This window comes from Pseudoflavonifractor sp. MCC625 (assembly GCF_018784545.1).
GTDB lineage: Bacteria > Bacillota > Clostridia > Oscillospirales > Oscillospiraceae > Pseudoflavonifractor_A > Pseudoflavonifractor_A gallinarum.
Genome location: NZ_WQOJ01000047.1, coordinates 1 through 54,514 on the forward strand (window position 1 = coordinate 1; position 54,514 = coordinate 54,514).

General features: G+C 59.9%; 58 protein-coding genes, 5 tRNA genes, 3 pseudogenes and 1 riboswitch (1 of these 67 cut by a window edge). Of the genes and pseudogenes, 40 read left to right on the forward strand and 26 right to left on the reverse strand.

Annotated elements, in window-relative coordinates:
- Positions 1-771: 771 nt before the first annotated feature.
- Together GPK94_RS13935 and GPK94_RS13940 are read right to left on the reverse strand one after the other, a co-directional pair.
- Positions 772-1,431 (reverse strand): hypothetical protein, encoded by a 660-nt coding sequence (locus tag GPK94_RS13935; protein ID WP_215656097.1) that lies wholly within the window; start codon positions 1,429-1,431, stop codon positions 772-774.
- 11 nt (positions 1,432-1,442) lie between these two features.
- Positions 1,443-1,910, reverse strand: coding sequence for a hypothetical protein (locus tag GPK94_RS13940; RefSeq protein ID WP_215656098.1), 468 nt, complete (start codon positions 1,908-1,910; stop codon positions 1,443-1,445).
- 128 nt (positions 1,911-2,038) lie between these two features.
- Between GPK94_RS13940 and GPK94_RS13945 the strand changes: the two genes are divergently transcribed.
- A complete protein-coding gene (locus GPK94_RS13945) occupies positions 2,039-2,386 on the forward strand; it encodes a helix-turn-helix transcriptional regulator (RefSeq protein WP_215656099.1) in 348 nt (115 codons plus the stop codon).
- Between the two features lie 133 nt (positions 2,387-2,519).
- Here GPK94_RS13945 and GPK94_RS13950 read toward each other — a convergent pair whose 3' ends face one another.
- The 4 genes and pseudogenes from GPK94_RS13950 to GPK94_RS13965 all read right to left on the reverse strand — a co-directional run.
- Positions 2,520-2,774: a helix-turn-helix domain-containing protein gene (locus GPK94_RS13950; RefSeq protein WP_215656100.1), complete on the reverse strand. Its 255-nt coding sequence runs from the start codon at positions 2,772-2,774 to the stop codon at positions 2,520-2,522.
- A gap of 150 nt (positions 2,775-2,924) precedes the next feature.
- Positions 2,925-3,257: pseudogene (locus tag GPK94_RS13955) on the reverse strand (type IV secretory system conjugative DNA transfer family protein); the annotation flags it as partial.
- Between the two features lie 217 nt (positions 3,258-3,474).
- Positions 3,475-3,867 (reverse strand): annotated as a pseudogene (locus tag GPK94_RS13960) (group II intron reverse transcriptase/maturase); the annotation flags it as partial.
- A 706-nt stretch (positions 3,868-4,573) separates the two neighbouring features.
- Positions 4,574-4,873: pseudogene (locus GPK94_RS13965) on the reverse strand (type IV secretory system conjugative DNA transfer family protein); the annotation flags it as partial.
- Between GPK94_RS13965 and GPK94_RS13970 the strand changes: the two are divergent.
- The 11 genes from GPK94_RS13970 (at position 4,811) to GPK94_RS14020 (ending at position 10,100) form a co-directional block, all read left to right on the forward strand.
- A complete protein-coding gene (locus tag GPK94_RS13970; RefSeq protein ID WP_252192660.1) occupies positions 4,811-6,307 on the forward strand; it encodes an N-acetylmuramoyl-L-alanine amidase in 1,497 nt (498 codons plus the stop codon). The pseudogene GPK94_RS13965 and the gene GPK94_RS13970 sit on opposite strands and share 63 nt — an antisense overlap.
- 3 nt (positions 6,308-6,310) lie before the next feature.
- Complete coding sequence (locus tag GPK94_RS13975; RefSeq protein WP_215656103.1) at positions 6,311-6,634, forward strand: DUF4406 domain-containing protein; 324 nt, start codon at positions 6,311-6,313, stop codon at positions 6,632-6,634.
- A 2-nt stretch (positions 6,635-6,636) separates the two neighbouring features.
- A complete protein-coding gene (locus GPK94_RS13980) occupies positions 6,637-6,933 on the forward strand; it encodes a hypothetical protein (protein ID WP_215656104.1) in 297 nt (98 codons plus the stop codon).
- A 15-nt stretch (positions 6,934-6,948) separates the two neighbouring features.
- A complete protein-coding gene (locus GPK94_RS13985) occupies positions 6,949-7,296 on the forward strand; it encodes a hypothetical protein (protein ID WP_215656105.1) in 348 nt (115 codons plus the stop codon).
- A gap of 24 nt (positions 7,297-7,320) precedes the next feature.
- Positions 7,321-7,515 (forward strand): sigma factor-like helix-turn-helix DNA-binding protein, encoded by a 195-nt coding sequence (locus tag GPK94_RS13990; protein ID WP_215656106.1) that lies wholly within the window; start codon positions 7,321-7,323, stop codon positions 7,513-7,515.
- A gap of 90 nt (positions 7,516-7,605) precedes the next feature.
- Positions 7,606-8,055 carry a hypothetical protein gene (locus GPK94_RS13995; protein ID WP_215656107.1) on the forward strand — a complete coding sequence of 150 codons (450 nt, stop codon included), beginning with the start codon at positions 7,606-7,608 and terminating at the stop codon, positions 8,053-8,055.
- Positions 8,056-8,300: 245 nt separating this feature from the next.
- On the forward strand, positions 8,301-8,453 hold the full coding sequence (locus GPK94_RS14000; protein WP_215656108.1) for a hypothetical protein: 153 nt from the start codon (positions 8,301-8,303) through the stop codon (positions 8,451-8,453).
- 102 nt (positions 8,454-8,555) lie between these two features.
- Entirely contained in the window at positions 8,556-8,828 is a 273-nt protein-coding gene (locus GPK94_RS14005; RefSeq protein WP_215656109.1) for a hypothetical protein, read from the forward strand.
- An 88-nt stretch (positions 8,829-8,916) separates the two neighbouring features.
- Complete coding sequence (locus GPK94_RS14010) at positions 8,917-9,324, forward strand: hypothetical protein (RefSeq protein ID WP_215656110.1); 408 nt, start codon at positions 8,917-8,919, stop codon at positions 9,322-9,324.
- A 12-nt stretch (positions 9,325-9,336) separates the two neighbouring features.
- Positions 9,337-9,522, forward strand: a complete 186-nt coding sequence (locus tag GPK94_RS14015) for a hypothetical protein (RefSeq protein WP_215656111.1) — start codon at positions 9,337-9,339, stop codon at positions 9,520-9,522.
- 128 nt (positions 9,523-9,650) lie between these two features.
- Entirely contained in the window at positions 9,651-10,100 is a 450-nt protein-coding gene (locus GPK94_RS14020; protein ID WP_215656112.1) for a hypothetical protein, read from the forward strand.
- Positions 10,101-10,280: 180 nt separating this feature from the next.
- On the opposite strand, the gene GPK94_RS14025 is transcribed toward GPK94_RS14020, so the two are convergent.
- From GPK94_RS14025 to GPK94_RS14055, 7 genes are all read right to left on the reverse strand, one after another.
- Positions 10,281-10,356 (reverse strand) — tRNA-Lys (locus GPK94_RS14025).
- 14 nt (positions 10,357-10,370) lie between these two features.
- Positions 10,371-10,445 (reverse strand) — tRNA-Gln (locus GPK94_RS14030).
- Between the two features lie 66 nt (positions 10,446-10,511).
- Positions 10,512-10,588, reverse strand: a tRNA-His gene (locus GPK94_RS14035).
- A gap of 40 nt (positions 10,589-10,628) precedes the next feature.
- Positions 10,629-10,705: transfer RNA gene (locus GPK94_RS14040), tRNA-Arg, on the reverse strand.
- A 3-nt stretch (positions 10,706-10,708) separates the two neighbouring features.
- Positions 10,709-10,782: transfer RNA gene (locus GPK94_RS14045), tRNA-Gly, on the reverse strand.
- A 152-nt stretch (positions 10,783-10,934) separates the two neighbouring features.
- Positions 10,935-12,290: an MATE family efflux transporter gene (locus GPK94_RS14050; RefSeq protein ID WP_215656113.1), complete on the reverse strand. Its 1,356-nt coding sequence runs from the start codon at positions 12,288-12,290 to the stop codon at positions 10,935-10,937.
- A 207-nt stretch (positions 12,291-12,497) separates the two neighbouring features.
- Positions 12,498-13,172, reverse strand: a complete 675-nt coding sequence (locus tag GPK94_RS14055; RefSeq protein ID WP_215656114.1) for an NlpC/P60 family protein — start codon at positions 13,170-13,172, stop codon at positions 12,498-12,500.
- A gap of 121 nt (positions 13,173-13,293) precedes the next feature.
- On the opposite strand from GPK94_RS14055, the gene GPK94_RS14060 reads away from it, so the two are divergent.
- Entirely contained in the window at positions 13,294-13,572 is a 279-nt protein-coding gene (locus GPK94_RS14060) for a FeoA family protein (protein WP_215656115.1), read from the forward strand.
- Positions 13,563-15,704 (forward strand): ferrous iron transport protein B, encoded by a 2,142-nt coding sequence (gene feoB, locus GPK94_RS14065; protein ID WP_215656116.1) that lies wholly within the window; start codon positions 13,563-13,565, stop codon positions 15,702-15,704. The genes GPK94_RS14060 and feoB overlap by 10 nt, the downstream gene beginning before the upstream one ends.
- A gap of 66 nt (positions 15,705-15,770) precedes the next feature.
- Here feoB and GPK94_RS14070 read toward each other — a convergent pair whose 3' ends face one another.
- Positions 15,771-16,043 (reverse strand): hypothetical protein, encoded by a 273-nt coding sequence (locus tag GPK94_RS14070; RefSeq protein WP_215656117.1) that lies wholly within the window; start codon positions 16,041-16,043, stop codon positions 15,771-15,773.
- Between the two features lie 90 nt (positions 16,044-16,133).
- On the reverse strand, positions 16,134-16,907 hold the full coding sequence (gene udp / locus GPK94_RS14075) for a uridine phosphorylase (protein ID WP_193536343.1): 774 nt from the start codon (positions 16,905-16,907) through the stop codon (positions 16,134-16,136).
- 232 nt (positions 16,908-17,139) lie between these two features.
- Here udp and GPK94_RS14080 point away from each other — a divergent pair, with 232 nt between their 5' ends.
- From GPK94_RS14080 to metK, 4 genes are all read left to right on the forward strand, one after another.
- The gene (locus GPK94_RS14080) at positions 17,140-17,838 is read left to right on the forward strand and encodes a hypothetical protein (RefSeq protein ID WP_195278410.1); all 699 of its coding nucleotides are present in this window, start codon (positions 17,140-17,142) and stop codon (positions 17,836-17,838) included.
- A gap of 251 nt (positions 17,839-18,089) precedes the next feature.
- Positions 18,090-20,213, forward strand: coding sequence for a sodium-translocating pyrophosphatase (locus GPK94_RS14085; protein WP_252192661.1), 2,124 nt, complete (start codon positions 18,090-18,092; stop codon positions 20,211-20,213).
- Positions 20,214-20,328: 115 nt separating this feature from the next.
- The gene (locus tag GPK94_RS14090; protein WP_101693628.1) at positions 20,329-21,573 is read left to right on the forward strand and encodes an adenosylhomocysteinase; all 1,245 of its coding nucleotides are present in this window, start codon (positions 20,329-20,331) and stop codon (positions 21,571-21,573) included.
- A 76-nt stretch (positions 21,574-21,649) separates the two neighbouring features.
- A riboswitch (SAM riboswitch) is annotated at positions 21,650-21,765 on the forward strand.
- 98 nt (positions 21,766-21,863) lie between these two features.
- Positions 21,864-23,048, forward strand: a complete 1,185-nt coding sequence (gene metK / locus GPK94_RS14095; protein ID WP_101693627.1) for a methionine adenosyltransferase — start codon at positions 21,864-21,866, stop codon at positions 23,046-23,048.
- Between the two features lie 336 nt (positions 23,049-23,384).
- Here metK and GPK94_RS14100 read toward each other — a convergent pair whose 3' ends face one another.
- The 10 genes from GPK94_RS14100 to GPK94_RS14145 all read right to left on the reverse strand — a co-directional run bounded on the left by GPK94_RS14100 (position 23,385) and on the right by GPK94_RS14145 (position 32,951).
- Entirely contained in the window at positions 23,385-24,440 is a 1,056-nt protein-coding gene (locus GPK94_RS14100; protein WP_215656119.1) for a BMP family ABC transporter substrate-binding protein, read from the reverse strand.
- Positions 24,441-24,844: 404 nt separating this feature from the next.
- On the reverse strand, positions 24,845-25,261 hold the full coding sequence (locus GPK94_RS14105; protein WP_215656120.1) for a 4Fe-4S dicluster domain-containing protein: 417 nt from the start codon (positions 25,259-25,261) through the stop codon (positions 24,845-24,847).
- Positions 25,242-25,565, reverse strand: coding sequence for a (2Fe-2S)-binding protein (locus tag GPK94_RS14110; RefSeq protein ID WP_101693624.1), 324 nt, complete (start codon positions 25,563-25,565; stop codon positions 25,242-25,244). The genes GPK94_RS14105 and GPK94_RS14110 overlap by 20 nt, the downstream gene beginning before the upstream one ends.
- Positions 25,562-26,641 (reverse strand): FAD-dependent oxidoreductase, encoded by a 1,080-nt coding sequence (locus GPK94_RS14115; protein ID WP_215656121.1) that lies wholly within the window; start codon positions 26,639-26,641, stop codon positions 25,562-25,564. Before GPK94_RS14115 ends, GPK94_RS14110 begins: the two co-directional genes overlap by 4 nt.
- A complete protein-coding gene (locus GPK94_RS14120; RefSeq protein WP_101693622.1) occupies positions 26,638-26,949 on the reverse strand; it encodes a (2Fe-2S)-binding protein in 312 nt (103 codons plus the stop codon). The genes GPK94_RS14115 and GPK94_RS14120 overlap by 4 nt, the downstream gene beginning before the upstream one ends.
- Positions 26,950-26,963: 14 nt before the next feature.
- Positions 26,964-28,094, reverse strand: a complete 1,131-nt coding sequence (locus GPK94_RS14125) for an FAD-dependent oxidoreductase (RefSeq protein WP_193536351.1) — start codon at positions 28,092-28,094, stop codon at positions 26,964-26,966.
- 134 nt (positions 28,095-28,228) lie between these two features.
- Positions 28,229-29,281 (reverse strand): BMP family protein, encoded by a 1,053-nt coding sequence (locus tag GPK94_RS14130; RefSeq protein WP_193536353.1) that lies wholly within the window; start codon positions 29,279-29,281, stop codon positions 28,229-28,231.
- Between the two features lie 117 nt (positions 29,282-29,398).
- The gene (locus GPK94_RS14135; RefSeq protein WP_101693619.1) at positions 29,399-30,319 is read right to left on the reverse strand and encodes an ABC transporter permease; all 921 of its coding nucleotides are present in this window, start codon (positions 30,317-30,319) and stop codon (positions 29,399-29,401) included.
- Positions 30,319-31,401 carry an ABC transporter permease gene (locus tag GPK94_RS14140; RefSeq protein ID WP_101693618.1) on the reverse strand — a complete coding sequence of 361 codons (1,083 nt, stop codon included), beginning with the start codon at positions 31,399-31,401 and terminating at the stop codon, positions 30,319-30,321. The genes GPK94_RS14135 and GPK94_RS14140 overlap by 1 nt, the downstream gene beginning before the upstream one ends.
- Positions 31,398-32,951, reverse strand: a complete 1,554-nt coding sequence (locus tag GPK94_RS14145) for an ABC transporter ATP-binding protein (RefSeq protein ID WP_101693617.1) — start codon at positions 32,949-32,951, stop codon at positions 31,398-31,400. The genes GPK94_RS14140 and GPK94_RS14145 overlap by 4 nt, the downstream gene beginning before the upstream one ends.
- Positions 32,952-33,178: 227 nt before the next feature.
- On the opposite strand from GPK94_RS14145, the gene GPK94_RS14150 reads away from it, so the two are divergent.
- On the forward strand, positions 33,179-33,397 hold the full coding sequence (locus GPK94_RS14150; RefSeq protein WP_215656122.1) for a hypothetical protein: 219 nt from the start codon (positions 33,179-33,181) through the stop codon (positions 33,395-33,397).
- Between the two features lie 52 nt (positions 33,398-33,449).
- Here the strand turns inward: GPK94_RS14150 and GPK94_RS14155 are convergent, their stop codons facing one another.
- On the reverse strand, positions 33,450-34,196 hold the full coding sequence (locus GPK94_RS14155; protein ID WP_101693616.1) for a GntR family transcriptional regulator: 747 nt from the start codon (positions 34,194-34,196) through the stop codon (positions 33,450-33,452).
- A gap of 592 nt (positions 34,197-34,788) precedes the next feature.
- Here GPK94_RS14155 and GPK94_RS14160 point away from each other — a divergent pair.
- The 21 genes from GPK94_RS14160 to GPK94_RS14260 form a co-directional block, all read left to right on the forward strand.
- Positions 34,789-36,183, forward strand: coding sequence for a solute carrier family 23 protein (locus tag GPK94_RS14160; protein WP_215656123.1), 1,395 nt, complete (start codon positions 34,789-34,791; stop codon positions 36,181-36,183).
- A gap of 203 nt (positions 36,184-36,386) precedes the next feature.
- Complete coding sequence (locus GPK94_RS14165) at positions 36,387-36,857, forward strand: (2Fe-2S)-binding protein (protein ID WP_101693614.1); 471 nt, start codon at positions 36,387-36,389, stop codon at positions 36,855-36,857.
- A 28-nt stretch (positions 36,858-36,885) separates the two neighbouring features.
- Positions 36,886-39,150: a molybdopterin cofactor-binding domain-containing protein gene (locus tag GPK94_RS14170; RefSeq protein ID WP_215656124.1), complete on the forward strand. Its 2,265-nt coding sequence runs from the start codon at positions 36,886-36,888 to the stop codon at positions 39,148-39,150.
- A gap of 102 nt (positions 39,151-39,252) precedes the next feature.
- Positions 39,253-39,981, forward strand: a complete 729-nt coding sequence (locus GPK94_RS14175; protein ID WP_101694009.1) for an SDR family NAD(P)-dependent oxidoreductase — start codon at positions 39,253-39,255, stop codon at positions 39,979-39,981.
- A gap of 40 nt (positions 39,982-40,021) precedes the next feature.
- A complete protein-coding gene (gene mch / locus GPK94_RS14180) occupies positions 40,022-40,981 on the forward strand; it encodes a methenyltetrahydromethanopterin cyclohydrolase (protein WP_101693612.1) in 960 nt (319 codons plus the stop codon).
- A gap of 85 nt (positions 40,982-41,066) precedes the next feature.
- Positions 41,067-42,044 (forward strand): thiamine pyrophosphate-dependent dehydrogenase E1 component subunit alpha, encoded by a 978-nt coding sequence (locus GPK94_RS14185; RefSeq protein ID WP_215656125.1) that lies wholly within the window; start codon positions 41,067-41,069, stop codon positions 42,042-42,044.
- Positions 42,041-43,024, forward strand: coding sequence for an alpha-ketoacid dehydrogenase subunit beta (locus GPK94_RS14190; RefSeq protein ID WP_101693610.1), 984 nt, complete (start codon positions 42,041-42,043; stop codon positions 43,022-43,024). Before GPK94_RS14185 ends, GPK94_RS14190 begins: the two co-directional genes overlap by 4 nt.
- 15 nt (positions 43,025-43,039) lie before the next feature.
- The gene (locus GPK94_RS14195; RefSeq protein ID WP_186962856.1) at positions 43,040-44,353 is read left to right on the forward strand and encodes a dihydrolipoamide acetyltransferase family protein; all 1,314 of its coding nucleotides are present in this window, start codon (positions 43,040-43,042) and stop codon (positions 44,351-44,353) included.
- Between the two features lie 168 nt (positions 44,354-44,521).
- The gene (locus tag GPK94_RS14200) at positions 44,522-45,922 is read left to right on the forward strand and encodes an amidohydrolase (RefSeq protein ID WP_101693608.1); all 1,401 of its coding nucleotides are present in this window, start codon (positions 44,522-44,524) and stop codon (positions 45,920-45,922) included.
- Between the two features lie 22 nt (positions 45,923-45,944).
- A complete protein-coding gene (locus tag GPK94_RS14205) occupies positions 45,945-46,952 on the forward strand; it encodes a dihydrofolate reductase family protein (protein ID WP_101693607.1) in 1,008 nt (335 codons plus the stop codon).
- 100 nt (positions 46,953-47,052) lie between these two features.
- Positions 47,053-48,444, forward strand: a complete 1,392-nt coding sequence (lpdA, locus tag GPK94_RS14210; protein WP_193536363.1) for a dihydrolipoyl dehydrogenase — start codon at positions 47,053-47,055, stop codon at positions 48,442-48,444.
- 292 nt (positions 48,445-48,736) lie between these two features.
- Positions 48,737-49,081: a TIGR03792 family protein gene (locus GPK94_RS14215; RefSeq protein ID WP_101693605.1), complete on the forward strand. Its 345-nt coding sequence runs from the start codon at positions 48,737-48,739 to the stop codon at positions 49,079-49,081.
- A complete protein-coding gene (locus GPK94_RS14220; RefSeq protein WP_215656126.1) occupies positions 49,081-49,950 on the forward strand; it encodes an MBL fold metallo-hydrolase in 870 nt (289 codons plus the stop codon). The genes GPK94_RS14215 and GPK94_RS14220 overlap by 1 nt, the downstream gene beginning before the upstream one ends.
- A 102-nt stretch (positions 49,951-50,052) precedes the next feature.
- A complete protein-coding gene (locus GPK94_RS14225) occupies positions 50,053-50,427 on the forward strand; it encodes an RNA methyltransferase (protein ID WP_215656127.1) in 375 nt (124 codons plus the stop codon).
- Between the two features lie 119 nt (positions 50,428-50,546).
- On the forward strand, positions 50,547-51,368 hold the full coding sequence (locus tag GPK94_RS14230) for a ParA family protein (RefSeq protein ID WP_055228680.1): 822 nt from the start codon (positions 50,547-50,549) through the stop codon (positions 51,366-51,368).
- On the forward strand, positions 51,325-52,251 hold the full coding sequence (locus GPK94_RS14235) for a ParB/RepB/Spo0J family partition protein (RefSeq protein ID WP_055290218.1): 927 nt from the start codon (positions 51,325-51,327) through the stop codon (positions 52,249-52,251). The genes GPK94_RS14230 and GPK94_RS14235 overlap by 44 nt, the downstream gene beginning before the upstream one ends.
- Positions 52,252-52,263: 12 nt before the next feature.
- Positions 52,264-52,539 carry a DUF5720 family protein gene (locus GPK94_RS14240; protein WP_002592134.1) on the forward strand — a complete coding sequence of 92 codons (276 nt, stop codon included), beginning with the start codon at positions 52,264-52,266 and terminating at the stop codon, positions 52,537-52,539.
- 29 nt (positions 52,540-52,568) lie between these two features.
- Positions 52,569-52,754: a hypothetical protein gene (locus GPK94_RS14245; protein WP_117910047.1), complete on the forward strand. Its 186-nt coding sequence runs from the start codon at positions 52,569-52,571 to the stop codon at positions 52,752-52,754.
- A 67-nt stretch (positions 52,755-52,821) separates the two neighbouring features.
- Entirely contained in the window at positions 52,822-53,685 is an 864-nt protein-coding gene (locus GPK94_RS14250; protein WP_055194503.1) for a DUF6017 domain-containing protein, read from the forward strand.
- Between the two features lie 34 nt (positions 53,686-53,719).
- Entirely contained in the window at positions 53,720-54,466 is a 747-nt protein-coding gene (locus GPK94_RS14255; protein WP_009004944.1) for a phage antirepressor KilAC domain-containing protein, read from the forward strand.
- 22 nt (positions 54,467-54,488) lie between these two features.
- On the forward strand, positions 54,489-54,514 hold the beginning of the coding sequence (locus GPK94_RS14260) for a DUF5720 family protein (RefSeq protein WP_025487374.1). The gene runs 286 nt beyond the window's last position; 26 of the gene's 312 nt are visible here — the first part of the coding sequence; the start codon lies at positions 54,489-54,491; its stop codon lies off the right edge, out of view.

The following is a 54,514-nucleotide window of genomic DNA, read 5'->3' on the forward strand; positions in this document are numbered from 1 at the left end:
GCTTACACAAAATTTTACGCCCGGCCTAAACCCGGGCCCGCCGTTGTTTTAGGGACGGGTGATTATTAAGCACTTACTTTTGCTGTATGGGCTGTTTTGTTTTTTGCCAAATAAAAATGCTCACACGGCACCGTGTGAGCATGCAATATCCCAAGGATATTTTTAACACCCAGTGACGGCAGATGTTCACCAACAGCTTAGCGTATCTGACTTAACCTCTCAATGAAGGTATCACAGTGACCGACTCGCGGGGATTCTCACCCCATTCCGCTTCCGATTCTCATCGATGAGCTACTTTCTATGTTGTTAAATTGTATTTATGTTCAGTATTCGGTTATGCTGTTCAAGAACAGCATAGTGGGCCGCGGCCCACTATGACACTTTGGATAAATAAAAAGCGTCCACACATTAGCCGTGTGGACGCAATCAACCATTGCAATACATCCAGTGACGGCAAATGTTCACCAACAGCTCAGCGTATCTGACTTAACCTCTTAAAGAGGCATCACAGTGACCCACTCGTGGGGAATCTCACCCCGTTCCGCTTTCGGTTAATACCGAAGAGCTGTCTACTATTTTGTTCAGTTGTTCAAATGCCAATACATAGATATCGGCACTACATTTAACAGTTAGCAGTATAAGGCAAGTATCAGAAAAAGTCAATACCTGCTAAGAGTTAATCCGACGCAGTGTGCTATTTTATTATCGTTTGCGTTTCAGAATCAAATAGCACACCGGTGATGCTGGTTTCAGCATCCGAATAATATATAATCAGATTTCCCACGCCTCCAGCAAGTAGGCAGGGATTTTATCTTTTGCCATCCAGATGCCACGTTCTGAACAATGCATCCATGCATTTGGTAGGACTTCTCGAAACATTTCTTCAAGCGAATCGTGATAGCTATAATCAGCACGAGCGGGGAGGAATGCCATCTCCACGCCTGTTTCAGGTACCATTCGGTATGTTCGGCGTTGACCAAAATAACAGCTTCTCACCGCATAGACACGAAAGTCAGCTCCTTCTTCACGGAGCTCGACAAGAGTTTCAAGTGCCAACAAACCAAGGGGCGTGTAGTAATCCGCCATGAAGGTTGTGACACCGCGTTCTTGCGCCCATTCAATAGCATTCAAAATCTTTTGGCGGTATGAGGCTGCAGTTAAAGAGTTGCATCCATGCTCCTCTGGCCTTGAATGAATCAGCATAGTTCGCCGGGGATTCAGCACAGGACGATTGGCATCCGTTTCTTCGTAATGCTCTTTTACGGTTCGCTCTATCTCATCCTTTTCTTCTTGCGGAATGCTATCGGCCAAAGCATTGAACTCAGCAAAGATTTCTTCGTCCGTTTTGTGAAGTACGGCTTCTTCCCACCAGTTTTTAATACTTTGGATCTTCATTCTTGCGTGGAACTTAATTCGATATATTACATCCATACCTGTACTCCCTATAATGCACATGGGTTATGGGATAGGTTAGTAATTCTGACGAGGCCCTTGCTTTCACGCTTCCGAGCGTACTCTACGATCTGACCTGTCCCACCCAGAAAGTGATATGCATAGGTTATCAGATAGTCGCAGGTGTCTACCATGCGCTGATTGGTCTTGATAATAGCCAGCCGCTTGGGTATGCTCTCATCCTCCCAAGGATAGAACGTACCATCAAAGCCTTTCGGCGTTTTGATCGGTCGGATGGCCGGGTGATACGGCAGCACCAGTGTGAGCCGGATCTCCGGGTGCCGCTCTCTGGCTTCCTTCACGGCCTGTGCCGCGAGTCCGTCAAAGCCGCCGTAGTGACCGACATAGAAATCAGTCACACCATATTTTGCGATATGCTGTTCTACCGCTTCGGCCAGCACCGGGAACACCGTTGCTCCTGCTTCCCGGTGGCCTATAAAGAAACAGGACGCTCCCATGTCAAGATCTCCCCACAATGTTTTTTTGCGCCAAACTATCACTAAAAGTACATCTGTATTTTTAGGTTATTATAGCACAGTCTAATTGTACTTACAATACAAGTATCACTATCAGGAAGGGCTGTACTATGATCGACTACAAGCATATTGGCGCACGCATCCGAGCGGTACGCATGGAAAAGAAAATCACGCAGGAGCAGCTTGCGGAAGCTGTCGGTGTTGGCACTTCCCACATCAGCCACATTGAGACCGGCAGCGGTAAGGCAAGTCTTGAGACCATCATTCAGATCATCAACGTACTGGATTGCTCCGCTGACGAGCTGCTCTGCATCGAAGTGAAGAACGCAAAGCCGTTCCTGAACAATTGGTTGAGCGAGATCGTCGCCGACTGTGATCCCACAGAGACCAAGTTGATCGTGGATACCGTCACGGCCTTAAAATCGTCCCTTCGTCGTTTGAAAGTGACTGAGGAGTAATTGTTCTTCTCTCTGTATTAAGCTATTCTTAGAGTGGGTACTTCTGGATGGTTCATCATGAACCTATCCTCGGTTCAGTAAATGAGCAGACTCTCCCCTTGGCGGGAGAGTCTGCTTTTTGCATTTACGGCCATTACAGAAGCGTATAGAGATTGGATGTGTAGCTTCCGTTTTCACGCCAGCGCCTGTCTTTGGCAAGCAGTCCGGCACGGCAGAGCTCATCCAATGCCCGCTTTACCGTGGAGCGTGAGAGCTTCAGGTCGGCGGCAATGGTATTGATGGCTGGCCAGCATCTGCCTTCCGCATCTGCACGGTCTTTGAGATAGATGTACACAGTCTTTGCCCGGTGATTTAAGTCCGACTGATAGATGTGCGTAAAGTAAGGCATGGCAGGCACCTCCTGTCAGGGGCGAACTTCGCCGGGTTCCTCGGAATCCTGGTCGATCTCAGCTTTCACAACAGCTTCCGATTCCTCTGTCTGCGCTTCTTCCTGCTCATCAGGTTCGTCCTGCTTTGTTGGTTTTATCTGTCGGCTCTGTATGGCAAGTTCCAGTGCATCCTTCGTAGCGTAGGCTACGGGACGCTGCACCTTTTCCGGCACCTCGTATGGCTTCTCGAAACGAATACCCCAATCCAGAAAGAGCCGCAACTGCACCTGCATGGGATGTATGCCGGTCTTGGCAACGATGAAGCTGCCCTTGGGCATGACCTTCAGTTCGTCCGGTGTTATGAGCGGTCGAGCTACCATCTGCATGGTCTGAGATGGTTTGTCTTTGCTCTGCGTGACTGTTCCTGAGAGCACCGTGCGCTTTCCCAACGCCTCAGAGAGCGTTTCCGCTGTCTGGCTGCCGGGTGCGAATCCGCCGAAGATATTCACCTATCGTGATAGGTAATCCTTTGAAATTGTCTCCGGATTTTCCCCCACGCCACACCGGACATGAGACTTTCGCCTCATCCGGCGTTCCATCAATTACAATTCTTTTTCGCATTTATTCAGTTTCCTTTGTGAGCAGGTATGTTAGTTGATTTCAGGCAGTCCAGCCAGACATCTTAACTTATTGAGGCTAACCATTTGCTTTTGGTCGAGGTTGCTGTATCAGCCTGTCCCAAATGCACGGTATGCCCAGCGGTCGGGTCGAGCCATTGGGTTTTGGTATATCTTTGCGTCGGACTGGCTTTGGACAGTATCCTCTTTTCCCATTCACAATTCTCCTGACTTTATCCACAACTTCTTCTGTGGACAAACAACCAATATTTTTGATTGTTAATCGGTCTGTTCCCGGAGTATTGCTGCCGGTGTTGGCTTTGATGTTTCGATATGCCAGCAGGATGTTTTCTCTTGAGAGGACAATATCCATCAGCTTCGGAAATAGTTCACCATTTTTGCTTTTCGCATACAGGTCATCATAAGTCTGCTGCATTCCATAGTATTCAGCGTGCCGCAGACTATCAATGCTTGATTCCTGCTTTGTTCTCGGCACAAGGCATCACCCCTTTCTTCGGGTAGTGACCCTTTTGCTCATACTCGAAATCCTTGTGTTCAACTGAATAATGTTAAATGAATTGTAATTGACTTGAGGCCATTCCTCCATTTCCATTACAGAAACTTCATTGGTTCGACCTCTACTTTTCAGCACCGATACACCTGCTTATTGTTCTTCGTCAGGTTACTTTCCTTTATGGAAAGCTCGATACCTTTCCTCGTTCCGATAATCCTATCTGTGCATATGTCCGTAGGCGCCTACTATAAGCCTGTTAGCTGGGATGTGCCTGTAACACATCATGGTTTTTCATAACTGTCATTTTTACTCAACCACACTAACTGCGATTTCTCGCATCCTTACTTTTCAGCAAGGCCGACATTTAGACCCTTACATTCGCAGGTTCGTCAGTTCTTTGGGAACATTCTCGCCATAGACATTTTATAGACCCCCGGCCTATAGGCAACACCATCCACCTCTGGACAGCTTTCGTGTGTGGTATGCATCACAATTACGGTTGCTCTCAGCCGACTTCACCGAGCTTCTGACAGTCAGCATTTCTGCTTTCACCGCCAGTCGGAGTATCAGGGTAGGCGTTTCCGGGCGTTACCCCTTCATTCCACCTATCGAATTATCAGTTCTACAAGACTACTTTTCACCTCTCTTTCAGTCTTGTGCCTAACCTTTTCAGTTAGGAACGAGTCGCACGGCAATTGTCAACAATAATTTCCGAGCCCTCTTTTCCGTAGTTCTTTTGGAGCTGGCCCGTGATGCTCTGCACGATGGGTACCAGCATCAGACCTCTGGAGCGGGATGCGCTGAACATCAGCTCCAGTGACTGAATGGGCGGACAGGAGCCCAGCTCGTCAGCGAAGAACACCACGCGGTTTTTCAGTCTGCCGCCATTCTCATCAGCCACGGTCAGGATCTCACGATAGAGGTTTTGGATGATGAGGGACACCATGAAATACTTGGTGTTGTCCTCCTCCGGCAGCACCACGAAGATAAGCTGGAGATCCGAGTCACAAACTGTAAAAAAACGCTCTCCCAGGTCAAGAAGGAAACAGGGGCCGCCTATATCCTGAACGGCGGCATGTGGAACGCCGACGGGTCTCCGTGCCCCATGCTGAAAGTAGGCGGCGCGCTGCTCACCAAGACATGGGGCGCTTACGGCTACGGATGGAACGGCGGCCCCGATATCAAGCTGGAGAGCAGCCCGGCACTCTTTGAGAACTTCATATCCGTAACCTGCCTGATCGGTCCGTGGGGCCCTGTGGACAAGCCCAGCTATCAGCAAAAAGGTCAGGGAGGCACCCGGGGGCGCTCTGCCATTGGTCTCAAAGATGGGGCGCTCTGCCTCTATTGCTCCTCGGACAGATCCAGCGACGCCCGGACGCCCGAGGGTCTGCGGGATGATCTGGCCGCCCTTGGCTGGGAGAGCGCCGTGATGCTGGACGGTGGCGGATCTTCCATGTGCGACTTTGACGGAGCGATTATGCGGGGAGACGGACGCAAAGTCCATAACTGGATTTGCGTCTACACGGCAAAGGGAGGCACGGAGCCGCCGGAAGGAGAGGATACCATGAGCAAACAGTACACGGTCACGCCGGCCATCGGCGTGAACATCCGCAGCGGCCCGGGTACGGGCTACGGAAAGACGGGGGCCTATCCCTGCGGCACGGTGGTCACCATTCTGGAGGAGCGGGACGGCTGGGGGAGAACAGACAAGGGCTGGGTCTCCCTGGACTACCTGGAGCCGGTAAAGGCCCCTCAGCGGACCACTGACAACGGCATTGCCATCCAGATCGACTACATCCCCCAGGGCCGGAAGAACCGCCCTGGCGGCATCAATCTGTGCAGCTATCTCACCATCCACGAGACCGGGAATGCAGCCCGAGGGGCGGACGCCGCGGCTCACGCTTCCTATCTGAAGGGGGACGCTGCCGCCAACGCCCTGGTGAGCTGGCACTACACGGTTGATGACCACGCCATCGTCCAGCACCTGCCGGATACCGAAGCGGCCTATCACGCCGGGGACGGAGCCAAGGGTCCCGGTAACACCAAGAGCATCGGCGTGGAGATCTGCGTGAATCAGGGCGGTGACTTTGAGAAGGCAAAGCAGAACGCCGCCGCCTTGGTGCGCCTCCTGATGACAGAGCACAGTATCCCCCTGGAGCGGGTAGTGCAGCACCACCATTGGAACGGCAAGGACTGCCCCCGGACGATCCGGAACACGCCCGGTGGCTGGGAGGAGTTCCTGAAGCTGTGCAAAGGGGAGGAGCCCAATGTGTCCAACTTGGACACCGACGTGGAGACGCTGGCCCAAGCCGGGATCGTGACCAGCCCGGACTACTGGAAGACCGGCAGCGGCTACGCGGACGCCAACGTAGTGTGTTTAATCCACGCCATGGCGGAGTACATCAGAAAGGAAGGACAATGATTTATGAAAGCTATGCTGTCTCAGCCTATGGCAGGGAAAACCGATAAAGAAATCATCGAAACCAGAGAAAAGGCAATCGCCGTTCTGAAAGAAAAAGGATATGAAATTGTGAACACACTGTTCACTGATGAATGGTACAGCCGGGAGAAGATGGAGGAGCGCGGCGTTGTTCAGATCCCGCTTTGCTTTCTCGCAAAGTCTCTGGAAAACATGAGCCTTTGCCACGCGGCCTACTTTTGCAAGGGCTGGGAAAAGGCCCGTGGTTGCAGAATTGAGCACGATGCAGCGGTAGCATATGGGCTGACCATTTTTTACGAGGAGGAGTAAGTGTGGAACTGAATGAATTCTTCACATGGGAATACCTGGCCACCTTTGCCGGGTGCATGGTCGCAACCGGATTGGTGACACAGATGCTTAAGGGTGCGCTGGACAAGGTGGTAAGCATCCCCACGCAGCTCCTGGCCTGTATGGTGGCCGTGGTGATCCTGGTGCTTGCGCAGCTCTTTACCGGCACCCTGACCGTCAGCACTGGCGTGTTGAGTTTGCTCAACGGCATTGCGGTGGCATCCGCCACCAGCGGAACCATCAGCGGAGTAAAGCGCATGGTTGGTGGTAAAGAGGAATAACGGAGGTATAGACGGTTGGAAACTGCAATCGCACTTATGTCCGCCCTTGGTCTCAACGGCATCATGCTCTTCCTCGTCAAGCGGTATTTTGACCGCAGAGACAAGGCAAGGGCCGATGATGCAAAGGCCGGTGCGGACCTCCGTGGAAAGATCGAGAACGCGCTCGAAACCATCCGCCTCCTTTCCTACGCCCGGATGTCCCAGGAGATCGAGCGCCTACTAGACCAGGGGTATGCCACACCGGCAGAGCGCAGGGTTTTAGATGAAATGTTCGCCAATTATAAAGCTCACGGCTGGAACGGCGACATGGACGCCCGCCTCGAAAAAGTCTACCGTCTCCGCACAGACCGGCCCGACGAATAACCGCTAAGCGCGGGAAAGGATAAAATGAAATACCGATTCACGCTCCAGAGGTTGGAGGAGATGGCCTCCAACCCGTGGCTCACAGACCGTGAAAAGCAGGTCTTTGAGCTCTTTTACCGTCAGGGATGGCAGATCGAGGATGTGGCCGCTGAGCTGGACGTGAGTCGGGGCACGGTGAACAATATCCTGCGGTCCATCCGAGAAAAGGCCTGTACATAATTTGAATATAAAACGCCCTCGACTTGTCTTTAAACTGGACAGGCCGGGGGCGTTTTTTCGTTACAATGGATATGACAGGAGGGGATATCCATGAATGAGTCTTTTGCCATTCAGGGCTTCTCTGCCAGCAATCAAATGCTGTGCATGATCGAGGGCTCGGACATCTACCAGACGGATTATATGGGGAATAAGCGCCTGCTCGGCAAGACATCGGCGGCATACGCCGAGCTGGAGCAGACCACCGCCGAGTACTATGACAAGCTGGTGGAGCTTGGCGTCATCGTCCCGCCGGTGGAGCCGGAGCAGATGATGGCACAGATGCAGCAGTCTATGCTCCAGATGTCGCAGATCATCAAGGGGCTGTCCGACGAGCTAAAGGAGCTGAAAGAGAATGGATCTGAACACCATTGTAAATGCAGTGAGCAAGATGTTTCCAAGCGTAAACCTACCGGGAGCAGTGGAAAAAGCACAGCAGGCGCTGAGCGGGACGCCGAACTCTCTGGAGGGAGCGGCAGCGGCGGCGAAAAAGCTGGGACTTGACCCTCAGGCCGTCAATGAGATCTATCGTAAGTACGGTAATACCATGCAGGCGAAAGCCATCTGCCGCATGATGGGCACCACTCCGGAGGCTCTCAAAGCGGATGCGGACCAGATCCTGGGCAGTGCATCATCCCAGCGGGCTCCGGCACGCGGAATCTCTTCCCCTGGTCTGCCGGGCAAATCAAAGCGTTTCCCCCGGCTAAAATAGCCGTTGGAATAAAATACCTTTAAAGGGAGTGTGACACATGGACGAAAACAAAAGCGGAATGGGCTGGATCGGCGTACTCTTTATCATCCTGGTGATCTGGGCCGTCTTTGGCGGTGGCTTTGGCCACGGCGGATGGGGCGGCAATGGCGGTGAGTGCAACACCGGCTGCGGCCGGGTCTCCAACTGCTAGATCGAGAAGCAGGAGATCATCGACTCCGCGCGTACCCAGTATCTCATTGAGCAGCAGGCGTCCACCACCCGGGCGGCCACTCAGGCCGGTTTTGAGGCCGTCATGGCTCAGAACAGCCGGATCTATGAGCAGGGCCTCCAGGAGACCATCTTCGATCTGAAGATCGAGAACAACTCGCTCAAGTCCAACATCTTCGTGAAGGACCAGACCGACGCCCTGGCCAAGCAGTACGCCGCGTGCTGCTGCGAACTCAACCGGCGCCTGGACGGCATTGAGTGCTCGATGCTCAAGCGCCCGAACCTGTATGGCGTGGCGGCTACCTGCTCCGGGCAGGTGATCCCCTCCGGAGCATCCTACGGGACTATGTTCGCATAAGTCAAAAAGCGGTGCGGTAAGGCATCCGAACTGGGGAGGATGGCTTGCGCTGTCCTCCCCATATTTATTTTGAAAAGGAGCATTTTTTATGATGCAGTTGATCGCTACCACCGACTATCCCGTTGCGGCCGGTGCTACTCTGACAGCCCAGATTGATTTTAACACCAACAGCTCGGTCATCGACTTTGATACTGCCAAAAACGAGATCATCTTCAAACAGCCAGGCATCTACAAAGTCACCGCCTATGTGGTCTTTACTGCAACGGCGGCTGGATCCAACACGATTTATGGATTTTCCTCTACCACATCGGCTGACGTTCCCGGATTCACTTCCTCTTTCGAGAGCACCGTGGCGACACAGACAGCCACCTATAGCATGGGAAAAGATATCCGGATCTCTCCGGCGGTCTTTGGCGCTTATGCCCGTATGAATCTCGCCACACTTACCGCCGGAACGGTTGAGAACCTTGTGGTTAGTGTCGAGAAGATCCGATAGGAGGCCACTGCTATGATGGAGCTGCTGCTGGGCCTTGGCCTGGGTGCAATGGCCTTTACGCCGCAGGGGCGGGAGCTGGGCAACCGGGCCGCCGCACTGATTGCGGCCCAGGCAAAGAAGGTGATGGACCGTGCCACGCCGGACGAACCCACAGAACAACCTTCCGGAGCCTCTGGGAGTGATCGTCCTCCTAGCTAACTTCTGTTTCGGCTTGTGGAACGTGTATTCCAACCTCCGCCAGGAGGCCAAGCAGGCCGGATATGATAAGAGGCAGGAGCAAATATTGACGCTGCTGGAGGAGTCCAAGCAGCAGATGGAGGAATACCATGGACCTGCAAATGATCCAGAGAGAAATTGAAAAGCGCGAAAAGAGCGATACTTGCTACGACAACTGCGAGCGGCTGGCGTGGCTATACATTGTCCGAGACCACATGACCACTCCTTCCAGCTCCTCACCATCTACCCATCTGGATAAGCAGACGGCGGAGGCGTGGGTCGGCCACATGAAAAATGAGGATCCAACCCACCCCACCGGCGGGCGGTGGACCATGGCGCAGACCACCGCCGTGATGAAGGACAAGGGGCTGAACTATCCGGAGCCTGAGTGGTACGCCGTGATGAATATGCTCTATTCCGACTACGGCCCTCTGCTGGCGAAGCATGGCCCAAAGGAGCTGGACGCTTATGTGGAGCTGGCCAAGGCATGGTTGGATGATAAGGACGCCATGCCGGGGAAAACGGCTAGATATTATCACTCTGTGGTGCGCGGAATGTGATGAAAGAGGGCCACTTATATGTGGCCCTCTTTTTGTGTGCAAAAATGTGTGCAATTTTGTTTTCTATATGTGGTTTATTGCGTCCTATATATGGAATATAATATATCATATATAATACGCGAATCTATTGGGAGAGTAAGAAAAAATCCCGGAAGCCTTGTGATACAAGACTCCGGGATTTGGTGACCCGTCGGGGATTCGAACCCCGGACCCACTGCTTAAAAGGCAGTTGCTCTGCCGACTGAGCTAACGAGTCATATTCAGATAAAATGGCAGGGATGGCTGGGTTCGAACCAGCGAATGCGGGAGTCAAAGTCCCGTGCCTTACCACTTGGCTACACCCCTACATTACGCAAGCCCAAAAGGGAAGGGCCGGAGCGGACGCTCCGGCCCTTCCGCCTTGAGTTGTTATGGGGTGGGTAATGGGACTCGAACCCACGACCCTCGGAACCACAATCCGATGCTCTAACCAACTGAGCTACACCCACCATATGTAAAACCGCTGGACACCACCACGCCGTGTGGTAATGGCACGCCTGAAGGGACTCGAACCCCTGACCCACTGCTTAGAAGGCAGTTGCTCTATCCACCTGAGCTACAGGCGCATATGGAGCGGGTGATGGGAATCGAACCCACGCGACCAGCTTGGAAGGCTGGGATTCTACCATTGAACTACACCCGCATGGGCTTGCGGACGCCTTAGCGATGTCAGCTCAGTTATAATAGCATGGGTCTGTCCAAATGTCAACTACTTTTTTTGAAAATTTTGAAAAAAGCGGGATGGGAAACAAAAGGTCCCTCCCGCGCCCGGAGGCAGGGGAGGGACGGAGTACATCAATTCTCGGCCTCCAGGGGCTGGATGACCCGCTGGTAGAGATGCCGCAGATAGAAGATACACAGCAGGAAGGCCACCAGCTCCGCAATGGGGAAGGACCACCAGATCAGGGTCAGGTTCCCGCTCAGGGAGAGGAGGTAGGCCGCCGGCAGGAGGACCACCAGCTGACGGATGATGGAGATGACCATGCTGAGGAAGCCGTGTCCCAGGGCCTGAAGGGTGGAGGACACGATCACGTTGAACCCGGCGAACAGGAAGCTGATGCAGATGATCTTCAGGGCGGGCACGCCGATGGCCAGCATGTTCTCGGAGGCCTTGAAGAGCATCAGGATCTGAGCGCTGAAGAACTGGATCACCAGGAGTCCGGCCAGCATGATGAGCACGGCCGCGATGATGCACAGCCGGATGGCCTGCACCATGCGCTCCTTCTTCCGGGCGCCGTAGTTGTAGGCCACGATGGGGACCATGCCGTTGTTCAGGCCGAAGATGGGCATGAACACGAAGCTCTGGAACTTGAAGTAGATGCCCAGCACCGCCGTGGCCGTGGCCGTAAAGGCGCCCACGATCTGGTTGAGGCCGAAGGTCATCACCGAGCCGATGGAGTTCATCACGATGGAGGGGATGCCCACCGAGTAGATCCGCAGGATGATGTGGCCGTCCGGGCGGAAGCCCCGCAGGGAGAGGTGAATATCATGGTTGCAGGCGGCATTGAAGAAGACCGCCAGGATGCCCGCCACGATCTGTCCGGTCACGGTGGCGACGGCCGCGCCGGCAATGCCCATCTGGGGGAAGGGCCCAAGGCCGAAGATCAGGATGGGGTCGAGCACGATGTTGATGACCGCGCCCACGCCCTGGGTGATCATGGTATAGAAGGTGCGCCCGGTGGCCTGCAGGAGCCGCTCCATGGTGATCTCAATGAAGATGCCCACACAGCCCAGGGAGCAGATGCGCAGGTAGAGGGTGCCGTACTCCACGATCTGGGGATCGGTGCTCTGCACGGCGAAGAAGACCCGGGCGGTCAGGGTGCCCAGGACGGTGAAGACCAGGCAGCTGATGACGGCCAGAAAGACCGCGTTCTCGGCGGCCCGGTTGGCGATGTCGTAGTTTTTCTCGCCCAGGCTGCGGGAGAGCAGGGCGTTGACGCCCACGCCGGTGCCCACCGCCACGGCGATCATCAGGTTCTGAATGGGGAAGGCCATGGAGACGGCGGTGAGGGACTCCTCATTGATCCAGGAGACGAACACGCTGTCCACCACATTGTAGAGGGCCTGGATCAGCATGGACAGGATCATGGGCAGGGACATGGTAAAAATGAGCTTGCCCACCGGCATAACGCCCATTTTATTTTCGGTCATAGACGCACCTCCAGCAAAATTGGAGCCGCAGCACAAGGCTGCGGCCAGAGTAGAACGGATTTACAAACCCTATTCTACCGAGATTTGGAGGAAACGTCAACTATGAAGCGCGAATTTTGTTAGAAAAAACGAAAAAGCAGCAGAACCCAGGGAGAGGGGGGCTCCCTTTGCACAAAAGGGAACCTCAGCATGCCAAAAAAGGAGCGGCTAGGAGGCGGGGAGCCAGCCGGGACGGGCGGCCAGGGCAAACCCGGCCCCCGCGGCGTCGGCGGTGATGACCACGCCCCCCAGACTGCGGGAGCAGTGGAGCACCGGCACCGTGCCGTCGGGGGCGGGCGTCAGGGCCAGCCCGATGTGGGAGAGGTCGGGGAAGCAGAGAAGGTCCCCGGGCAGGAGGTCGGACCAGTCGATGGGGGTGCTGGCGGCGTACTGCGCCCGCACCCCGTCCCCCACCAGGGCAAGGGTGTCGGAGTCCTCCAGGGTGTTGGCCGCGGCCCAGGAGACCAGGCCGGAGCAGTCCAGACCGTAGGGGAGGCGCTTGCCCGAGTCGGCGCAGCCGGGGGCGGTGACCTGCCGGAGCTCTCCCCAGGCCGGGTCCCAGCCGGGGGCGGCGGACTTTCCGCCCCAGAAGTAGGGCACGTGGCCCACCAGGGTGCAGGCGTGCTCCAGGAGGGCCCTGCGCTGGGGGGAGAGGGAGGCGGGCAGGGCCTCCAGGGCGGCGCGGGCCGCGGGGACCATGGCGGGGGCGGAAGGGGTCTCCCGCCCGGGGGAGCGGAGGGGGAAGAGCAGGGCCAGGCACAGGCACAGGAGGACCGCCCCCCAGCACAGGGGGATGGCGGCGGCTCCGGTGGGCCGGGCGGGACGGACAGCCGGACGGGGCATCCTCTCAGACTCCTTTCGGGGGCACGCCGGGGGCGCGAACACCATAGGATAGGAGGAGGAAACTCCCTTTCCTCCTGGCAGAGACTGCCAACATCATCCATATGTCCGGAGGGTTTCATATATGAGAGAACAACCACGACTGAGCGCCCTGCGTGTGGGCGAGGAGGCACGGGTGTGCCGGGTGGAGGCCGCCTCGGCCCTGAGGCGGCGGCTGATGGATCTGGGGTTGGTCCCCGGCACCCGGGTGACCTGTGTGGGCAAGAGTCCGGCGGGGGACCCGGCGGCCTATGCCTTCCGGGGAGCGGTCATCGCCCTGCGCCGGGCGGACGCGGAGGAGGTCTGTCTCTTTGCGGGGGCGGAGCTCCCCCTGGAAGAGGAGGCGGTGGGCGCATGGGACTGACCGCGGCCTCCACCGGTACGGGCGCGGTGGAGGGGAAGTGGGTCCTGCGCCGGGAACACCCGGAGGACCGGGTCATCGCCCTGGCGGGGAACCCCAACGTGGGGAAATCCACCCTCTTCAACGCCCTGACCCATCTGCGGCAGCACACCGGCAACTGGCCGGGAAAGACGGTGGCGGCCGCCCAGGGGCGGTGTGAACACAAAGGGCGGGGCTATCTGCTGGTGGATCTTCCGGGGACCTACTCCCTCCTAGCCCGCTCGGCGGAGGAGGAGGCGGCCCGGGATTTTCTCTGCTTCGGCGGGGCGGACGCGGCGGTGGTGGTGTGCGACGCCACCGGGCTGGAGCGCAACCTGAACCTGGTCCTCCAGACCCTGGAGCTCCACAGCCGCACGGTGGTGTGCGTCAATCTCCTGGACGAGGCGGAGCGGAAGGGGATCTCGGTGGACCTGGCGGAGCTCTCCCGGCGGCTGGGGGTCCCGGTGGTGGGGACGGCGGCCGGCCGGGGGGAGGGGCTGGAGGAGCTCCTGGCGGCGGTGGAGGACGTGATCGCCCATCCGCCCCAGGCAAAACTCCCCCGGTATCTCCCGCCCATCGAGCGGGCGCTGGAGGTGCTGACCACCCAGGTGTCCGGGCGGTGCGGGGCCCTTCCGCCCCGGTGGACGGCCCTGCGCCTGCTGGACGGGGAGAGCTCCGCGCTGGCGTCCATCACACAGGCCCTGGGCCGGGACCTGCGGGAGGAGCCGGGCATCGCCCGCTGTCTCACCGAGGTGCGCGCCGAGCTGGCCAGGGTGGGCCTGGAGGGGGAGCTGCTCCGGGAGCGGCTGGTCTCCTGCCTCATCTGGCGGGCCGAGGACATGGCCCACGCGGTGGTCTCCTCGGTTCAGGCGGACAGCCATCGCCGGGACCGGCGGCTGGACCGGATCTTCACCAGCCGTCTGACCGGGATCCCGGTGATGCTCCTGCTGCTGGCCGGGGTGTTCTGGCTGACCCTGGCGGGGGCCAACTACCCCTCTCAGCTCCTCTCCCAGGGGCTGTTCTGGCTCCAGGACCGGCTGAGCGGGCTCTTTACTTACCTGGGCGCGCCCCAGTGGCTCCACGACATGCTGGTGCTGGGGGTGTACCGGACCCTGGCCTGGGTGGTGGGAGTCATGCTGCCCCCCATGGCCATCTTCTTCCCCCTCTTTACCCTGCTGGAGGACTTCGGGTACCTGCCCCGGGTGGCCTTTGTGCTGGACCACGCCTTCCAGAAGGCCCACGCCTGCGGCAAGCAGGCCCTCACCATGGCCATGGGCTTCGGGTGCAACGCGGCGGGGGTGACCGGGTGCCGCATCATCGACTCCCCCCGGGAGCGGCTCATCGCCATGCTGACCAACAGCTTTGTGCCCTGCAACGGCCGCTTTCCCACCCTGATCGCCCTGATCTCCATGTTCTTCGTGGGGACCGCCGGGGGATGGGGGGAGAGCCTGGGGGCGGCGGTCCTCCTGACGGGGCTCATCGTGCTGGGGGTGGTTCTGACCTTCTGGGCCTCCCGGCTCCTCTCGGCCACCGTGCTGAAGGGGACCCCCTCCTCCTTTACGCTGGAATTGCCCCCCTACCGCCGGCCCCGGGTGGGGCAGGTGATCGTGCGCTCGGTGCTGGACCGCACCCTCTTCGTGCTGGCCCGGGCGGCGGCGGTGGCCGCTCCGGCGGGGCTGGTGATCTGGCTGTGCGCCAATGTGGAGGTGCAGGGGATGAGCATCCTCCAGCACTGCACCGCCTTTCTGGACCCCCTGGGGCGGCTGATGGGGCTGGACGGAGTGATCCTGATGGCCTTTCTCCTGGGCTTTCCGGCCAACGAGATCGTCCTGCCCCTGATCCTGATGACCTATCTCTCCTCCGGGAGCCTGCTGGAGCTGGGGGAGCTGGAGGAGATGCGGGCTTTGTTGGTGGAGCAGGGCTGGACCGGACTGACCGCGGTGTGCATGATCCTCTTCTCCCTCTTCCACTGGCCCTGCTCCACCACCTGTCTCACGGTGCGGAAGGAGAGCGGCAGCTGGAAGTGGACGGCGCTGGCCTGGCTTCTGCCCACGGCGGTGGGGATGGGGCTGTGCATCCTGACGGCCGCCCTGGCCCGCCTGTTGGGCCTTGTGTGAGCATAAGAAAAGAGGGGGAGAGCGCCATAGGGCGCTCTCCCCCTCTTAAAAATGCCTGCATGTTTTTTAGTCGCGGAAAACCAGGTGCAGCTTCCGGTTGGTGTTGGCGGCCTGGGTCAGGACGCCCAGCAGCTGCTTTCCCCAGCTGCTCTCCCGCATCAGGTCGGCCCCGATGAGCACCAGACCCAGGGAGGTTTCCCCGTCGCTGAGGGTGTCCGACAGGCAGGAGAGGACATCGTCCCCCTCGGGCAGGGACAGGGCGCGGCAGAGATAGGGCGCCCCCCGCTCCTCATCCAGCAGGTGCCAGGCCTCCAGCCGCACCACGGTGGCTTCTTCCATTGGAAAGGACCTCCTTACATTTGAGAATCAAAATCGGCTGCCGCGCCGGCAGTTCGGTCCGGCGCGGCAGCGTTCCAAGGGGGCGTGGGATCACGCCTGTCTGGCCCGGTCGGCCAGGATGAGTTTTTTCAGGGCCTCGATGCCCACCTCGATGGCGGCGGAGAGATCGTGGCTCTCGGCCTGATCGAGGCCGGCCAGCTCCCGCTCCTGGTTCCAGATCACGTGGAAGCAGGAGCCGCAGCGCACGCCCAGGGCGGCGGCGCAGCAGAAAAGGGCGGCCGATTCCATCTCGGAGGCCAGCACGCCCAGGCGCTTCCAGGCCTCCCACTTGTGGAGCAGCTCGTAGGACACGGGCATGCGGCTGGGGTCGTGCTGCCCGTAGAAGGAGTCCTTGCACTGGACCACGCCGGCGTGCCAGGGCTTGCCCAGGTCCTTGGCGGCGGCCACCAGGGCCTCCTGGACCTCGTAGTCGGACACGGCGGGGAACTCGATGGGGGCGTACTCCCGGCTGGCTCCCTCGTGGCGGATGGCGCCGGTGGCGATGACCACGTCGTCGCTCTTGACCTTCAGGTTGATGCCGCCGCAGGTGCCCACCCGGATAAAGGTGTCGGCGCCGATCTTGTGCAGCTCCTCCATGGCGATGACGGCGGAGGGGCCGCCGATGCCGGTGGAGCACACGCTCACCTTTTCCCCCAGCAGGGTGCCGGTGTAGGTGGTGTACTCCCGGTTGGACTGGACCTTGACCGGGTTGTCGAAGTAGGCGGCGATCTTCTCGCAGCGGCCGGGATCGCCGGGCAGGATGCAGTAGCGGCCCACGTCGCCCTGCCCACACTGGATATGGAATTGCAGTTCATGCTCATGCATACAAAATCACCTCATGTTTCCAAATCAGAATCCGTTCAGAAGGAGAGCGCGGCGCGCAGCGGGGCGAAATCGCGCTCTATGTGCGGTTTGGAACAGCTTTATTATAGAACAGATCGAACAAAGTCGCAAGAACATTTGACATCTGCGCCGGTTTTGTAACCATTTGTTGTTGTTTTTTTGATCATATTACAGTACAATAGGGAAGCCGTATCCCATGGAAGCGAGGTGTCCTATGAAAAAGGCCGTTTCCCTGTGCGTGCTCGTCCTGTGCTGCTGCGTTGCGATCGGAAGTCTGTGCACCAGCAGTTTTTTCTTTGGGAGAGAACTGCCCGTGCGCAATACGATGCGCACCGCCTCCTCCGCCGCCCTGCCCAGCCGCGGTACCGCCCCGTCCCGCGAGACGGCGCGCCCTCCCCTGGACACAGGGGACGACGCCCTCCTGCTGGAGCGGGCCAAGGAAGTGCTGACGAGCCTGTCAGAGGAAGACTATGCCGCATTGAGTCAAATGGTCCATCCGGTCAAGGGTGTGACCTTCACCCCCTACTCCACCGTGGACCCGGAGAGCGATCTGTGCTTCCTGCCCGACCAGATCGCCGATGCCGCGGAGGACAAGACCCGGTATCTCTGGGGATTCCGGGACGGTGTGGGCGACCAGATCAGTCTGACCATACCGGAGTATATCCGTACCTATGTGTACAATGCCGACTATCTCTATGCCCCCGAGCAGGCGGTGGACCAGGTGCTGGCCAGTGGCAACGCCCTGGAGAATGTCCGGGAGATCTTCCCGGAGGACCGCTTTGTGGAGTGCTACTTTCCCGGCCTGCAGCCGGAGAAGGAGCAGTTCGACTGGTGCTCCCTCAAGCTGGTGTTTTCCGCCTATGAGGAGCAGTGGTATCTGGTGGGGCTGATCCACAGCGAGTGGGTCATTTAAGCCGGCGGTAAAAGCGCTCTCTGTCTGCGGACGGAGGGCGCTTTTTGATGGGTTTGATTTGGTAATAATGGATGAAAAGAAAAGGATAAAATCATATAAATTGTGTAAAGAGTAAAAATGATATTGTCAGTACAATTATGGAACAGGAAGAGCTTGCAAAATGCAGTGGATTTGCGCTAAGATTAAGGCATCAAAGAGAGAAGGAAGCCGCCCCTTAGCGTGGTTTCCACATGATTAAAGGAGTTGGGAAAATGAACGCACAGAACCTCTTCTGGATCGGGCTGGTGGGCGCGGTGATCGCGCTGCTCTTCGCCGTGGTCCAGAGCCGCAAGGTGCTCAAGTTCTCCGAGGGCACCGAACTGATGCAGAAGATCGCCTCTTCCATCCGTCAGGGTGCCAACGCGTATCTGAAGCGCCAGTATTCCACCGTGGCAAAGATCTTTGCCGTGGTCTTCGTGATCCTGCTGATCCTGGTGGCCACCAATCAGCTGGACAACTGGTTTATTCCCTTTGCTTTCCTGACCGGCGGCATCTACTCCGCCCTGGCCGGCTTCATCGGCATGAAGATCGCCACCTCTTCCAATGCCCGCACCGCCCACGCCGCGCACGAGAGCCTCAACCGCGGCCTGAACGTGGCCTTCTCCTCCGGCGCGGTCATGGGCTTCACCGTGGTGGGCCTGGGCCTGCTGGACGTGTCCGTCTGGTTCCACATCCTGAAGTATGTGGCCGGCTATGACGCCACCAAGATCGCCCAGACCATGGTTATGTTCGGCATGGGCGCCTCCTTCATGGCTCTGTTCGCCCGTGTGGGCGGCGGCATCTTCACCAAGGCCGCCGACGTGGGCGCCGACCTGGTGGGCAAGGTAGAGGCCGGCATCCCCGAGGATGACCCCCGCAACCCCGCCACCATCGCCGACAACGTGGGCGACAACGTGGGCGACGTGGCCGGCATGGGCGCCGACCTCTATGAGTCCTACGTTGGCTCCATCCTGGCCACCTTCGCCCTGGGCGCCTCCGCCTATGCCGGCGCCGACAAGGCCTGGAACGCCATGCTCCTGCCCGTGGCCATCGCCGTGGTGGGCGTGATCTGCTCCGTCCTGGGCACCTTCCTCATCCGCACCAAAGAGGGCGCCAGCCAGCGCGACCTGCTGGGCACCCTGCGCAAGGGCACTTACACCGCCGCCATCCTGGCTGCCATCCTGGCCGCTCCTCTGACCTACTTCATCCTGGGCAGCATGGGCGTCTATGTGGCCATCCTGGCCGGTCTGGTGGCCGGCTGCGCCATCGGCTACTTCACCGAGTACTACACCTCTGATACTTACAAGCCCACCCAGAAGCTGGCCGACTCCACCGAGACCGGCGCCGCCACCACCATCATCGGCGGTATCTCCCTGGGCATGATGTCCACCGCCGCTCCTGTGGTCATCGTGGGCATCGCCATCATTGTCTCCTTCCTGGCCGCCGGCGGCTCCCTGTCCACCTCTTCCGCCGACTATGCCGAGCTCTTCAATAAGGGCCTGTACGGCATCGGCATCGCCGCGGTGGGCATGCTCTCCACCCTGGGCATCACTCTGGCTACCGACGCCTACGGCCCCGTGGCCGACAACGCCGGCGGCATCGCTGAGATGAGCGGCCTGGGCGAGGAGGTCCGCAACCGCACCGACGCCCTGGACTCCCTGGGCAACACCACCGCCGCCACCGGTAAGGGCTTCGCCATCGGCTCCGCCGCCCTCACCGCTCTGGCCCTGCTGGTCTCCTATGTGGACGTGGTCAAGGGCAAGATCGGCGGAGAGATCGACCTGGCCCTCACCAACCCCGCCGTGCTGGTGGGCATCTTCGTGGGCGCCATGCTCACCTTCATCTTCGCTGCCCTCACCATGAGCGGCGTGCAGCGTGCGGCCCAGTCCATCGTGGTGGAGGTCCGCCGTCAGTTCAAGGAGATCGCCGGCATCATGGAGGGCAAGACCGATCCCGACTACGCCTCCTGCGTGGACCTGTGCACCCGCGGCGCCCTGCATGAGATGGTGGTTCCCTCTCTGCTGGCCATCGTGGTGCCCATCGTCACCGGCTGCATCCTGGGCGTGGAGGCCGTTGTGGGGCTGCTGGGCGGCGTGACCGTCACCGGCTTCGCCATGGCCGTGTTCATGTCCAACGCCGGCGGCGCCTGGGACAACGCCAAGAAGTACATCGAGTCCGGTAAGCACGGCGGTAAGGGTTCCGACTGCCACAAGGCCGCCGTCATCGGCGACACCGTGGGCGATCCCTTCAAGGATACCTCCGGCCCCTCTCTGAACATCCTCATCAAGCTGGTCTCCACCGTGTCCATCGTGTTCTGCGGTCTGGTCATCAGCGTCAGCCAGTTCTTCCTGGGCTAATCGGACACACTCTGCCCCGCGGACCCTCCGGTCCGCGGGGTTTTCTTTTGACGGGCAGTCTGCTATAATCATTCCAAAGGAAAACATACCATCACAAACAGGAGGTCATGTCCCCATGAGCATCGTAAAAGACAGGTCCCTGGCCGAGTCCGGCCGCCGGAAGATCCAGTGGGTGCGGGATTTCATGCCCGCCCTGGGCGGGATCGAGGCCCGCTTTGAGCGGGAGCGCCCCTTTGCGGGATTGCGGGTGGCCGTATCCGTCCATCTGGAGGCCAAGACCGCCAATCTGGGCTATGTGCTCCAGAAGGGCGGGGCGGAGGTGCGCCTGACCGGCTCCAACCCCCTCTCCACCCAGGACGACGTGGCCGCGGGGCTGGACAGCATGGGGGTGGAGACCTTCGGCATCCACGGCGCCACGGCGGAGGAGTATGAGGCCCATCTCATCGAGACCCTGCGCTTCAAGCCCCACCTGGTGGTGGACGACGGGGGCGACCTCATCCACCTGCTGGGCGGGAAGTGCGCCGACCTGGGGGAGAACCTGATCGGCGGCTGTGAGGAGACCACCACCGGCATCCTCCGCCTGCGGGCCCGGGAGCGGGAGGGCATCCTGCCCTGCGCCATGATGGCGGTCAACGACGCCAAGGCCAAGCACTACTACGACAACAAGTACGGCACGGGCCAGTCGGTGTGGGACGCCATCATGCACACCACCAACCTGGTGGTGGCGGGCAAGACCGTGGTGGTGGCCGGATACGGCTGGTGCGGCAAGGGCGTGGCCATGCGGGCCAGCGGCATGGGGGCCAACGTCATCGTCACCGAGGTGGACCCCTTCAAGGCCCTGGACGCCACCATGAACGGCTTTAGGGTCATGACCATGGACGAGGCCGCCGCCCTGGGCGACGTGTTCGTCACGGTCACCGGCTGTAAGGACGTCATCACCCCCCGCCACTTTGAGAAGATGAAGCACAACGCCATCCTCACCAACGCCGGCCACTTCGACTGCGAGGTGGACGTGGCCTCCCTGGCCGCCATGGCCGTCAAGCGGGAGATCCGCCGGGACTCCATCGAGGGCTACACCCTGCCCGACGGACGGGTGCTCAACGTCATCGGAGAGGGCCGCCTGGTCAACCTGGCGGCGGGCAACGGCCACCCGGCCGAGATCATGGACATGTCCTTCTCGGTCCAGGCCCTGGCCCTGGAGTGGCTGGTGAAGCACCGGGACGAGCTGGAGAAGAAGGTCTACAACGTGCCCGACTCCATCGACGACGAGATCGGCCGGGTCAAGCTGGCCGCCATGGGCCTGCACATCGACGCCCTGACCGAGGACCAGCGGGCCTATCTCAACGGCTGGAAGGCATAAATCCCAGCAATATAGTTGGAATTGACTCTTGACAAGTTTCGGCAAAGAGGATAGAATACCTTGTACCAACTGAATAGCCTTATCGAGAGAGGTGGAGGGAACGGCCCTATGAAGCCCGGCAACCTGCCTGAACGCCGTAACACGCGGGAAGGAAAGGTGCCAAATCCGGCGGTGTAAATCGAAAGATGAGGATGGACAACAAGACTCCATGCGCTCCGCCGTCCGGCGGAGCGCTTTTTTGTGGTTCCCGTTCTCGGCAAGGCGTGTATTTTGGAAAGGAAGGAATCAAATTGGCAAAGCGACTTTTTACTTCGGAATCCGTGACCGAGGGACATCCCGACAAAATCTGCGACCAGATCTCCGACGCGGTGCTGGACGCCATTCTGGAGCAGGACCCCATGGGCCGCGTGGCCTGTGAGACCACCGTCACCACCGGTCTCGTCAACGTGATGGGCGAGATCACCACCCACTGCTATGTGGACATCCCCAAGATCGCCCGGGAGGTCATCCGGGAGATCGGCTACGACCGGGCCAAGTACGGCTTTGACTGCGACACCTGCGCCGTCATCACCTCCATCGACGAGCAGTCCGCCGACATCGCCCTGGGCGTGGACCAGTCCCTGGAGGCCAAGGAGGGCGGCCAGGGCGAGGACCTGACCAACGGCGCCGGCGACCAGGGCATGATGTTCGGCTATGCCTGCGACGAGACCCCCGAGCTCATGCCCCTGGCCATCTCCCTGGCCCACAAGATGGCCATGCGCCTGACCGCGGTGCGCAAGGAGGGCCTGGTGGACTACCTGCGCCCCGACGGCAAGACCCAGGTCACCGTGGAGTATGACGAGAACAACAAGCCCGTCCGGGTGGACGCGGTGGTCCTCTCCACCCAGCACGGCCCCGAGGCCAGCCTGGAGCAGATCCGCAAGGACATGATCGAGCTGGTCATCAAGCCCACCATCCCCGCTGAGCTGCTGGACGAGAACACCAAGATCTACGTAAACCCCACCGGCCGCTTCGTGATCGGCGGTCCCCAGGGCGACTCCGGCCTCACCGGCCGCAAGATCATCGTGGACACCTACGGCGGAAGCGCCCCCCACGGCGGCGGCGCCTTCTCCGGCAAGGACCCCACCAAGGTGGACCGCTCTGCCGCCTACGCCGCCCGCTGGGTGGCCAAGCACGTGGTGGCGGCCGGTCTGGCCAGCCGCTGCCAGGTCCAGCTGGCCTACGCCATCGGCGTGGCTGAGCCGGTCTCCATCCGGGTGGACACCTTCGGCACCGGCAAGGTCTCCGACCTGGCCCTGGAAGAGGCGGTGGAAAAGACCTTCGACCTGCGTCCCACCGCCATCATCCGGGACCTGGAGCTGCGTAAGCCCATCTACCGGAAGCTGGCCGCCTACGGCCACTTCGGCCGCACCGATCTGGACCTGACCTGGGAGCGCACCGACCGGATCGACGCCCTCAAGGCCAACCTGAAGTAAGAATCCCATCTCGTGTGAGAAAAAATCCCCCGTTCCGCCGACTGGCGGGACGGGGGATTTGCGTGTCGAACCAGTTCGACACGCTTCTCAAAAATGCAAGCATTTTTTCGAGGGGATGCAGGCCGCCGCATGCACTCGCTGATGCTCGCACACTTGCGGCCCTGAGAGGAGTGTTTTCCGACGTACACGCCGCCGGAAAACACGATTAAACTTTGTTCCGCCGTCTGCGGACAGCGGAACTCTGCGAGGCTCTGTGCCTCCAACATACAGCAATACATAGCCCCCGTTCCGCCGACTGGCGGGACGGGGGATTCTGTTTTGCGGCAGGGTTCAAGCTCAGAAAGAAATCTGAACCTGCTCAAATTCGTTGGGCACCTGGATCTCGCCGGACTTGATGGCCAGGAAGGTGTCCTCCACCGCCTGGACCGCCTCGGTGGAAAGCTGGGCCTTGACGGCGTCGTTCCAGTAGAAGTTCACGCAGCCGTTGCCGGTGGTCATGAACATGGGGGCGGACTCGGTGATGGTGCCGGCCATGATGGCCTCGGTGGCCTGGCGGTAGGCCTCCACATAGTCGCACAGGACGTTGCCTATGAGCTGCTCCGGGGCGTACTCGGTGTAGTTGCCCAGCATGCCGAAGGCGCGGGCTTTGCCGTTCTCCTGGACAGCCTGGAGGGCGGAGGGCTGGGCCTCGTTGGTGTTGCTGAAGATCACGTCCGCGCCGGCGGAGAGCTGCTCCTGCACGGCGGCATAGGCGGCCTCACCGTCGGGACCGTCCAGAACGGTCTCCAGGATTTCCACCTGGGGGTTGACGCTCTTGGCGCCCAGGATGAAGCCGTTGGTGGTCTTGTTGATGGCGGGATAGTCGGCGCTGCGGCTCACGCCCAGAATGCCGCTCTCGGTGGTCAGACCGGCCAGGACGCCGGCCAGATAGGCCCCCTCCTCGGCGCACATGGTGATGGGGAAGAGGTTGTCCTTCACCTGGTCGCCGCCCACGGTCACGAACCAGGTGTCGGGGTACTGCTCACACAGGGCGGCAAAGGGGGCGGCGCACTGTCCGCCGTGGCCGTAGATGATGGCGAAGCCCTCCTCGGCCATGGCCTGGGCCGCGGCGGAAATGGCCTCGTCGGTGGAGGCGGTCTCCACCTTCACGCTGTATCCGTAAGTAGCCTTGATTTCCTGGGCGGCCTTGTCGGCCACGCCGGAGAAGCGGTCCTCCGCCGGGTCGCCGGGCAGCAGGAAGCCCACCTTGGTCTGGGAGGGGTACTCCACTCCGGCAGAGGGGGAGGCGGGACGCTGGGAGGACGTGGGGGAGGGCGCGGCAGAGCCCGCCGTACAGCCCGCCAGACCGGCCCACAGGAGGGCCGCCAGGAACAGGGTCAGAACTTTCTTCATAAATCTTTCTCCTTTTTTCTCATGTAACCGATTTCTTGAAACATATTAGCACAGAGAATAGAGAAGAGTCAAACGCAGGAATAGACAAAAAGCGCCCTGGGAAGCCCGCAGGCCTTTGGGCCAGATGCGCAAAAAGAGAGCGCCCCGGCACCGACCGGGGCGCTTCAAGTGTGTTGAAACACAGAGTTCTGGCTCTTTGGCGCTCAGAGCCTCGCAGAGTTCCGCCGTCCGCAGACGGCGGAATAGAGTGGGATCGTGTTTTCCGGCGGCATGTACGTCGGAAAACACTCCCCTCAGGCCGCCAGTGCGCGAGCGTCAGCGAGTGCGCGCAGCGGCCTGCATCCCATTCGAAAAAATGCTTGCATTTTTGAGAAAGCTTGTCGAACTGGTTCGACAAGCGGCTCTTATCCCCGCCAGGGCTTCATGCCCCGGACCTGCTGGACCAGGTCCTTGGGGACGGCCATGCGCACCAGATTGGTGTGGTCGTAGGCGGTGAGGGAGAGGACCTTGACCACCCGCCCGGTGCACAGGGTCTCGCCCAGGTTGTTCCGGGACTCCACCTCCAGCCCCACCGGGGGGAGGGGAAGATACTCATAGGGGAAGTCGATGGTGGCCTCGCTCTCGCTGAAGTCGGGGTCGATCAGGAAGCAGGCCTGACCGGGGCAGGAGGCCACGCAGGCCCCGCAGCCCACGCACTTCTCCGGGTCGGCGTGGGGGAGCTCCGTGATGTCGTCTCCCACCACGATGGCGTGGGTGGGACAGGCGAACTGACAGGGATTGCAGGGGATGTGCTCCTTACAGTCAATGAGAATCCGGCGCATGGACCTCTCCTCCTTCCTCGCTCTCCACCGCGCCGTCCACGGTCTCGGCCAGCAGACTCAGGCGGATGGGCATGATGGGCAGACGGATGCTGCCGGGGAGAAACTGGTCCACCGGCAGGTGGTAATAGGCGCTTAAAATCTGGGCGATGAGGCGCTTGCAGGTGCGGCCCTGACAAAAGCCCATGCCCGCCCGGGTGCGCTTCTTGATGGCGTCCAGGGAGTCATCTCCCAGCCGGATGGCCTCCATGATCTCCTCCCGGGTCACCTCTTCGCAGCGGCAGACGATATCGCGTTCCTGTTTCATGCCTTCCAGACCTCCTCTTTCGCGCGGCGGCGTTTTTCTCCAAAGGGTCCCTGGCGCAGCCGGTCCAGACGGCCCTGGATCTCGGCCCGGCGGCCCTCGTAGGTCCCCACGTCCAGCAGGCCCAGGCGGTAGGCGGCCCGGGTGCCGGCCAGGCGGCCCTCGTCCAGGGCGGTGCTGGCCTCCTCGATGCCGGCCAGGTCGCCGGCCACCAGGATGTTGGAGCGGCTGCTCTCCATGTGCCGGTTGTGGCGGGGGAGCTTTCCGCCCAGGGATCCGGACCAGACCAGGTCGCACCCGCTCACGTCGGCCAGCTCGACCCGGGGGGTGAGGCCCACGGCCAGGCAGAGGGTGTCGCAGGGGATGACCTGCTCGGTGCCCGGGATGGGGGCGAAGTGCTCGTCCACCTGGGCGATCTCCACGGCCTCCAGGGAGCCGTCGCCCATGGCCCGGGTGACCGTGTGGCTCAGGAGGACGGGCACGCCTGCCCGGCGGACCTTTCCGGCGTGGACGGCGTAGCCGGAGAGCTTGGGGGCGGCCTCCAGGATGGCCTTGACGTTGGCACCCGCCTGGAGGAGCTGATAGGTGACGATGAGGCCCACGTTGCCCGAGCCCACCATCACGATGTTCTGCCCGGGCAGGACGTGGTGGACGTTGGCGAAGGTCTGGGCCGCGCCGGCGGTCATCACGCCGGGGAGGGTGCAGCCGGGGAAGGCCAGGGCGTTCTCCGAGGCGCCGGTGGCCAGGATCAGGTAGGAGCCCTGGTAGCGGACGCTCTCGGTGTCGTTGGCGGCGGTGACGCTGCCGTCGGGGAAGATGCCCCACACCCGGCGGCCCAGGTGGATCTCCACCCCGGCCTCCTCGGCCTCCTGGAGCAGCTGGCGGCCGATGGCGAAGCCCCGGGTCCCGGCGTAGTGCTCCCGGGAGCCGAAGAACTTGTGGATCTGCTTGAAAAGCTGGCCGCCGGGGCGGTCGTTCTCGTCCAGCAGGAGGACCTTGGCGCCCTGCCGTCCGGCCTCGATGGCGGCTCCCAGACCGGCGGGTCCGGCCCCCACCACGATCACATCATAGTGTTTCATGAAGCGCTCCCTCCATTTCCCTCCTGGGTGCGGACGGTCATGCCCTCCCGGACCCGGGTGATGCAGGTTTTCACGTTGGGCTTGCCGTCCACCTCCATCACGCAGTCGGTGCACTGGCCGATGCCGCAGAAGAGGCCCCGGGGCTCGTGATAGCGGGCGGTGTGGCGGAAGGTGCGGATGCCGTTGGCCATGAGGGCGGCGGCGATGGTATCTCCCTCCCGGGCCTCGATGGGGGTGCCGTCCACCGTGATGTGGACCACGGGGCGCTCCTCCACGGAGAGGATGGGATGTTGTTGGATCCGATGCATCAAAATTCCTCCTTTCAAAGGGCAGAGACGGTACGGTCGGGGGAGAAGGCGTCGCCCTCCCACACGAAGCCCTCGTCCAGGGCGCGCACCAGCACGCGGGCGGCGGCGGGGGCGATGGAGAAGGCCCCCTTGAAGCCGGTGAAGTGGAAGAGGTTGGGGAAGGAGCGGCTGAAGCCGAAGATGGGGAGCCCGTCGTGGGTGAAGGGGGTGACGCAGGCCCAGGCCCGGACGATCTCCAGGTCGCCCAGGGTGGGGAAGTGGTCCAGGAAGGTGCGGGCCGTGAGGCACAGGCCGGGGAGCGTGACCTCCCGGCTGTCCACCCCGGAGGTCTCGGTGGCCTGGGCGATGATGACGCTGCCGTGGGCGGTCTGCACGCCGCCCAGACCGATGTGGCGGCGCAGGGACATGTCCCGGTGGGCCAGGAACATCTCGCCGCCCACGATGGGACCCCGGATGCAGGGGGGAACGGGCTGGGAGACGAAGGCGGTGGCCCGGTGGTAGCCCAGGGGGATGGAGAGCCCCAGCATCCCGGCCAGATCCAGGCTCCAGGCGCCGGCGGCGTTGACGAAGAGGTCGCCCTCCACCCGGCCCTGGTTGGTCTGCACGGCGGTGACGGTGTCGCCGCAGGTCTCAAATCCGGTCACGCAGGTGTGGAGGCGGATCTCCGCCCCGGCGTCCTCGGCCTGGCGGTAGTAGTGGAGGGTGGTGAGCAGGGGGTTGAGCTTGCCCTCATGGGGGCAGTGGAGCACGCTGTGGATCACCGTGTCGTCCAGGAAGGGCTCCACCTCCCGGGCCTCCTTGCCCACCAGGATGCGGGCGGGCTCGCCCAGGCGGCGCAGGGCGTCGCAGACGGGGAGGGCCCCCTCGTACTGGGCCTCATCCTGGAGGACCACCACGCCGCCGGAGCAGTCGTATTCGATGGTCTCTCCCAGGTGGGAGAACTCCTCAAAGGTCTCGCAGGCCAGGGCATAGTGCCAGGGCTCGATGCGGTCGAAGAGGGAGAGCTGCCCCAGGTTGGCGCCCGAGGCGCCGCAGGCCAGTTCGCCCTTTTCCAGCACGGTGACCGGATGTCCGGCCCGGGCCAGAGCCGCTGCCGCCGCGGCGGACATCAGACCGCCGCCGATCAGTACCACACGTGGCTTCATGGGAAAGGCTCCTTTCATCAGTTGAGATAGAGGATAGAAAACGAAAAAGGGCCGGCGCAGCTGCGCCGGCCCTCCTCGTATATTCGGTGAGGAGATAATGCGAAGTTCAAAGGATCGCGTTGGAAAAGCAGAGGTTAGTTGTAGGCAGCCAGCTGCTCCTTGGCAGCGTCCTGCTCATACTCGTTGGGAACGTCGATCTTGCCGCTCTTGATGTCCTCGTAGGCCTGATCCACGGCAGCCTGCACGTCCTCGGGCAGCGGGATGTCGGGGTTCCACTCCACGGACACACAGCCGTTGGCGATGGTCAGGTACATGATCTCGGCCTCAGCAGTGCCTTCCATGATGGCCTTGGTGGCCTCGTCATAGCCCACGTTGTAGTCGCCGATGATGTTGCCCAGAACCTTGCCGGGAGCCATGTCGAAGAAGTTGCCCAGGCAGCCGAAGGTGTAGACGTTCTCGCTCTCGCCCACGGCCTTCATGGCGCCGGCCTGACCCTCGTTGGAGTTGGAGAGGATGAAGTCGGCTCCGCTCTTGATCTGGTTCATAGTGGTCTCATAGCACTCGTTGGAGTCGGGGGAGCTGAGGACGGCCTCCTGGATCTTCAGGTCGGGGTTGACGCTCTTGGCGCCCAGGGCGAAGCCCATGGTGGTCTTGGTGTAGGCGGGGTAGTCGCCGCCCAGGGTGAAGGCGATGTTGTCGGTCTGAGTCATCATACCGGCCGCCACGCCCAGCACATAGGTGCCTTCCTCAGCGCACATGCACACGGGGAAGAGGTTGTCCCGGATCTCGGTGCCGCCGAAGGTGACGAACCAGGTGTCGGGATAGTCCTCGCAGATCTCAGCGAAGGGAGCGGAGCACTGACCGCCGTGACCGAAGACGATCTTGTAGCCCTCAGCGGCCATGGTCTCGGCCTCGGACTTGATGACGTCGGCGGTGCCGGCCTCAACGGTGGCCACCTCGTAGCCGTAGTTCTCCTCCAGCTTCTTGCCGGCCTCGGCGCCCTGCTGGGAGAAGCCGCCGTCGGTGGGGGAGCCGGGGATCAGGATGCCGATCTTCACGTCGGAAGCCTCGCTGCCGCCCTCGGCGGGAGGAGTGCTGCCCTCAGGAGTGGTGGCGGTGCCGCCGCCGCAGGCGGCAGTACCGAGCAGGAGCGCGCCGGACAGGATCAAAGGGATCAGCTTTTTCATGTTCATTCCTCCAATAAAATGTTTTTAAAACCAATGGTTTTGGTTACGGAATGGGATAAAACGTGATCAGACAGGATCCATACATTCTTCTGAGGAAGGGTGCTTGGATGGGAATGCTTACGCCTTCTCGTAGGCCACGCCCTTGGCGCTGGCGTCCACGGCCTTCTTCTTGCAGGCGGCCAGAACAGCCAGAACGGTGACGATGTAGGGCACCATCAGGATGAGGTTGTTGGGGATGTTGAGGCCCGCGTTCTGGAGGGTCATCTGCAGGGCGTTGGAGCCGCCGAAGATCAGAGCGCCCAGAAGCACGCCGCCGGGCTTCCACTTGCCCAGGACCACCACGGCCATGGCGATGTAGCCCTTGCCGCCGGTCATGTCCACCTGGAAGGTGTTGGACTGGGCGATGGCCAGGTAGGCGCCGGCCATACCCATCAGCAATCCGCTGAAGAGGGTGGCGGCATAGCGGGTGGTGAAGACGTTGATGCCCAGGCTGTCGGCCGCCTTGGGATGCTCGCCCACGGCGATGATCCGGGTGCCGATGGAGGTGCGGTTCATCAGGAACCAGATGGCCGGAACCAGGATGAAGCCGATGTAGACGATGATGTTGTGCTGGAAGAAGACCTCACCGATGAAGGGGATGCTGGAGAGGCCGGGGATCTGGATGGGAGGGAAGGGGGTGACCTGGGTGCCGCCGGTCTGCGCGTCAAAGAACATCTTGCGGAACAAAACGGCGGTGAAGCCGGAGCCCAGCATGTTGATGGCGCAGCCGATGACCACCTGGGGTGCCCTGAAGCGGATGGAGGCCACCGCAAAGATCAGCGTCATGAAGCAGCCTGCCAGCATACCGGCCAGCATGCCCAGCCAGTAGTTGTTGGTGTAGTAGGCCACGGCGAAGGCGGCAAAGGCACCGGTAAGCATGGTACCCTCCACGCCGATGTTGATGAGGCCGGCGCGCTCAGAGACCACCAGGCCCAGAGCAGCGATCAGAAGGGGAATGGCCATGCGAATCGTCGCAGCGAGGAAAGAAGAGAGATCCATTACTGCTTCGCCTCCTTCAAAACAGGCTTTTTACCGGGACGGGCCGGAGCGGTACGCTTTTTCTTCACGCGGCTGACCGCGGCCACAGCGACAAAGATGATGATGATGCCCTGCACGATGTCAGCGAAGGAAGAGGAGACGCCGATGTTGCGCTGCATGGCAGTGGAACCGGACGCCAGGAAGCCGAAGAGCAGGGAGCTGAGGATGACGCCGATGGGGTTGTTGTTGGCCAGGATGGCCACGGCGATGGCGGTGTAGCCGTAGCCGTTGGAGATCTTCTCGTAGAGGTAGTGGGCGGAGCCGGCCACCTCGAACGCGCCGCCCATGCCGGCCAGAGCGCCGGAGATGAGCATGGTGGAGATCATGGTGCGGCTGACGTTGATGCCGCCGTACTTGGCCGCGGTGGAGTTGTAGCCCACGGCGCGCACTTCATAGCCGAAGTAGGTCTTGAAGAGCAGGATGAAGATGACCACAGCGGCGATGCAGCCGAAAAGGAAGCCGGGATGCAGCTTGGTCTTGGCGATGAGGTAAGGCATGAAACCCTGCTCCGCGATGGTGTAGGACTGGGGCTCGGCCTGGCTCAGGTCGCGCATGGGGTTGCGGACCAGATAGCCCACCAGCTGGAGGGCGATGTAGTTGAACATGATAGTGGTGATGATCTCAGAGATGCTGAACTTGGTCTTGAGGAGACCGGGGATGAAGGCCCAGGCGGCACCGGCCAGCGCGCCGGCCAGAACCATGAGGATCATCAGGAGGATACCGGGCATATAGGTGAAGGTGATGCCCACCCAGGTGGCGGCGGTACAGCCCATGATGAACTGACCTTCTGCGCCGATGTTAAAGACGCTGCCGCGGTTGCCGATGGCCACGGCGATACCGGTGAACAGAAGGGGACAGGCCTTGTTCAGGGTGTTGCCGAACACGCGGAGATTGCCGAAGGTGGCGTCCCACAGGGAGACAAAGGCCTCATTGGCCGGATAGCCGAAGGCCGTCAGCAGCAGCCAGCTGCAGATGACGGCGAAGAACACCGCCACCAGGGGTTTCCAGATGGACTGTAACAGTCCCGTCAGTTTTTCTTTCATCCTTGGACGCCTCCTCCTGCGGCAGCGTGCTGCTCCGCCTTCAGATCTTCTTGGCTCTTACCGGCCATCATCAGGCCGAGAATGCTGACGTCGACATCGGGAGAGACCTCACCCATGACGCGCCCGCCGTGCATGACCAGGATACGGTCGGAGAGGGAGAGGATCTCGTCCAGGTCGGTGGAGATGAGCAGGACCGCCTTATCCTTGGCGCGCTCCTCCACCAGCTTGGAGCGGACGAACTCGATGGCGCCGATGTCCAGGCCGCGGGTGGGCTGGATGGCCAGCATGACCTTGGGGTCACGGGAGACCTCGCGGGCCAGAATGACCTTCTGCTGGTTGCCGCCGGAGAGGCCGCCGGCCAGATACTCGGGATCGTGGGGACGGATATCAAAGGCCTCCACCATCTCGGCGCCGTGCTTGGTGATGGCGTGATTGTCGGCCATGAGACCGTGGGCAAAGGGGGCCTTGCGCTGGGTGCCCATGATCAGGTTCTGCTTGATGGGGAACTGGAGGACCAGGCCCTTGGTGAGGCGGTCGTCCGGGATGTGGGCCAGGCCCAGATCCAGGTGGCGGCGGATGTTGGCCTTGGTGACCGACTCGCCGTCCAGACGGATGTCGCCGTCCTCGATCTTGCGTCCGCCGACGATGGCCTCGCCCAGCTCCAGCTGGCCGTTGCCGTCGACGCCGGCGATGCCGACGATCTCACCGGCGTGGACCGCAAAGGAGATGCCGTCCACCGCGGGCAGGCCCTTGTCGTTCTTGACGCGGAGATGGTCGATCTCCAGCAGGGGCCGGCCGGCCTCCTTGGGCTCGATCTGCCGCTCCAGATGGACGTCGCGGCCCACCATCATGTGGGCCAGCTCTTCCTCGGTGGTGTCCTTGACGTTGACCGAGCCGATCACCTCGCCCAGCCGCATGACGGTGACGCGGTCGGCGTAGGTCATAACCTCGCTCATCTTGTGGGTGATGAGGATGATGGAATAGCCGCTGTCGGCCAGCATCCGGATGGAGGTAAAGAGCTCTTCCACCTCGTTGGGGGTCAGAACAGCGGTGGGCTCATCCAGAATGAGGATCTTGGCCTGACGCATCAGGACCTTGAGGATCTCCACCTTCTGCTGCACGCCGACGGGGATCTGCCAAATCAGGGACTGGGGATTGACGTTGAAGCCAAACCGGTCGTTGAGCTCCTGGACCTTTTTGTCCAGCTCTTTGATGTGGTGGACGATACCCGTCTCTTTATCCATGCCGAGGAAGATGTTCTGCGTGACGGTGAGCTGGGGGATCAGCATGAAGTGCTGGTGCACCATGCCGATGCCGTGCTGAATGGCCACGCTGGGGCTGGACATGTGAACTTCTTCCCCGTTGATGAGAATATGTCCTTCGTCATGGGCGTAAAGGCCGTAAAGGATGTTCATCAGGGTGGACTTACCGGCTCCGTTTTCGCCGAGCAGCGCATGGACTTCGCCTTGCTTCAGGGTAAATTCGATGTTCTTGTTGGCACAAAAATTCCCGAAGTATTTGCAGATGCCATGCATTTCTACAACGTTCATTTTCTGGCTCCTTTCGGATTGGTTTGTTTGCCGATGGGAACACGAGCTTTTCCGTTCGAAGCGCCGGAGAACCGCAGGGACACGGTAGACAGGCTTTCCAGCAGATCGCAGATGCAGAGACAGAGGTACAAGTCCCTTGTACTACATAAAACTTATGATGATTATATAAAGATACCCTGGTAAAGTCAATATAATTTTGACAAATCTCACGAAAGGGCGTGTAGATTATGAAAAAGAAGAAACTTAAAATAAAGCATTATTCTATAAAAAAAGAAGGAAAGATCGGGCAAAAAAACGCGGGAATCGCAATGGAATATTACACAAAAGAAATACATTATAACATCATAAGACTATACAGTTTAAATAAAAAGGAAACAGAAAAGACAAAAAAAGAAGAGGGTACGTCAAATCTGTTACAGAGTCATCGCATCGTAAAACAGGTTTGACGTACCCTCACAAAGGGTCAGATCGGGGGGATTTCCAGCCGGTAAGGCGGCCTTACCAGTTTTTCCGCAGGAACTTGAGGTCCAGGAACCCGCTGCGGAAATAGATGGTGGAGTGGGCCACGATCTCATGGTCGTAGTTATAGACATAGTCGTCCATCAGAAGGACGGGCTCGTGCTCGCCCAGGTGCATCAGCTCGATCACAGCGGGGGGCGGGATGACCGCGTCGATGTGGGAGAGGGTGTAGGCCATGGTGGTGTGGCAGTACTGCTCCAGGAACTGATAGTGCCCCATGTTCTGGAGCTTGAAGATGGAATCCCGGGCGGGCTCAGCAAAACGCCCGTCGATGTGGTCGGTACAGTAGGCGGCCACGACGCCGTCGATCCAGCCCAGTTTTTCGGTATTTAAATAAGAGGTAGACTCCGGACCGAAAGCGGGGTCGTTCTGGAACACGAAGCCCAGGTTCAGAGACTCGATCCGGGGGTGGTAGCCGGCCTCCTCCATGGAGCGGAAGAGCTCCGGAGCGGTATCCAGCCGGAACGCGTTGTCGGCCAGCTGCGGATTGGCAATGGTACCCTTTCCGCGCCGACGGGTGACCACACCCATTTCCTCCAGAGAGGCCAGCGCGTCACGCAGCACATTCCGGCTGATGCCCAGCCGGCGCGAGAGCTCGTCCTCATTGGGAAGTTTGAAAGGGGCGTTGTCCTGACTTGAAGTGCGGATGAGATCCAAGAGCGCACGCTTTGTTTTATAGGAGAGCTGCTTATTGTCTACCCGCAGGATATGCAACTGATCATCCATCTAGTACCACGTCCAACAAAGTTTAATTCGCCTGAGAAACATCCTTATTATACCTCCCGGACCTGTTGAATGCAAGACTATATTCAAATAAACGAAAAAAAGAAAAAATGAAACCGGAAAATAAGATAAAATAGACAATCGGAAGGTTCGTGTAGCGAAAAAATTGATTTTTGTAAATGGAAGAAATGCAGAATAGAAGGAAAGACCCTGCAAAACCGTTCGTTCTACTTTGTGAAAGTGCCGAAGAAAGAGGCTCAAAAAAATATTTGGTAGTACTAATATACTAAAAAGTCATATAAAGTGAATGAAAAGAGATAGAAGCGGAACATAAAAAAGTAAAATTAGCATTTGAAATTTAGCATATTATACAGAATTAATAAAAATGAGGGAAATCCATAAATAAAATTGACATATTAGACGGAGCGGTCTATACTGACCTTAGTACTACAAATGACCAAGGAGAGATGATTCAGACGCGGTGACCCCAGCCGGGAACCCCAGTGAAATGAGTGTTATTGCGGAAGATATGAAATAAGGTGTTATATATCCTGTCTCTCGGCGTTCTGTAAATCCAAAAGAAGGTGGATTCGAGATGGAAAACCTCAAGTATGGAATCAACGACAAGCCAACCCTTGTAAAGACCATTCCCCTTGCGTTCCAGCACGTGCTCTCCGCTTTCGCAGGCACGCTGTCCGGCGCACTGATGCTGGCGACCGGCATGGGCATGAACAGCCAGGATACCGCCCTGGTCGTCCAGTGTGCCATGCTCATCTGTGCCGTGGCCACCATCATCCAGTCGGTAGGCATCGGCCCTCTGGGCGCCCGTCTTCCCATCGTTACCGGCGGCAGCTACACCCTGATCGCTCCCATGGTGGCCCTCTCCAAGGACATGCCCATCGGCACGGTGTTCGGATCCTCCTTTGTGGCGGCCATCGCGCTGACCGTGCTCGGCCCTCTGGCGGTCAAGTATCTGCATCGCTTCTTCTCCCCCGTGGTGACCGGCAGCGCCGTGCTGGCCGTCGGTATGTGCCTGATGGGCAGCGCCTTCAGCTACATGGTCAACAACTCCGCGGACCCCGCCAATGAGCCTCAGATCTGGCTCTTCGTGGGCATCGCTCTCTTTACTCTGGTTCTCACTCTGGTGCTGGACTCCTTCACCAAGGGCTTCGTCCAGTCCTGCTCCATCCTGATCGCTATCGTCGTGGGCTACGTCCTGTGCGTGGTGCTGGGTCTGGTGGACTTCGCCAGCGTGGGCACCGCCTCCTGGCTGGCTCTGCCCAAGCCCGTGAACTTCGGCTTCGGCTTTAACTTCAGCGCCATCATCACCCTGTGCATCGTGCACATCGCCACCGTCATGGAGAACATCGGCGACACCACCGGCGTGGTCTCCGGCGTGGAGGACCGCCTGCCCACCAAGAAAGAGCTCATGCGCGCCGTCAGCGGCGACGGCCTGGGCAGCATCTTCGCCGCCCTGTTCAACGGCCTGCCCGTGATCTCCGGCTCCCCCAACGTGGGCATCATCACCATGACCGGTGTGGGCAGCCGCTTCGTCACCCTGGCCGGCGGTATCATCATCGGCATCCTGGCCTTCTTCCCCAAGTTCGCGCAGGTCCTGGCTCTGACTCCCTATCCCGTCCTGGGCGGCGTGCTCTTCGTTTCCTTCGGTACCATCGCGGCCTCCGGTATCCGCGTGATCGGCATGAGCCGTATGAGCAAGCGTGACATCACCATCCTGGCCATGGCCATCGTGGTGGGCATCGGCGGCAGCGCCGCTTCCGCCAGCCTGAGCTTCCTGCCCTCCACCGTGCTGACCCTCATCACCGGCATCCCCGGCACCGCCATGACCGCTCTGGTCCTCAACATCATCCTGCCCCGCAGCAAGGCGGACAAGGAGTTCGAGGCCAAGCAGGCCGCCGAGAACGCCCGCCTGGAGGCTGAGGCCGAGGCCAAAGTGGCCGCCCAGACCCAGAAGAGCGGCAAGAAGTAAGCATTTTGTACCGGTTCCGGCGGGCGGGACAGGGGCGGGAAACCGCCCTTGCCCGATCTGCCAAAAACAGACCCTGAAGTTTGGTTGTTTTTTTCAAAAAAACAGGCGAAAGAGATATGAAGACTGCGTGACATTTCCGATGAGATTCGGTATAATAGGGCCAGGGAACCATTAATAAGACTTATGAAGGAGAACGGGTAACTATGGAATCCATTGAACTGAAAATCAACGGAGAAGTCAAGTCGGTCCAGGTGGAGAAAAACTGGACGCTGCTCTATGTTCTGCGTGAGGTCCTGGACCTGACCGGCGCCAAATGTGGATGCAACACCGGCGACTGTGGTGCCTGTAAGGTGATCATCGACGGCGAGGCGGTCAACTCCTGCCTGGTGCTGGCCCCCAAGGCCGTGGGCAAGGACATCTGGACCATCGAGGGCCTGTCCAACGGTCCGGAGCTCCATCCCATCCAGCAGGCGTTCATCGATGCCGGCGCGGTCCAGTGCGGTTACTGCACGCCGGGCATGGTGATGTCGGCCAAGGCTCTGCTGGACAAGAACCTGGATCCCTCTGAGGAGGAGATCCGCGCCGCGATCTCCAACAACCTGTGCCGCTGCACCGGGTATGTGAAGATCGTGGAGGCCATCCGGCTGGCCGCCGAGCGCATGCGCAACGCTTAACGAGGATACAGGAAAGGACGCAAAACATATGAGCTGTGAAACTCCTACCAACGGAATGATTGGAAGCCGCCTCCCCGTGCGGGACGCACAGGTCAAGGTCACCGGTCAGCTCAAGTACGTAGCCGATATGAAGATGCCCCACATGCTGCACGCCAAGGTGCTCTTCAGCCCCGTGGCTCACGCCCGGATCAAGAGCATCGACACCAGCGAGGCGGAAGCCCTGCCCGGCGTGCGTGCGGTGGTGTGCTACAAGAACGCCCCCGACATTCCCTTCAACTGCTGCGGCGAGAACATCGACGAGAGCAAGAACGAGCGCATCTTCGACCAGGTGGTCCGCTATGTGGGCGACAAGGTGGCCGCGGTGGCCGCCGACACCGTGCAGATCGCGGAGAAGGCTCTCAAACTGATCAAGGTAGAGTATGAGGAGCTGCCCTTCTACATCGACCCGGAAGAGGCCATGAAGGAGGACGCCTATCCCATCCACGAGGGCGGCAACATCGCCGAGGTGGTCAACCTGAACCAGGGCGATGTGGATGCCGGCATGAAGGAGGCCGACCTGGTCTTTGAGGACCGGTACAGCCTGCCCGCCATCCACCACAGCGCCATCGAGACCCACGCGGCCCTGGCCTCTTACGACGCCAACGGCAAGCTCACCGTCTGGTCTCCCTCCCAGGACGCCTTCGCGGTGCGGGTCAACCTCTCCCGGCTGTTCGGGCTGAAGATGAGCCGGGTCCGTGTGGTGGCCTCCGCCATCGGCGGCGGCTTCGGCGGCAAGATCGACATGATCGTGGAGCACGTGGCGGCGCTCCTGTCCATCAAGACGGGCCGCCCGGTGCGCCTGGTCTACACCCGGCGGGAGGACATTCCCTCTTCCCACAGCCGCCATCAGATGATCGTTTACCTCAAGACCGGCGTGAAGAAGGACGGCACCGTCGTGGCCCAGGACTTCAACCTGGTCATCAATGCCGGCGCCTTCGCCGGCGGCACCTCCAGCGTGGCCTGGGCCATGGGCGGCAAGGCCTTCCGGATCATGGACACCCCCAACATCCGCTTCAAGGCCACCGAGGTCTATACCAACTGCACCTGCGGCGCGGCCATGCGCGGCTTCGGTTCGCCCCAGCTGTTCTTCGCCCAGCAGCGGCAGTTCAACAAGATCGCCAAAGAGCTGGGCATGGACCTGACCGAGTTCCTCCTCAAGAACCTGAAGGGGGAGCTGGGCATGGACCTGCGCAACAACACGCCTCTGGGCAACACCTATGCCAAGGCCTGTGTGGAAAAGGGCGCTGAGATCTTCAACTGGAAGAAGGCCCTGGAAGAGCAGGAGGCCTCCCGCAAGGAGAACGGACGCTACCGCATCGGCGTGGGCATGGCGGTGGCCGCCCACGGCAACGGCGTGTTCGGCGTCCATCCCGACACCACCGGCATCATCCTGCGGATGAACGAGGACGGCACCGTGATCCTCTCCAGCGGCTGCTGCGATATGGGCAACGGCTCGGTCTCCCTCCAGGGCCAGCTGGTGGCCGAGGTCCTGGGCATCCCCATGACCGACATCGAGTACATCCAGGCCGATACCGACGCCACCCTGTGGGATCTGGGCAACTACTCCAGCCGCGGCACCTACGTCAGCGGCGCGGCGGCGGTGAAGGCGGCCAACAGCCTGAAGAAGATGCTCCTGGAGGAGGCGGCCGACGTGCTGCCCGAGGATCCCGACCGGATCGTGTTCCACGACGGACGGGCCTGGAGCCTGAACTACCCCGACCGCTCCGCCAGCATGGCGGACCTGGCCCACCACGCCCACCACAAGAACCAGCGGGATCTGGTGGTGGCCGAGACCTTCGCCAGCCAGGCCATGGCGGTCTCCTACGGCGCCCACTTCGTCAAGACTCAGGTGGACACCGAGACCGGCGAGGTCAAGGTGCTGGACTATGTGGCGGTCCACGATGTGGGCACCCCCCTGAACCCCATGTCGGTGGAGGGCCAGATCGAGGGCGCCATCCAGATGGGCCTGGGCTATGCGCTGTGCGAGAGCATCGACCGGGACGAGAAGGGCAAGGTAAAGAACGGCACCTTCCGCACCTATCACATCTTTACGTCCACCGAAATGCCGCCTATTCGGATCGGCTTTGTGGATAAACCGGAGGAGACCGGCCCCTACGGAGGCAAGAGCATCGGCGAGTGCTCCGTGGTCCCCGCACCGGCCGCCATTGCCAACGCGGTATCCAACGCGGTGGAGGGCGACTACCATGACCTGCCTCTGCGCAAAGAGGTGGTGCTTGCGGGTCTTCCCCAGTAAGCAGCATCGAAACGCCTCGATTTCGAGGCGTTTCGGAAGAGGGACGGAGGGTTCCGTCTCCCTTCCGAGACGCCCCAAATGAATGGAAATGGAGCTGATACCATGGAATTTGAAGGAAAGGTTGCCGTCGTTACCGGCGCCGGACAGGGCCTGGGTGCAGGCTTTGCCAAGGACTTTGCCCGCCAGGGTGCCAAGGTGGTCCTGCTGGGCCGGACCCTCTCCAAGGTGGAGAAGGTGGCCGAGGAGATCAAGGCCGAGGGCGGCTGGGCGCTGGCCCTGGGCTGCGACGTGGGCGACCGGGACCAGGTGAAGGCCAGCTTTGAGCGCATCTTCGCTGAAGTGGGCGGCGTGGACATCCTGGTGAACAACGCCGCGTATCACCGCTCCCTCTCGGTGCTGGACACCAGCATGGAGGAGTGGGACAAACACATCAATTCCAATCTGAATGGTACCTTCTACTGCATCAAGGCAGTGCTCCCCGGCATGGTGGAGCGGCGCTACGGCAAGATCATCAACATCAGCTCGTCGGGCGCCAAGCTGTTCTTCCCCGGCTTCGGGGCTTACGCGGCCTCCAAGGGCGGCATCGTCTCCCTGACGCAGATCCTCTCGGAGGAGGTCAAGAACTACAACATCAACGTCAACGCCATCTATCTGGGCATGACCAATACCGAGCACACCCGGGAGCGCATCGACAGCGACCCCGCCGTCACCGTCAAGCTGGACGAGATGCTCCAGGTGGACGAGGTGTCCAAGGTGGTCTGCTTCCTGGCTTCCGATGCCGCCGCTCCCATCATGGGCGCCGCCATCGACGTATTCGGAAAGAAAGCATAAGAACGGAATAAAAAATAAGACAGAAAGAAGGTAAAACAAGATGGTCAGTACGAATCAGCGCGCCATGAAAGTGGTGGAGGAGCTGCTGGAGAACGCGGAAGCTCTGGGCTGCAAGGTGGTCAAGCTGGACTGCGGCGCCACCGTCATCGACCTGGGCCTCAACTGCCGGGGCAGCTGGCAGGCCGGCGTCCTCTTCACCCGGGCGTGCATCGGAGACCTGGGAGTGGTCAGCCTGAGTGATTTCAAGCTGAATGACCAGTACAGCTTTGCCGCCGTCAATGTCTTTATCGAGCAGCCCCTCATCGCCTGCCTGGGCTCTCAGATCGCCGGCTGGAAGCTGGGGGAGGGCGAGTTCGCCACCATCGGCTCCGGTCCCGCCCGCGGCATCGCCCACGTGGCCTCCGACTGGTACTTTGAGATGACCGACTACAAGGACGACTACGACAAGGCGGTCCTGTGCATCCAGGATGTGAAGTATCCCTCCAATGAGATCGCCCTGGAAGTGGCCAACGCCTGCCATGTCAAGCCGGAGGACACCTACATCCTGATGTCTCCCAGCACCTGTGTGGCCGCCTCCATCCAGGTCTCCGCCCGGATGCTGGAGCAGACCTGCCACAAGATGTTCGAGAAGCACTTTGACCCCGCCCAGATCGTCATGATCCGCGGCAAGGCCCCCATCGCCCCGGTGGTGAAGGATGAGCTCAAGACCATGGGCCGCATCAACGACGCCCTCATCTACGGCAGCGAGATCGAGGTGTGGGTGGACGCCGAGGACAAGGACATCGCCAAGGTCATCCACCAGCTGGCGGGCAAGACCTCTTCCCCCAACTACGGCGAGCTCTTCGAGGACGTGTTCAAGGATGCCGGCTGCGACTTCTTCTATGTGGACCACGATGTCCATTCCGTGGGCAAGATCCAGATCCACAACGTGAACACCGGCCGGGCCTACTGCGCCGGCGAGATCAACTACGAGGCGCTGGAGCGCAGCTTCCTGAACTAAGGGATCTCAGCGCGTCACCTAAAATTTTTTAGGTGAATCCGTTTGTGATACATACTACTAATTTCAATAAATAGGAGGAAACAAGATGGCACTTTCGAATGAAAGATTATTGAAGCTGTATCGTGACATGGTCATGATCCGCCGCTTTGAGGAGGTCATCGAGACCTATGCCGCCAACGGCACCGTCCCCGGCTTCGTACACCTGAGCATCGGCCAGGAGGCCTGCCAGGCCGGCGTGGTGGACTGCCTGAAGAAGACCGACTATAAGTTCCCTGATCACCGCGGACACGGCGCCATCTGCCTGTGCGGCACCGATCCCAAGCTGGTCATGGCCGAGATCTTCGGCAAGGCCACCGGCATCAACCACGGCCGCGGCGGCTCCATGCACGTCAACGACCTGGACTGCGGCAACATGGGCTTCAACGGCATCCAGGGTTCCACCATGGTTACCTGCCTGGGCACCGCTTTTAACGCCGTTTACAACCACTCCGACGCCGTTACCGCCGTGTTTATGGGCGACGGCACCCTGGGTGAGGGCACCTGCCATGAGAGCATGAACATGGCCGCCACCTGGAAGCTCCCCATCATCTACTGCCTGGTGAACAACCAGTACGCCATCTCCACCAAGTACACCGAGGCTCATCCCCAGAAGCGCCTGAAGACCTGGGGCGAGGGCTACGAGGTGCCCAGCTTCTTCGTGGACGGCAACGACATTGAGGCCGTCGTGGAGGCCGTCGAGGCCGCTGTGGAGCGCGCCCGCAAGGGTGAGGGCCCCACTCTGCTGGAGTTTGACACCTACCGCTGGCAGGGCCACTTCGCCGGCGACCCCGCCGCCTACCGTCCCGAGGAGGAGGTCCAGGCCTGGAAGGATCGCGATCCTGTGAAGCTGTGCCGCAACACCATGCTGGAGCGCGGCATCTCCGAGGCCGACATCAAGAAGATCGAGGACGAGGAAGAGGAGCACGTGCAGGAGATGCTGAAGTTCTCTCTGGAGAGCCCCTATCCCGGCATCGAGACCGCTACGACCTACACTTATGCTGACAGAGAGGTGGAGACGAGATGAGCAGAGGAAAGAAGCTTTCTTACGGCATGGCCATCAACGAGGCCCTGCATCAGATCATGGAGCAGGACGAGCGCGTGTTCGTCCTGGGCGAAGACGTAGCCAAGATGGGCGGCGACTTCGGTATCACCAAGGGCATCTGGGCCAAGTGGCCTGACCGCATCAAGGACACCGCTCTGTCCGAGTCCGCCATCCTGGGCCTGTCCTGCGGCGCCGCCGTCTGCGGCCTGAAGCCCGTGCCCGAGATCATGTTCGCTGACTTCCTGGGCGTCGGCTTTGACCAGATCACCAACAACGCCGCCAAGCTGAACTACATGTATCAGGGCAAGGCCCACTGCGGCATCACCGTCCGCGCCCCCCAGGGCGGCGGCATCCGCTGCGCCTACCATCACTCCGCCTGCGTGGAGTCCTGGTTCATGAATACCCCCGGCCTGGTCATCGTGTGCCCCACCACCCCCTATGAGGCCAAGGGCCTGCTGATCTCCGCCATCAAGAGCGACAACCCCGTGCTCTTCCTGGAGCACAAGGCTCTGTACAACGTCAAGGGCGAGGTGCCCGAGGAGATGTACGAGATCCCCCTCTACGAGGCCGAGATCGAGCGCGAGGGCAGCGACGTGACCATCGTGGCCACCCAGACCATGCTGGCCAAGGCCCACAAGGCCGCCGAGGAGATGGAGAAGGAGGGCGTCAGCTGCGAGATCATCGACCTGCGCACCGTCTTCCCCTACGACAAGGACACCATCCAGAAGTCCGTCGCCAAGACCGGCCGTCTGGTCATCGCTCAGGAGGGCGTCAAGTGCGGCGGCTGGGCTGCTGAGATTTCCGCTATGATCAATGAGGACGTGTTCGAGTACCTGCGCGGTCCCGTCAAGCGCGTGACCGGTCTGGATTCTCCCATGCCCTTCTCTCCGGATCTGGAGGACTACGTCATGCCTCAGCAGGACGACGTGGTCAAGGCCATCCGCGAGGTTATGGAATATTAAGGGGAGGATACGACAATGATTACGAAATACGGTATGCCGAAGTTCGGCCTCTCCATGGAGACCGGCATCATCGGCGAGTGGCTCGTGAAAGAGGGCGACTCCGTGAAGAAGGGCGACGCCCTGGTGGAAGTGAGCACCGATAAGATCACCAACACCGGCGAGGCTCCCTGCGACGGCGTGATCCGCAAGATCATCGCTCAGGTGGACGACGAGATCCCCTGCGGCGAGACCATCTGCCTCATCGCCGACAGCATGGATGAGCCCGTGGACGGCGACGCCCCCGCCGCGGCTCCTGCCGCCGCTGAGGCCGCTCCTGCCGCTGCCCCCGCTGCGGCTCCCGCCGCCGCGCCCGCCGCTCCCGCCGGGGATGTGAAGATCACCCCCCGCGCCAAGAAGATCGCCGAGGAGAAGGGCCTGGCCTACGCCCACATCAAGGGCACCGGCCTGCTGGGCATGATCACCATCGACGACCTGAAGAAGTACGGCAAGCCTCTCTCCGAGGTGGCTGCTCCCGCTGCTCCCGCGCCCGCTGCGGCTCCCGCCCCTGTGGCCGCCCCCGCGGCTCCTGTGGCCCCCGCGCCCGCGGCCGCTCCGGCTCCTGCCGCCGCTCCCGCCCAGGTCTACAACACCGCGCCCTGCGCCGAGGGTGACGTCATCACCAAGATGACTCCCATGCAGTCCGCCGTGTGCAAGGGCATGATGAACTCCCTCCAGGGTTCCGCCCAGATCACCATCGCCACCGAGGCCGATGTGACCAACCTGGTGAAGGTGTACAAGTCCATCAAGGGCAAGTACAAGAACGCCGGCGTGAAGCTCAGCTACACCGCCATGCTCATCAAGTCCGTGGCGCAGGCTCTGGAGAACCATCCCGCCATGCGCATGACCGTGGCCGACGCCAACCACATCAAGACCACTGCCCGCATCAGCATCGGCTGCGCCGTGGACATCCCCGACGGCCTGATCGTGCCCGTCATCCGGGACGCCAACCTGAAGGACCTGCGCACCATCTGCCTGGAGCTGGCCGATCTGACCGAGCGCGCCAAGGCCGGCAAGCTCAACAGCGATGAGCTGGGCAATGCCTCCATCACCATCACCAACCTGGGCATGTTCGGCATCACCTACTTCACCCCCATCATCAACGCTCCCGAGGGCGCCATCCTGGGTGTTGGCGCGATCCTGGAGAAGATGATGGTGAAGGACGGCGGCTTCTATCCCGGCTCCGTCATGAACCTGAGCCTGACCCACGACCACCGTGTCATCAACGGCGCGCCCGCGGCCCGCTTCCTCCAGGAGGTCATCACCGGCCTGCAGGACTTCAAGTGGCTGTAAGACACGCCCCACGGAATGGCTGACGACCACCCACTGATATTGACGTGAGCACTTCCGCTCACTGAACCGAACCGGCGGCGGCCAACCCAAACTGCGGTTGGCCGCCTGCTGTCTATCCGGCTTAGATTGGCATCCCCGCATGTATACGAAACGGAAAGGATCGTGGCTATGAAGCAGATTGACCTCATTATCAAAAATGCCTACCTCATCACCATGAATGCCAAGCGGGAAGTGATTCCCAATGCCTGCATCGCGGTGGAGGGAGACAAGATCCTGGCGGTTGGAACCGATGCGCTTTTGGAGCAGTATCAGGCCGACAAAGTTATTGACGCCGCGGGCAAGTATGTCTTCCCCGGCTTTATCAGCACCCACTCCCATCTCTTCCAGACCATGCTCAAGGGTCTGGGCCGGGACAAGTTCCTCATCGACTGGCTCAACAGCTCTGTGCGGGTGGCCCTGCACAACTTCGACGAGGAGACCGTCTACTATGCCGCCCTGCTGGGCTGCATGGAGGGCATCCGCTCCGGCACCACCACTATTCTGGACTATATGTACGCCCACCCCATCGCCGGGCTGGACGACTGCGTGACCCAGGCCTTTGAGGACATCGGCATCCGCGGTGTCCTGGGCCGTGCCTTCACCAACGTGGCTTCCTTCCCGCCTGAGATCGCCTGTCCCCGTGTGGAGACCGAGCGGGACTTCTTCGACGACGTGCGCCGTCTGAACACCAAGTATCAGAACCACTCCCGCATCAGCGTGTGCATGGCCCCCGGCATCATCTGGGACCACACCGACGAGGGCTTCCGGGAGATGCGCAGCACCGCCAATGAGCTGCACATGCCCATCACCATGCACCTGGTGGAGACCCCCGACGACGACGCCTTCTCCCGTGAGCAGTACGGCGAGGACACCATCCCCCACCTGGAGAAGCTGGGCGTCCTGGGCCCCGACTTCATCGCCGTGCACTGCGTGTATATGAAGGACGAGGACCTGGATACCTTCAAGAAGTACGACGTGAAGGTCTCCCACAACCCCAACTCCAACATGGTCCTGGCCTCCGGCGTGGCCCGCATCCCCGAGATGCTGGAGAAGGGCATCACGGTCAGCCTGGCCTGCGACGGCTCGGCCAGCAACGACACCCAGAATATGCTGGAGGTCATCAAGGCGGCTAGCCTCATGCAGAAGGTCCATCACTGCAATCCCTCCCTGATGCCCGCCTCCACCGTGCTGGAGCTGGCCACCCTGGGCGGCGCCCGCACCCTGGGCCGGGAGAGCGAGCTGGGCTCCGTGGAGGCCGGCAAGAAGGCCGACTTCATCCTCTTCGATCCTCTGAGCCCCTGGTCCGCCCCCGTGTATGATCCGGTCAGCACCCTGACCTATGCCTGCAGCCCCGACAACATCAAGGCGGTGGTCATCGACGGCAAGGTGGTCATGGAGAACGGCCATATGACCACGGTGGATGAGGAGAAGGTCATCCGCGAGGCCCAGCGTCTGGGCACCAAGCTGGTGGAGAAGTCCGGCCTGGGCAACGTCCAGTGGGGCCAGAAGATGCCCCTGATGCACATTTGATCTGGTGGGAGGTAGTAAAACCATGAATAAGCTGTTCTTTTTCCAGACCCCGAAGGAAAATCTGAAGATCAACGTGGTCTTCCGGGACGAGAAGCTGCTGGAGTCCTTCAAGGCCGACTCCGCCGAGACTGAGGTCCTGCCCGACGTCCACGACTACTATACCGACATCTACTTCCCCAAGGCGCCCGCGGATCGTCCCTACACCTTCTCCTCCATCGTGCTCTCTTCCGATGGTAAGATGGCCTATCAGGACAATCCCTCCGGCCCCCTGGTGGCCAAGAACAACTTCCTGGATCCCGACGGCTCCCTGGGCGACTTCTGGGTGCTCAACGTGCTGCGCTCCTATGCCGACGGCATCATCGTGGGCGCCAACACCCTGGCCAAGGAGCCCGGCATCACCTGCCACGTCTACGACGAGGACCTGACCCGTCAGCGCCGGGAGCACCTGGGCAAGAAGCATCAGCCGGTCAGCGTGGTGGTCTCCTTTGACGCTACCGACATCCCCTTCGACCACTACACCTTCGACGTGGACCCCGCCGAGGAGCTGAAGATGGTCATCGCCACCGGTCCCGACGGACTGGACTACATCCAGAAGAAGTCCCCCCTCAAGCACGTGGTCTACGGCCCCTTCACCTGCAAGGAGGATGTGGACAAGGCGGAGCTGGCTCCCCTGGACCGGGACTACGACGTGGTCCCCGTCATCGTCACCGGCGAGGGCAAGAATCCCGACGGCCATGTGATGATGTACGTCCTCAAGAAGCTGGGCCTGGAGAAGCTGTGCGTGGAGTCTCCCTCTTACTGCGCCTACATGCTCAAGGAGCAGATGCTGGATGAGTACTTCATCAACTACTCCATGGTCTTCGTGGGCGGCACCACCACCCCCGGCTCCTTCATCTCCTACGGCCACCTGGATCACCCCCACGCCGATCTCATCTCTCTGGGTACCCACAAGAGCAACTTCCTCTTTACCCGTCAGAAGATCCGCTACAACGTCAAGCAGGAGACCGACCTCTCCGCCTACAAGTATTAAACTGAAACCATTCGTCCAAGGCGCACAGCGCCATCGGGACACCGTCCGGCGGGGAAGGCCCCGCGGAATTTGTCCTCATGAAAATTAGGAGGAAAGAAACATGAATTACGATCTGGTTGTCATCGGCGCCGGCCCCGGCGGCTATGTGGCCGCCATCCGCGCGGCCCAGCTGGGCATGAAGACTGCGATTGTGGAGAAGGACGCCTGCGGCGGCACCTGCCTCAACTACGGCTGTATCCCCACCAAGGCCCTGTACAAGAACGCCGAGGTGGTGGACGAGATCATGCACGCCGATGAGTTCGGGATCTCGGTCAAGGGCTACGACATCGACATGAAGAAGGTCCAGGCCCGCAAGGCCAAGGTGGTCAAGACCCTGTCCGGCGGCGTGGAGTTCCTGCTCAAGGCCAACAAGGTGGAGCTGGTGAAGGGCGCCGCCAAGATCCTGGCCCCCGGCAAGGTGGAGGTCAACGGCAAGGTGCTGGAGACCAAGAACATCCTCATCGCCTCCGGCTCCAAGGCCTCCAAGCCTCCCATCAAGGGCATCGACAACCCCGGCGTGCTCACCAGCAAGGAGGCGCTGGAGATGGACCACGTGCCCGGTAAGATCGTCATCATCGGCGGCGGCGTCATCGGCATCGAGTTTGCCGGCATCTACAAGGCCTTCGGCGCCGAGGTCACCATCGTGGAGTTTATGCCCAAGATCATCCCCAACATGGACAAGGAGATCACCGACCGCCTCCAGAAGCTGCTGGAGAAGAAGGGCATCCAGTTCATGGTGGGCACCAAGGTGGAGGAGATCAGCAAGAGCGGCTCCGGCCTCTCCGTCACCGTGGACAAGGACGGCACCAAGAGCAGCCTGCCCTGCGACGAGGTGCTGGTCTCCACCGGCCGCGAGCTGGACATCGAGGGCCTGAACCTGGACGGCCTGGGCATCGCCTACGACCGCAAGGGCGTCAAGGTGGATGAGAACTTCCAGACCAACGTCCCGGGCATCTACGCCATCGGCGACGTGATCGGCGGCGTGATGCTGGCCCACGTGGCTTCCGACGAGGGCAAGGTCTGCGTGGAGCGCATGGCCGGCGAGGACGCCCGGGTGGACTATGACCTGGTGCCCAGCGCCGTGTTCACCTTCCCCGAGGTGGCCAGCGTCGGCATGTCCGAGGAGCAGGTCAAGGAGAAGGGCCTGGAGTACGAAGTGGGCAAGTTCCAGTTCTCCGGCAACGGCAAGGCCCTCACCATGAACAACGCCGAGGGCATGATCAAGGTCATCGTGTCCAAGGACAAGCAGCGCATCCTGGGCGTCCACATCGTGGGCCCCAACGCCAGCGACCTGCTCACCGAGGCGGCCCTGGCCATGCGCGGCGAGTTCACCGTGGAAGAGGTGGCCAACACCATGCACGGCCATCCCACCCTGTCCGAGGCCTTTGAGGAGGCCCTGACCCTGACCCTGGGCCGCGGCATCCACAGCGCCCCCGCCAAGAAAAAGAAATAAGGCTCCGTCCGGAAAACGGCGCATTTGCCCCCGCGCAGCGGCGCCTCGCAGAGTTCCGCCGTGCGCAGACGGCGGAATGGAATGGGATCGTGGTTTCCGGCGGCGTGTACGTCGGAAACCACTCCGCTCAGGCTGCAAGTGTGCGCGCGTCAGCGCGTGCGCGCAGCGGACTGCATTTCTCTCGAAAAAATGCTTGCATTTTTGAGAGGCGTGTCGGACGTGTCCGACACGCCAGACCCCTCCGTGCAGCAGCGCGGAGGGGCCTTTGCCTACCATTGAAGGAGGAATTACCATGGAACTCAAAGTCTATGACAAGCCCCAGTTCATCGAGGAGCTGGTGTTCCGCATCGCCCCCGGACAGGTGGAGCGCTATCTGGAGCTGGAGCAGGAGATCTTCTCCGAGCCCCTCTCCCACCGGGCCGGCTTCCTGGGGGCCGAGACCTGGGTGAGCAAGGACCACGAGGGGGAGGTGACCTCCCTCTACTTCTGGGAGAGCGAGGAGGCCTACCACAACCTGGATCAGGTCTGGCTGGGCGGCCAGAAGGATAAGATGGGCCAGCTCATGGGCGAGGATGCGGTCTTTGTCCGGGCGGGCCATGTGTCCGACCGCCGCTTCCGGGTGCGGGAATACCGCTGATGGCGACCGTCCGGTCCAAGCGGGACCTGCCGCCGGAGGGGCCTCTCCCGCGGCCGGTGCCCCGGCAGTGGTGGGAGGGGGAGGAGCCGGTGGAGCTCCGCCTCACGGCCAACGCAGGGGTGCTTCTGACCTTCCGGGGGGAAAAGCTGCTGGTGGACGGACTCCACGACAGCCGCGCCCACGATTTCAGCCCGGTCGCCCCGGAGACGCTGGCGGCACTGGCGGCCGGCGCGCCCCCCTGGGACGGGATCCGCTGGCTCTTTTATACCCATCTGCACATCGACCACTTTTCCGGCCGGGAGACCATCCGCTTCCTGGAGGGAAACCGGGTGGAGAAGCTCTTCCTGCCCGCCGGGAACGGGGGACCGGGGATCGACCGGGAGGACGTGTCCGCCCTGCGCAGCTGGCTCACCCAGCGGGCCGCGCCGGTGCAGGAGCTGCGCCTTCCCGAGTACCGCAGCGTGACCTATCCGCTGGTGAGCGGGATCCGGGTGACGGCCTTCCGCTCCCTCCACGCCTCGGAGGAGTTTGAGGAGGTGGAGCACGAGTGCTTCCTCTTCGACCTGGCCGGGAAGAAGGTCCTCTTTCTGGGGGACTCCAACTACGACCGGGACTACTTCGCCACCATGCTGGACGGGGTGGAGGTGGATACGGCGGTGGTGAATCCCCTCTTTCTCACGAATCCCTCCGGACGCAGCGTGGTGCTGGAGGGGGTCCGGCCCCGCCGGGTGGTCATCGACCACATCCCCTTCCAGGAGGACGACAAGCTGCACATGCGCAAGCTGGTGGTGCGCAGCCTGGAGCGGTGGGGAGAGTCCTTTCCCCCCGTGGCGGTCCTCTGGGAAGCGGGGGATACCGTGCGCCTGTAAACCCGGAGGGCCCGGAGGGGAGAAGCGCTCCCTTCCGGGCCCTGTTTCGTCCCCGCAGATTCCTCCAGAATCCCTCATAGTACAAGCTGCCCCGCGCATAAGATGACAGCACAAGCGCGGAGAGCGCGCGTCGAGACGGTAGTTCTTTTATCCCACAAAAAAGCCGACAGTTATATCCACATTGATGTGGAGTTTGGAGAGGGCGAGGGCAAGATTCCGGTAGATAGTATTGCTAAAAGAGCCGAAGCGTATAAGCCCAAAGAAAAAGTGACCTACAAAATGATTAAGGAGTACATAGAAGCGAAATACGGCTTCAAGGTACATACCGCATATATCGCAGAGGTAAAGCGAAATTTGGGATTGCCGATGTATGATGCTCCTAATGCGGTAGAAGAATTGAAACAGCCGAGGAAACATCCGACACCAGAAAAGGTAGAAGCAATCAAAGATGCACTTCGTTATTTTGCAGTGATATAAAACTTTACTTACAATCGAATATTTCTTACATAGCCGTTTATTCATTTATTTGAGTAAGCGGCTTTTTTCATCCCTATTTTTCGGAATAGGGATATTTTTTGTAGAAGGAGGAGGTTTATTTGAACACGCAAATCATCGCCATCGCCAACCAGAAAGGCGGCGTTGGCAAAACAACAACCTGTGCGAACTTGGGAATAGGTCTGGCACAGGCCGGAAAGAAAGTGCTTCTGATCGACGGGGACCCACAAGGAAGTCTGACAATCAGCTTGGGAAATCCGCAACCGGACAAGCTGCCATTTACACTGTCGGATGCAATGGGCAAAATTCTGATGGATCAGCCTATACGCCCCGGAGAAGGTATTCTGCATCATGCAGAAGGCGTTGACCTGATGCCTGCGGATATTCAGCTTTCCGGTATGGAGGTTTCTCTGGTAAACGCCATGAGCCGTGAAACGGTTTTACGGCAATATCTGGACACACTGAAGGGACAATATTCCCATATCCTGATTGACTGTCAGCCCTCGTTGGGGATGCTTACGGTCAATGCGCTGGCGGCTGCGAACAGGATCATAATTCCCGTTCAGGCAGAGTATCTGCCCGCCAAAGGACTGGAACAGCTTTTATCTACGGTCAGCAAGGTAAAACGGCAGATCAATCCAAAGCTCCAGATTGACGGTATACTGCTGACGATGGTGGATAACCGCACCAACTTTGCCAAAGAGATTGCTGCTTTGCTGCGGGACACCTATGGAAGTAAAATCAAAGTCTTTGGAACGGAGATTCCACACTCTGTCCGTGCAAAGGAAATTAGCGCAGAGGGAAAAAGCATTTTCGTCCATGACCCTGGCGGTAAGGTGGCAGAGGGGTATCGAAATCTGACGAAGGAGGTGTTGAAACTTGAAAAGCAGCGCGAAAAAAGTAGAACTGGCATCGGTAGATGATCTGTTTTCTACGGAGGAGAGCCGTGCCGATGCTCAGAGAGAAAAAGTAGTAGAAATCCCGCTGTCGGAACTGCACCCGTTCAAAGGGCATCCATTCAAAGTCAAGGATGACGAAGCCATGATGGAGACCGCAGACAGTATCAAGCAGTATGGCGTTCTGGTTCCGGCGATTGCTCGACCGGACCCGGAGGGCGGTTATGAGCTGGTAGCCGGACACAGGCGGCACAGAGCCAGTGAGCTGGCAGAAAAGGAGACCATGCCGGTCATTGTTCGGGATTTGGATGATGATGCCGCCACGATCATTATGGTTGACAGCAACCTGCAACGAGAAAGTCTGCTCCCCAGTGAAAGAGCATTTGCCTACAAGATGAAGCTGGATGCCATGAAACATCAGGGAGAGCGAGTTGATTTAACTTCGTCCCAAGTTGGGACGAAGTTGAGAGCCGATGAAATATTGGCTCAGCAGGCTGGTTCAAGCAGAAATCAAGTTCAGCGCTATATCCGTCTGACAGAGCTGATTCCTGAATTGATGGATATGGTGGATGAAAAGAAGATTGCCCTGAACCCTGCCTATGAGCTGTCCTTTCTCAAAAAGGAGGAACAGGTAGACCTGTTGGACGCGATGGACAGCGAACAGGCTACCCCTTCTCTTTCTCAAGCTCAGCGGCTCAAAAAATACAGTCAGGAGGGGCATCTGACCCTCGATATGATGCGTGTCATCATGGGTGAGGAAAAGAAAAGCGATCTGGACCGAGTGACATTTACCTCTGACACCTTGCGAAAGTATTTCCCTAAAAGCTATACGCCCCAGCGGATGCAGGAAACCATCATCAAGCTGCTGGAGGCATGGCAGAAAAAGCGTCAGAGAGATCAGGAACGATGAAAGGAGCCGCCTATGAGGGATATTTCAGCCCGTGAGCTGAAAGGACACAACATTCTCGCCGTAGAGAGGTTTTGGGATAACACCCGCTGGATGATTGAGTTTTCCGTCCTGCGTCCCAGCACAGCTTACGGCAGCCCCGGAGAGGAAATGCGGCTGTTTTTGACCGAGGACGGGTATCAGGCTGCCCTGCAAAGCCAGCAGCGCCGGGAGATTAAGATCAAGCGTTACGCTCGTGTGATTGAGGGACATATCCTCGATTTCAAACCGGGAAAACGCCGCCGCTCATAAACCCATACAACGAAAGGAAAGGAATGACTATGTGTACGGTAAAGGAAATTCAAGAAGCAATCCAGGAAGATTGCAAATCTCAGCATGACATGGATTCAACGGATATTGACCGAGTGATGCAAACACTTCCTTTCGCCCAGGAGGAGCCATTTACAGAGGCGCGTCCTCGAAAGCCGCTGTTTTGGTTCTATGCAAGAAAATTTGAAAAGTGTTGAACACCGCAATTCTTTGGAATGAGGATTGCGGTTTTTTTGTACCCAAAATTCGGAAGGAGTGAGGTCGATGGCCGTTTTTCGTATTGAACGGACCCGTGATTATACCGTGATGAGCAATCATCATTTACGAAATGCAAACCTGTCGTTAAAAGCCAAGGGGCTGCTTTCCATGATGCTGTCTTTGCCAGAGGACTGGAATTACACCACCCGTGGTCTTGCAAAGATCTGTAAGGAGGGCGTGGATGCCATAGGCGCTGCGTTGCGGGAATTGGAGGCTGCCGGTTACATTGTGCGGCACAAGCTGCGTGACCGGCAGGGACGCATCAGCGATACAGAGTATGTCATATACGAGCAGCCACAGCTTAGAAAACCGGATACGGATTCACCAGATACGGAAAACCCGTATATGGATAAACCGGATACGGAAAAGCCCGCAGAATTAAATATAGAGAAATCAAATACAGAAAAATCAATTACTTATGGATCAAGTACCGATTCCATTCCCTTCCGGGAAACAGCGGCGGCAAGACCGCCGGAACGGAAAGGAAGAGATGCGATGTCTGTCACAGAGATAGAAAATTATCGGGAATTGATTTTGGAGAATATCGAGTATGACTGTCTGAAGCAGCGTTATCCTCTCTACCTGGATGACCTGAATGAGATCGTAGAGCTGTTGGTAGAAACGGTCTGTGCCAGACGAAAGACCACCCGGATCTCTGGGGCAGACTTTCCTCACGAGATCGTGCGTTCCCGTTTTTTGAAACTGGACAGCTCCCACATCGAGTTTGTCATGGACTGTCTGCAAAAGAACACCACCCAGGTACGCAACATGAAGCAGTACCTGCTTGCGGTGCTGTTCAATGCGCCTACCACCATGAATAATCACTTCACTTCATTGGTCAACCACGATATGCACGCAGGCGGCTGGTAAAGGCCGCCTTTTATCATGCCAAAGGAGGCACGACATGAACCAGATGGAAATTTTCAAAAACCCGGAGTTTGGCAGTATCCGGGTCATCGAAGAAAACGGCAAATACCTGTTCTGCGGAACGGATGTGGCCGCTGCGCTGGGGTACAGCAATTCCCGCGATGCAATTATCCGCCATTGTAGGTATGTCGTGAAACGCGACGCACCTCACCCACAAAGCCCCGACCGCAAAATCAGTATGACTTTTATCCCCGAAGGAGATTTGTACCGCCTGATTGTTCACAGCAAATTGCCATCGGCAGAACAGTTTGAACAGTGGGTATTCGATGAGGTTCTGCCTACCATTCGCAAGCACGGGGCCTATCTCACAAGAGAGAAGCTTTGGGAGGTAGCTACTTCCCCGGAGGCTCTGATGAAGCTCTGCTCAGACTTGTTGGCTGAGCGTGAAGCAAATATTTCTCTGCGTAAGGAAAATGCACAGCTGGAGGGCAAAGCCGCTTTCTATGACCTGTTCATCGACTTAAAGCACAGCACCAATCTCAGGACAACCGCCAAAGAGTTGGATGTCCCGGAGCGCCGGTTTGTTCGGTTTCTGATAGAACGACGGTTTGTGTACCGCACAGCATCCGGCAATGTGCTGCCCTATGCCAATGTGAAAAATACGGGGCTGTTCTGTGTGAAAGACTACTGCAATCACGGGCATACCGGCTCCTACACGCTGGTTACGCCAAAGGGAAAGCTCTACTTTGCTCAGCTGCGGGAGATGATCTTGCTGGTCTCATAAGAACGGAAAGGAAGTGGGTTTTATGCAGGAAGGCAAAACAATCGGGCA

What these genes read in the sequence shown, in the direction of transcription:
- GPK94_RS13935 (WP_215656097.1), bottom strand. Translation starts at nt 1,431, where the DNA reads ATGGATGTAATATATCGAATTAAGTTCCACGCAAGAATGAAGATCCAA.
- GPK94_RS13940 (WP_215656098.1), bottom strand. Translation starts at nt 1,910, where the DNA reads ATGGGAGCGTCCTGTTTCTTTATAGGCCACCGGGAAGCAGGAGCAACG.
- GPK94_RS13945 (WP_215656099.1), top strand. Translation starts at nt 2,039, where the DNA reads ATGATCGACTACAAGCATATTGGCGCACGCATCCGAGCGGTACGCATG.
- GPK94_RS13950 (WP_215656100.1), bottom strand. Translation starts at nt 2,774, where the DNA reads ATGCCTTACTTTACGCACATCTATCAGTCGGACTTAAATCACCGGGCA.
- GPK94_RS13975 (WP_215656103.1), top strand. Translation starts at nt 6,311, where the DNA reads ATGAAAGCTATGCTGTCTCAGCCTATGGCAGGGAAAACCGATAAAGAA.
- GPK94_RS13990 (WP_215656106.1), top strand. Translation starts at nt 7,321, where the DNA reads ATGAAATACCGATTCACGCTCCAGAGGTTGGAGGAGATGGCCTCCAAC.
- GPK94_RS13995 (WP_215656107.1), top strand. Translation starts at nt 7,606, where the DNA reads ATGAATGAGTCTTTTGCCATTCAGGGCTTCTCTGCCAGCAATCAAATG.
- GPK94_RS14000 (WP_215656108.1), top strand. Translation starts at nt 8,301, where the DNA reads ATGGACGAAAACAAAAGCGGAATGGGCTGGATCGGCGTACTCTTTATC.
- GPK94_RS14005 (WP_215656109.1), top strand. Translation starts at nt 8,556, where the DNA reads ATGGCTCAGAACAGCCGGATCTATGAGCAGGGCCTCCAGGAGACCATC.
- GPK94_RS14010 (WP_215656110.1), top strand. Translation starts at nt 8,917, where the DNA reads ATGATGCAGTTGATCGCTACCACCGACTATCCCGTTGCGGCCGGTGCT.
- GPK94_RS14015 (WP_215656111.1), top strand. Translation starts at nt 9,337, where the DNA reads ATGATGGAGCTGCTGCTGGGCCTTGGCCTGGGTGCAATGGCCTTTACG.
- GPK94_RS14020 (WP_215656112.1), top strand. Translation starts at nt 9,651, where the DNA reads ATGGACCTGCAAATGATCCAGAGAGAAATTGAAAAGCGCGAAAAGAGC.
- GPK94_RS14050 (WP_215656113.1), bottom strand. Translation starts at nt 12,290, where the DNA reads ATGACCGAAAATAAAATGGGCGTTATGCCGGTGGGCAAGCTCATTTTT.
- GPK94_RS14055 (WP_215656114.1), bottom strand. Translation starts at nt 13,172, where the DNA reads ATGCCCCGTCCGGCTGTCCGTCCCGCCCGGCCCACCGGAGCCGCCGCC.
- GPK94_RS14060 (WP_215656115.1), top strand. Translation starts at nt 13,294, where the DNA reads ATGAGAGAACAACCACGACTGAGCGCCCTGCGTGTGGGCGAGGAGGCA.
- feoB (WP_215656116.1), top strand. Translation starts at nt 13,563, where the DNA reads ATGGGACTGACCGCGGCCTCCACCGGTACGGGCGCGGTGGAGGGGAAG.
- GPK94_RS14070 (WP_215656117.1), bottom strand. Translation starts at nt 16,043, where the DNA reads ATGGAAGAAGCCACCGTGGTGCGGCTGGAGGCCTGGCACCTGCTGGAT.
- udp (WP_193536343.1), bottom strand. Translation starts at nt 16,907, where the DNA reads ATGCATGAGCATGAACTGCAATTCCATATCCAGTGTGGGCAGGGCGAC.
- GPK94_RS14080 (WP_195278410.1), top strand. Translation starts at nt 17,140, where the DNA reads ATGAAAAAGGCCGTTTCCCTGTGCGTGCTCGTCCTGTGCTGCTGCGTT.
- GPK94_RS14085 (WP_252192661.1), top strand. Translation starts at nt 18,090, where the DNA reads ATGAACGCACAGAACCTCTTCTGGATCGGGCTGGTGGGCGCGGTGATC.
- GPK94_RS14090 (WP_101693628.1), top strand. Translation starts at nt 20,329, where the DNA reads ATGAGCATCGTAAAAGACAGGTCCCTGGCCGAGTCCGGCCGCCGGAAG.
- GPK94_RS14100 (WP_215656119.1), bottom strand. Translation starts at nt 24,440, where the DNA reads ATGAAGAAAGTTCTGACCCTGTTCCTGGCGGCCCTCCTGTGGGCCGGT.
- GPK94_RS14105 (WP_215656120.1), bottom strand. Translation starts at nt 25,261, where the DNA reads ATGCGCCGGATTCTCATTGACTGTAAGGAGCACATCCCCTGCAATCCC.
- GPK94_RS14110 (WP_101693624.1), bottom strand. Translation starts at nt 25,565, where the DNA reads ATGAAACAGGAACGCGATATCGTCTGCCGCTGCGAAGAGGTGACCCGG.
- GPK94_RS14115 (WP_215656121.1), bottom strand. Translation starts at nt 26,641, where the DNA reads ATGAAACACTATGATGTGATCGTGGTGGGGGCCGGACCCGCCGGTCTG.
- GPK94_RS14120 (WP_101693622.1), bottom strand. Translation starts at nt 26,949, where the DNA reads ATGCATCGGATCCAACAACATCCCATCCTCTCCGTGGAGGAGCGCCCC.
- GPK94_RS14125 (WP_193536351.1), bottom strand. Translation starts at nt 28,094, where the DNA reads ATGAAGCCACGTGTGGTACTGATCGGCGGCGGTCTGATGTCCGCCGCG.
- GPK94_RS14130 (WP_193536353.1), bottom strand. Translation starts at nt 29,281, where the DNA reads ATGAAAAAGCTGATCCCTTTGATCCTGTCCGGCGCGCTCCTGCTCGGT.
- GPK94_RS14135 (WP_101693619.1), bottom strand. Translation starts at nt 30,319, where the DNA reads ATGGATCTCTCTTCTTTCCTCGCTGCGACGATTCGCATGGCCATTCCC.
- GPK94_RS14140 (WP_101693618.1), bottom strand. Translation starts at nt 31,401, where the DNA reads ATGAAAGAAAAACTGACGGGACTGTTACAGTCCATCTGGAAACCCCTG.
- GPK94_RS14145 (WP_101693617.1), bottom strand. Translation starts at nt 32,951, where the DNA reads ATGAACGTTGTAGAAATGCATGGCATCTGCAAATACTTCGGGAATTTT.
- GPK94_RS14150 (WP_215656122.1), top strand. Translation starts at nt 33,179, where the DNA reads ATGAAAAAGAAGAAACTTAAAATAAAGCATTATTCTATAAAAAAAGAA.
- GPK94_RS14155 (WP_101693616.1), bottom strand. Translation starts at nt 34,196, where the DNA reads ATGGATGATCAGTTGCATATCCTGCGGGTAGACAATAAGCAGCTCTCC.
- GPK94_RS14160 (WP_215656123.1), top strand. Translation starts at nt 34,789, where the DNA reads ATGGAAAACCTCAAGTATGGAATCAACGACAAGCCAACCCTTGTAAAG.
- GPK94_RS14165 (WP_101693614.1), top strand. Translation starts at nt 36,387, where the DNA reads ATGGAATCCATTGAACTGAAAATCAACGGAGAAGTCAAGTCGGTCCAG.
- GPK94_RS14170 (WP_215656124.1), top strand. Translation starts at nt 36,886, where the DNA reads ATGAGCTGTGAAACTCCTACCAACGGAATGATTGGAAGCCGCCTCCCC.
- GPK94_RS14175 (WP_101694009.1), top strand. Translation starts at nt 39,253, where the DNA reads ATGGAATTTGAAGGAAAGGTTGCCGTCGTTACCGGCGCCGGACAGGGC.
- mch (WP_101693612.1), top strand. Translation starts at nt 40,022, where the DNA reads ATGGTCAGTACGAATCAGCGCGCCATGAAAGTGGTGGAGGAGCTGCTG.
- GPK94_RS14185 (WP_215656125.1), top strand. Translation starts at nt 41,067, where the DNA reads ATGGCACTTTCGAATGAAAGATTATTGAAGCTGTATCGTGACATGGTC.
- GPK94_RS14190 (WP_101693610.1), top strand. Translation starts at nt 42,041, where the DNA reads ATGAGCAGAGGAAAGAAGCTTTCTTACGGCATGGCCATCAACGAGGCC.
- GPK94_RS14195 (WP_186962856.1), top strand. Translation starts at nt 43,040, where the DNA reads ATGATTACGAAATACGGTATGCCGAAGTTCGGCCTCTCCATGGAGACC.
- GPK94_RS14200 (WP_101693608.1), top strand. Translation starts at nt 44,522, where the DNA reads ATGAAGCAGATTGACCTCATTATCAAAAATGCCTACCTCATCACCATG.
- GPK94_RS14205 (WP_101693607.1), top strand. Translation starts at nt 45,945, where the DNA reads ATGAATAAGCTGTTCTTTTTCCAGACCCCGAAGGAAAATCTGAAGATC.
- lpdA (WP_193536363.1), top strand. Translation starts at nt 47,053, where the DNA reads ATGAATTACGATCTGGTTGTCATCGGCGCCGGCCCCGGCGGCTATGTG.
- GPK94_RS14215 (WP_101693605.1), top strand. Translation starts at nt 48,737, where the DNA reads ATGGAACTCAAAGTCTATGACAAGCCCCAGTTCATCGAGGAGCTGGTG.
- GPK94_RS14220 (WP_215656126.1), top strand. Translation starts at nt 49,081, where the DNA reads ATGGCGACCGTCCGGTCCAAGCGGGACCTGCCGCCGGAGGGGCCTCTC.
- GPK94_RS14225 (WP_215656127.1), top strand. Translation starts at nt 50,053, where the DNA reads ATGACAGCACAAGCGCGGAGAGCGCGCGTCGAGACGGTAGTTCTTTTA.
- GPK94_RS14240 (WP_002592134.1), top strand. Translation starts at nt 52,264, where the DNA reads ATGAGGGATATTTCAGCCCGTGAGCTGAAAGGACACAACATTCTCGCC.
- GPK94_RS14245 (WP_117910047.1), top strand. Translation starts at nt 52,569, where the DNA reads ATGTGTACGGTAAAGGAAATTCAAGAAGCAATCCAGGAAGATTGCAAA.
- GPK94_RS14250 (WP_055194503.1), top strand. Translation starts at nt 52,822, where the DNA reads ATGGCCGTTTTTCGTATTGAACGGACCCGTGATTATACCGTGATGAGC.
- GPK94_RS14255 (WP_009004944.1), top strand. Translation starts at nt 53,720, where the DNA reads ATGAACCAGATGGAAATTTTCAAAAACCCGGAGTTTGGCAGTATCCGG.